54 protein-coding genes and 1 pseudogene (2 of these 55 only partly in view) are annotated in these 57,671 nt (G+C 38.9%); 28 read left to right on the top strand and 27 right to left on the bottom strand.

From position 1 onward, the window contains the following. Positions 1 to 1,281 carry the 3' portion of a GAF domain-containing hybrid sensor histidine kinase/response regulator gene (locus AC27JL_RS01570; RefSeq protein WP_487194636.1) on the top strand. It extends 900 nt beyond the left edge of the window, so the window shows 1,281 of its 2,181 coding nt (coding positions 901-2,181); its start codon lies off the left edge, out of view; its stop codon occupies positions 1,279 to 1,281. Positions 1,282 to 1,386: 105 nt separating this feature from the next. Here the strand turns inward: AC27JL_RS01570 and AC27JL_RS01565 are convergent, their stop codons facing one another. Continuing rightward, on the bottom strand, positions 1,387 to 1,533 hold the full coding sequence (locus AC27JL_RS01565) for a zinc-binding dehydrogenase (RefSeq protein WP_257790775.1): 147 nt from the start codon (positions 1,531 to 1,533) through the stop codon (positions 1,387 to 1,389). 133 nt (positions 1,534 to 1,666) lie between these two features. Between AC27JL_RS01565 and AC27JL_RS01560 the strand changes: the two genes are divergently transcribed. The 6 genes from AC27JL_RS01560 to AC27JL_RS01535 all read left to right on the top strand — a co-directional run bounded on the left by AC27JL_RS01560 (position 1,667) and on the right by AC27JL_RS01535 (position 7,184). Beyond that, entirely contained in the window at positions 1,667 to 2,563 is an 897-nt protein-coding gene (locus AC27JL_RS01560; protein ID WP_487194635.1) for a LysR family transcriptional regulator, read from the top strand. Between the two features lie 285 nt (positions 2,564 to 2,848). Beyond that, complete coding sequence (locus AC27JL_RS01555; RefSeq protein ID WP_010555722.1) at positions 2,849 to 3,427, top strand: hypothetical protein; 579 nt, start codon at positions 2,849 to 2,851, stop codon at positions 3,425 to 3,427. Positions 3,428 to 3,496: 69 nt separating this feature from the next. After that, on the top strand, positions 3,497 to 4,273 hold the full coding sequence (locus AC27JL_RS01550) for an ETEC_3214 domain-containing protein (RefSeq protein ID WP_487194634.1): 777 nt from the start codon (positions 3,497 to 3,499) through the stop codon (positions 4,271 to 4,273). A gap of 13 nt (positions 4,274 to 4,286) precedes the next feature. After that, on the top strand, positions 4,287 to 5,678 hold the full coding sequence (locus AC27JL_RS01545; RefSeq protein WP_487194633.1) for a transglycosylase SLT domain-containing protein: 1,392 nt from the start codon (positions 4,287 to 4,289) through the stop codon (positions 5,676 to 5,678). Positions 5,679 to 5,757: 79 nt separating this feature from the next. After that, a complete protein-coding gene (locus AC27JL_RS01540; RefSeq protein ID WP_235591583.1) occupies positions 5,758 to 6,651 on the top strand; it encodes a hypothetical protein in 894 nt (297 codons plus the stop codon). Next, positions 6,648 to 7,184: a hypothetical protein gene (locus AC27JL_RS01535; RefSeq protein WP_008128829.1), complete on the top strand. Its 537-nt coding sequence runs from the start codon at positions 6,648 to 6,650 to the stop codon at positions 7,182 to 7,184. The genes AC27JL_RS01540 and AC27JL_RS01535 overlap by 4 nt, the downstream gene beginning before the upstream one ends. Before the next feature lie 84 nt (positions 7,185 to 7,268). On the opposite strand, the gene AC27JL_RS01530 is transcribed toward AC27JL_RS01535, so the two are convergent. After that, positions 7,269 to 8,579 (bottom strand): hypothetical protein, encoded by a 1,311-nt coding sequence (locus AC27JL_RS01530; protein ID WP_487194632.1) that lies wholly within the window; start codon positions 8,577 to 8,579, stop codon positions 7,269 to 7,271. 282 nt (positions 8,580 to 8,861) lie between these two features. On the opposite strand from AC27JL_RS01530, the gene AC27JL_RS01525 reads away from it, so the two are divergent. After that, on the top strand, positions 8,862 to 10,850 hold the full coding sequence (locus AC27JL_RS01525) for a methyl-accepting chemotaxis protein (protein ID WP_487194631.1): 1,989 nt from the start codon (positions 8,862 to 8,864) through the stop codon (positions 10,848 to 10,850). Positions 10,851 to 10,924: 74 nt separating this feature from the next. On the opposite strand, the gene kynU is transcribed toward AC27JL_RS01525, so the two are convergent. Continuing rightward, complete coding sequence (gene kynU / locus AC27JL_RS01520) at positions 10,925 to 12,160, bottom strand: kynureninase (RefSeq protein ID WP_008128821.1); 1,236 nt, start codon at positions 12,158 to 12,160, stop codon at positions 10,925 to 10,927. After that, entirely contained in the window at positions 12,157 to 12,999 is an 843-nt protein-coding gene (locus AC27JL_RS01515; RefSeq protein WP_487194630.1) for an alpha/beta hydrolase family protein, read from the bottom strand. Before AC27JL_RS01515 ends, kynU begins: the two co-directional genes overlap by 4 nt. A gap of 363 nt (positions 13,000 to 13,362) precedes the next feature. On the opposite strand from AC27JL_RS01515, the gene AC27JL_RS01510 reads away from it, so the two are divergent. After that, complete coding sequence (locus AC27JL_RS01510; protein ID WP_006794804.1) at positions 13,363 to 13,671, top strand: hypothetical protein; 309 nt, start codon at positions 13,363 to 13,365, stop codon at positions 13,669 to 13,671. Between the two features lie 51 nt (positions 13,672 to 13,722). On the opposite strand, the gene AC27JL_RS01505 is transcribed toward AC27JL_RS01510, so the two are convergent. Beyond that, complete coding sequence (locus AC27JL_RS01505; protein WP_475603679.1) at positions 13,723 to 14,310, bottom strand: acyl carrier protein phosphodiesterase; 588 nt, start codon at positions 14,308 to 14,310, stop codon at positions 13,723 to 13,725. Between the two features lie 98 nt (positions 14,311 to 14,408). Here AC27JL_RS01505 and AC27JL_RS01500 point away from each other — a divergent pair, with 98 nt between their 5' ends. The 3 genes from AC27JL_RS01500 (at position 14,409) to AC27JL_RS01490 (ending at position 16,824) form a co-directional block, all read left to right on the top strand. Next, the gene (locus tag AC27JL_RS01500) at positions 14,409 to 14,885 is read left to right on the top strand and encodes a YqhA family protein (protein ID WP_006794802.1); all 477 of its coding nucleotides are present in this window, start codon (positions 14,409 to 14,411) and stop codon (positions 14,883 to 14,885) included. A gap of 197 nt (positions 14,886 to 15,082) precedes the next feature. Beyond that, positions 15,083 to 15,328 (top strand): DUF4235 domain-containing protein, encoded by a 246-nt coding sequence (locus AC27JL_RS01495; protein WP_039036409.1) that lies wholly within the window; start codon positions 15,083 to 15,085, stop codon positions 15,326 to 15,328. A 347-nt stretch (positions 15,329 to 15,675) separates the two neighbouring features. Beyond that, complete coding sequence (locus AC27JL_RS01490) at positions 15,676 to 16,824, top strand: hypothetical protein (protein ID WP_487194629.1); 1,149 nt, start codon at positions 15,676 to 15,678, stop codon at positions 16,822 to 16,824. Positions 16,825 to 17,063: 239 nt separating this feature from the next. Here the strand turns inward: AC27JL_RS01490 and AC27JL_RS01485 are convergent, their stop codons facing one another. Beyond that, complete coding sequence (locus AC27JL_RS01485) at positions 17,064 to 17,822, bottom strand: substrate-binding periplasmic protein (RefSeq protein ID WP_487194627.1); 759 nt, start codon at positions 17,820 to 17,822, stop codon at positions 17,064 to 17,066. A 32-nt stretch (positions 17,823 to 17,854) separates the two neighbouring features. Next, positions 17,855 to 18,829 carry a transposase gene (locus AC27JL_RS01480; protein WP_487194626.1) on the bottom strand — a complete coding sequence of 325 codons (975 nt, stop codon included), beginning with the start codon at positions 18,827 to 18,829 and terminating at the stop codon, positions 17,855 to 17,857. Between the two features lie 87 nt (positions 18,830 to 18,916). On the opposite strand from AC27JL_RS01480, the gene AC27JL_RS01475 reads away from it, so the two are divergent. Then, on the top strand, positions 18,917 to 19,720 hold the full coding sequence (locus tag AC27JL_RS01475; RefSeq protein WP_487194849.1) for a serine hydrolase domain-containing protein: 804 nt from the start codon (positions 18,917 to 18,919) through the stop codon (positions 19,718 to 19,720). A gap of 557 nt (positions 19,721 to 20,277) precedes the next feature. On the opposite strand, the gene AC27JL_RS01470 is transcribed toward AC27JL_RS01475, so the two are convergent. The 7 genes and pseudogenes from AC27JL_RS01470 to AC27JL_RS01440 form a co-directional block, all read right to left on the bottom strand. Next, positions 20,278 to 20,586, bottom strand: a complete 309-nt coding sequence (locus AC27JL_RS01470; RefSeq protein WP_006794795.1) for a hypothetical protein — start codon at positions 20,584 to 20,586, stop codon at positions 20,278 to 20,280. 126 nt (positions 20,587 to 20,712) lie between these two features. Beyond that, entirely contained in the window at positions 20,713 to 22,905 is a 2,193-nt protein-coding gene (locus AC27JL_RS01465) for a hypothetical protein (protein ID WP_006794794.1), read from the bottom strand. Between the two features lie 253 nt (positions 22,906 to 23,158). Then, positions 23,159 to 23,287, bottom strand: a pseudogene (locus AC27JL_RS01460) (MbcA/ParS/Xre antitoxin family protein); the annotation flags it as partial. 371 nt (positions 23,288 to 23,658) lie between these two features. After that, entirely contained in the window at positions 23,659 to 26,550 is a 2,892-nt protein-coding gene (gene gcvP / locus AC27JL_RS01455) for an aminomethyl-transferring glycine dehydrogenase (protein ID WP_487194625.1), read from the bottom strand. Positions 26,551 to 26,706: 156 nt separating this feature from the next. Then, on the bottom strand, positions 26,707 to 27,096 hold the full coding sequence (gene gcvH, locus AC27JL_RS01450; RefSeq protein ID WP_462674236.1) for a glycine cleavage system protein GcvH: 390 nt from the start codon (positions 27,094 to 27,096) through the stop codon (positions 26,707 to 26,709). A gap of 205 nt (positions 27,097 to 27,301) precedes the next feature. After that, entirely contained in the window at positions 27,302 to 28,384 is a 1,083-nt protein-coding gene (gene gcvT / locus AC27JL_RS01445) for a glycine cleavage system aminomethyltransferase GcvT (RefSeq protein ID WP_006794101.1), read from the bottom strand. 93 nt (positions 28,385 to 28,477) lie between these two features. Beyond that, a complete protein-coding gene (locus AC27JL_RS01440) occupies positions 28,478 to 29,077 on the bottom strand; it encodes a hypothetical protein (protein ID WP_006794100.1) in 600 nt (199 codons plus the stop codon). A 126-nt stretch (positions 29,078 to 29,203) separates the two neighbouring features. Between AC27JL_RS01440 and AC27JL_RS01435 the strand changes: the two genes are divergently transcribed. Beyond that, positions 29,204 to 30,049 (top strand): LysR family transcriptional regulator, encoded by an 846-nt coding sequence (locus AC27JL_RS01435; RefSeq protein WP_006794099.1) that lies wholly within the window; start codon positions 29,204 to 29,206, stop codon positions 30,047 to 30,049. A 197-nt stretch (positions 30,050 to 30,246) separates the two neighbouring features. Next, positions 30,247 to 32,403 (top strand): TonB-dependent receptor family protein, encoded by a 2,157-nt coding sequence (locus AC27JL_RS01430; RefSeq protein WP_487194624.1) that lies wholly within the window; start codon positions 30,247 to 30,249, stop codon positions 32,401 to 32,403. Between the two features lie 131 nt (positions 32,404 to 32,534). On the opposite strand, the gene rlmB is transcribed toward AC27JL_RS01430, so the two are convergent. The 6 genes from rlmB to AC27JL_RS01400 all read right to left on the bottom strand — a co-directional run bounded on the left by rlmB (position 32,535) and on the right by AC27JL_RS01400 (position 38,658). After that, a complete protein-coding gene (gene rlmB / locus AC27JL_RS01425; protein WP_006794097.1) occupies positions 32,535 to 33,278 on the bottom strand; it encodes a 23S rRNA (guanosine(2251)-2'-O)-methyltransferase RlmB in 744 nt (247 codons plus the stop codon). A 5-nt stretch (positions 33,279 to 33,283) separates the two neighbouring features. Continuing rightward, the gene (rnr, locus tag AC27JL_RS01420) at positions 33,284 to 35,725 is read right to left on the bottom strand and encodes a ribonuclease R (RefSeq protein ID WP_243532721.1); all 2,442 of its coding nucleotides are present in this window, start codon (positions 35,723 to 35,725) and stop codon (positions 33,284 to 33,286) included. A 199-nt stretch (positions 35,726 to 35,924) separates the two neighbouring features. Then, positions 35,925 to 36,662 carry an enoyl-CoA hydratase/isomerase family protein gene (locus tag AC27JL_RS01415; RefSeq protein WP_487194623.1) on the bottom strand — a complete coding sequence of 246 codons (738 nt, stop codon included), beginning with the start codon at positions 36,660 to 36,662 and terminating at the stop codon, positions 35,925 to 35,927. A gap of 114 nt (positions 36,663 to 36,776) precedes the next feature. Next, positions 36,777 to 37,391: a response regulator transcription factor gene (locus tag AC27JL_RS01410; protein ID WP_058428366.1), complete on the bottom strand. Its 615-nt coding sequence runs from the start codon at positions 37,389 to 37,391 to the stop codon at positions 36,777 to 36,779. Continuing rightward, the gene (locus AC27JL_RS01405) at positions 37,388 to 38,491 is read right to left on the bottom strand and encodes a sensor histidine kinase (protein WP_487194622.1); all 1,104 of its coding nucleotides are present in this window, start codon (positions 38,489 to 38,491) and stop codon (positions 37,388 to 37,390) included. The genes AC27JL_RS01410 and AC27JL_RS01405 overlap by 4 nt, the downstream gene beginning before the upstream one ends. Further along, positions 38,488 to 38,658, bottom strand: a complete 171-nt coding sequence (locus AC27JL_RS01400; protein WP_006794092.1) for a hypothetical protein — start codon at positions 38,656 to 38,658, stop codon at positions 38,488 to 38,490. The genes AC27JL_RS01405 and AC27JL_RS01400 overlap by 4 nt, the downstream gene beginning before the upstream one ends. A 157-nt stretch (positions 38,659 to 38,815) precedes the next feature. Here AC27JL_RS01400 and AC27JL_RS01395 point away from each other — a divergent pair, with 157 nt between their 5' ends. The 4 genes from AC27JL_RS01395 (at position 38,816) to queG (ending at position 42,901) form a co-directional block, all read left to right on the top strand. Then, positions 38,816 to 39,682 carry a DMT family transporter gene (locus AC27JL_RS01395; RefSeq protein WP_410899445.1) on the top strand — a complete coding sequence of 289 codons (867 nt, stop codon included), beginning with the start codon at positions 38,816 to 38,818 and terminating at the stop codon, positions 39,680 to 39,682. Continuing rightward, positions 39,679 to 40,383: a glycerophosphodiester phosphodiesterase gene (locus AC27JL_RS01390; RefSeq protein WP_475603689.1), complete on the top strand. Its 705-nt coding sequence runs from the start codon at positions 39,679 to 39,681 to the stop codon at positions 40,381 to 40,383. Before AC27JL_RS01395 ends, AC27JL_RS01390 begins: the two co-directional genes overlap by 4 nt. A gap of 58 nt (positions 40,384 to 40,441) precedes the next feature. Continuing rightward, positions 40,442 to 41,659 carry a methyl-accepting chemotaxis protein gene (locus AC27JL_RS01385; RefSeq protein WP_487194621.1) on the top strand — a complete coding sequence of 406 codons (1,218 nt, stop codon included), beginning with the start codon at positions 40,442 to 40,444 and terminating at the stop codon, positions 41,657 to 41,659. Positions 41,660 to 41,770: 111 nt separating this feature from the next. Next, positions 41,771 to 42,901, top strand: a complete 1,131-nt coding sequence (queG, locus tag AC27JL_RS01380) for a tRNA epoxyqueuosine(34) reductase QueG (protein ID WP_487194620.1) — start codon at positions 41,771 to 41,773, stop codon at positions 42,899 to 42,901. Positions 42,902 to 43,025: 124 nt separating this feature from the next. Here the strand turns inward: queG and AC27JL_RS01375 are convergent, their stop codons facing one another. From AC27JL_RS01375 to AC27JL_RS01365, 3 genes are all read right to left on the bottom strand, one after another. Continuing rightward, positions 43,026 to 44,159: a response regulator gene (locus AC27JL_RS01375; protein ID WP_487194619.1), complete on the bottom strand. Its 1,134-nt coding sequence runs from the start codon at positions 44,157 to 44,159 to the stop codon at positions 43,026 to 43,028. Positions 44,160 to 44,229: 70 nt separating this feature from the next. Next, complete coding sequence (locus tag AC27JL_RS01370) at positions 44,230 to 46,203, bottom strand: ATP-binding protein (RefSeq protein WP_487194617.1); 1,974 nt, start codon at positions 46,201 to 46,203, stop codon at positions 44,230 to 44,232. A gap of 118 nt (positions 46,204 to 46,321) precedes the next feature. Next, complete coding sequence (locus AC27JL_RS01365; RefSeq protein ID WP_039036789.1) at positions 46,322 to 46,810, bottom strand: GNAT family N-acetyltransferase; 489 nt, start codon at positions 46,808 to 46,810, stop codon at positions 46,322 to 46,324. An 81-nt stretch (positions 46,811 to 46,891) separates the two neighbouring features. Between AC27JL_RS01365 and AC27JL_RS01360 the strand changes: the two genes are divergently transcribed. The 6 genes from AC27JL_RS01360 to AC27JL_RS01335 all read left to right on the top strand — a co-directional run bounded on the left by AC27JL_RS01360 (position 46,892) and on the right by AC27JL_RS01335 (position 52,318). Further along, a complete protein-coding gene (locus AC27JL_RS01360) occupies positions 46,892 to 47,467 on the top strand; it encodes a glutathione peroxidase (protein WP_006794084.1) in 576 nt (191 codons plus the stop codon). Between the two features lie 84 nt (positions 47,468 to 47,551). Next, entirely contained in the window at positions 47,552 to 47,833 is a 282-nt protein-coding gene (locus tag AC27JL_RS01355) for a peptidylprolyl isomerase (RefSeq protein ID WP_006794083.1), read from the top strand. 63 nt (positions 47,834 to 47,896) lie between these two features. Beyond that, positions 47,897 to 48,475: a glutathione S-transferase family protein gene (locus AC27JL_RS01350; RefSeq protein WP_487194616.1), complete on the top strand. Its 579-nt coding sequence runs from the start codon at positions 47,897 to 47,899 to the stop codon at positions 48,473 to 48,475. Positions 48,476 to 48,492: 17 nt separating this feature from the next. After that, positions 48,493 to 48,843, top strand: coding sequence for a DUF2750 domain-containing protein (locus AC27JL_RS01345; protein WP_006794081.1), 351 nt, complete (start codon positions 48,493 to 48,495; stop codon positions 48,841 to 48,843). A gap of 97 nt (positions 48,844 to 48,940) precedes the next feature. Continuing rightward, positions 48,941 to 49,621, top strand: a complete 681-nt coding sequence (locus AC27JL_RS01340) for a site-specific integrase (protein WP_487194615.1) — start codon at positions 48,941 to 48,943, stop codon at positions 49,619 to 49,621. Between the two features lie 123 nt (positions 49,622 to 49,744). Then, the gene (locus AC27JL_RS01335; protein WP_487194614.1) at positions 49,745 to 52,318 is read left to right on the top strand and encodes a M1 family metallopeptidase; all 2,574 of its coding nucleotides are present in this window, start codon (positions 49,745 to 49,747) and stop codon (positions 52,316 to 52,318) included. A gap of 118 nt (positions 52,319 to 52,436) precedes the next feature. On the opposite strand, the gene AC27JL_RS01330 is transcribed toward AC27JL_RS01335, so the two are convergent. After that, entirely contained in the window at positions 52,437 to 52,802 is a 366-nt protein-coding gene (locus AC27JL_RS01330; RefSeq protein ID WP_006794078.1) for a hypothetical protein, read from the bottom strand. A gap of 61 nt (positions 52,803 to 52,863) precedes the next feature. Next, on the bottom strand, positions 52,864 to 53,739 hold the full coding sequence (locus tag AC27JL_RS01325) for a hypothetical protein (RefSeq protein ID WP_487194613.1): 876 nt from the start codon (positions 53,737 to 53,739) through the stop codon (positions 52,864 to 52,866). Between the two features lie 157 nt (positions 53,740 to 53,896). On the opposite strand from AC27JL_RS01325, the gene AC27JL_RS01320 reads away from it, so the two are divergent. The 3 genes from AC27JL_RS01320 (at position 53,897) to yjjG (ending at position 56,101) form a co-directional block, all read left to right on the top strand. Continuing rightward, positions 53,897 to 54,796, top strand: a complete 900-nt coding sequence (locus AC27JL_RS01320; RefSeq protein ID WP_008126819.1) for a phosphoribulokinase — start codon at positions 53,897 to 53,899, stop codon at positions 54,794 to 54,796. A gap of 75 nt (positions 54,797 to 54,871) precedes the next feature. Further along, entirely contained in the window at positions 54,872 to 55,411 is a 540-nt protein-coding gene (gene yjjX / locus AC27JL_RS01315; protein ID WP_487194612.1) for an inosine/xanthosine triphosphatase, read from the top strand. Between the two features lie 15 nt (positions 55,412 to 55,426). After that, positions 55,427 to 56,101, top strand: coding sequence for a pyrimidine 5'-nucleotidase (yjjG, locus tag AC27JL_RS01310; protein ID WP_487194610.1), 675 nt, complete (start codon positions 55,427 to 55,429; stop codon positions 56,099 to 56,101). Between the two features lie 105 nt (positions 56,102 to 56,206). Here the strand turns inward: yjjG and lpxC are convergent, their stop codons facing one another. Both lpxC and ftsZ read right to left on the bottom strand, forming a co-directional pair. Continuing rightward, complete coding sequence (gene lpxC, locus AC27JL_RS01305) at positions 56,207 to 57,118, bottom strand: UDP-3-O-acyl-N-acetylglucosamine deacetylase (RefSeq protein ID WP_008126813.1); 912 nt, start codon at positions 57,116 to 57,118, stop codon at positions 56,207 to 56,209. Positions 57,119 to 57,221: 103 nt separating this feature from the next. Beyond that, positions 57,222 to 57,671, bottom strand: partial view of a cell division protein FtsZ gene (ftsZ, locus tag AC27JL_RS01300; protein ID WP_010555688.1) — the 3' end only. The gene runs 795 nt beyond the window's last position; the window shows 450 of its 1,245 coding nt (coding positions 796-1,245); its start codon lies beyond the right edge, outside the window; its stop codon occupies positions 57,222 to 57,224.

Raw genomic sequence — 57,671 nt, 5'->3', positions numbered from 1 at the left:
GCTGAAACATTAAAAGGTGACCCACTAAGAATATCGCAAATATTAAATAACCTATGCTCAAATGCAATTAAATTTACTCAAGCTGGGCACGTTGATTTAATAATTAACTTAAAAGGTCACTCTTTAAATACACAGAACATAACATTTAAGGTCATAGATACAGGTATAGGGATAAACAAAGCAGCACAAGCAAACTTATTTAAAGAATTTCATCAAGCTGATTCATCTACCTCTCGTAAATTTGGTGGTACAGGGTTAGGCCTTTCTATTTGTAAAAAGTTAAGTCATTTAATGGGTGGGAAAATCAGTTTTACCAGCCAAGAAAATGAAGGCTCTACATTTATTTATCAGCAAAGCTTTGAAGCATCGATTTTAGATAGTTTGCTAAAGAAAAACAAAGAAGTAACTGATTTACAAGGCTGTGCTATTTTAGTTGCGGAAGATAATAAAATAAATCAAATCGTCGTCAATAAAATGTTAAAAGCGCACAACACTCAAGTGATTTTTACTGAAAACGGTAAAGAGTGTGTTGATTACTTTGTTAACAACCACGTTGATTTAATCTTTATGGATATTCAAATGCCAGTAATGGATGGAGTTGAAGCAACCAAGGCCATAAGAGCACTGAAAAACGGTAAATCAATACCTATCATTGCCATGACTGCCAACACAATGAAACAAGATATTGAGCATTACCTAAATATTGGCATGGACGGTTATTTAACTAAGCCATTTAATAAAGATAGCTTGAACAGCTTGCTTAATGTTTACAATCCAAACAACGAAAATCTCAAAGACTTAGCAATAAAAATTAGTGACCCGAGCATTAAAAGAGAACATAAACTTAAACAAACATGCCGTGAACTAAAAAGATTAATACCTGCGGCCAACAGAGTCAGCTTATGGCTGTTTAATGAAGAATACTCTGAGATAAATTGCTTAATGTGCCTTGATGAGAACGATGAAGTCATTCTTGACTCAGTATTAACAGCAAAAGACTACCCAGATTACTTTAACTACATACTAAGCCACCAAATACTTGATGCCCCCGATGCAAGAAATCACGAAGTTACAAAAGGCTTTACCAAAAGCTATTTTGAGCCATACGATATTTACTCACTACTTGACTACATTTATTTTAAAGATAATAAGGCACTAGGCGTGATTTGCTGTGAAAGTATTGGATCGAAAATATCATGGACCCACGCAGATAAAGAAGCCCTGATAAAAATAACAGACTTAACTACCTTATTTTTATCAAAACAAATAGATCTCAATTGAACTTATGACTATTAAACCGTAAACCTTTGTAGAATAATTTTGCCTATAAATAATAAAAAAGCCGGGCACATTTAATAAGTGCTTGGCTTAAGCCGACACGACAATTTATAGTGAAATAACCACTTTCCCCATACCTTCACCACTAGCAAGGCCATCATGCGTTTTACCTGCATCCTCAAGATTAAATTCAATGTTGTCTAACACAGGCAATAGGCGCCCTTCATCAATAATTGTTGCAGGGTTAGCTAGTATTTCGCCATGCTGCTGGCATTTATGGTACCCCCTTGTTTAGTTTAAACAGCCAGTATATTTACAAGAGATACCCATGATAATACACTCAAATGAACAGCTAGTTTTAAAATTTAATTAATAATAGGCTTTAATAATGAACAATGAACACCTAAAGTTATTCGTTCGAGTCGCCTCTACACACAATATTAGTTCAGCAGGCGCGGAACTTGGCCTTTCGCCGCCGGTAGCTAGCATGCATATTATTAAGCTTGAGGAATCGCTTGGTGTAAAACTAATTCACCGTACAACAAGGCGAGTATCTTTAACTGAAGAAGGCCGAGAGTTTTTACCTCACGCTGAAGAAATATTAAATGCTATAAATAGTGCAAAAGCAGCTGTAGGCGCAGGCTCTTTTACCCCCCAAGGCACGATTCGTGTTGCAGCTCCTTCCTCATTTGGTCGTATGCATATAGTGCCCGCACTTAAAGCTTTTATTGATCAGCACCCTGAGCTTAAAGTGGATTTAAGACAAAGCGATAGTATTGTAGACATGGTCGAAGGTGGTTTTGATATCGCTATCAGAAATGCCGAGCTTAACGATTCAACCCTCGTAGCCAGAAAGTTAGCTCGCGACCATAGAATTATATGCGCCTCACCAGGCTACATAGCAGAACACGGAGAACCAAAAACACCACAGGACCTTCTCAACCATAATTGTATTAAATTAATTGGGATTGACTACTGGAGCTTTAAAACGCCAAATGGCATTGAAAAAGTTAAGGTAAAAGGCAGTATTCGTATTGATAATGGAGAGTCGATAAGGGATGCGTGTATTAATGATGCAGGTATTACTATTTCGTCTCTTTGGTGCGCCCACAACGCATTAAAAGAAGGCACCCTAGTTCAAATACTAAAAGATTACCCCATGGATTCAAATGCCGCTATTTGGGCTGTATACCCAAGCTCCCGGTTGCTCGCGCCAAAAGTACGTGCATTTATCGACTTTTTTATAAAGTATTATGGCGAAATCCCATATTGGGAAACGGCGTAAGTGGCACGCTCTTAAACTTTCAACTAGGTATAGTACTTAAAAACATAAAGTTGTTTCTGTTAAAGAATTTAAATACCTGTGCGTATTAAAAATTATTTAAAAACACTAATCTATATTAATTATTAATAATTTGGTTTATTCTTTAAAACTAGTGATTTAAGCATGGAGGCAATCAAATAATGCAGTTTTTCATTCCCTCCTTTACACAAATAAAACTATTCTACAAACATACAATTAGTGTCTGCTTAAATTTTCACCTAAATTAACTACAAGGTTAGTGACTATATGAAAATATCCCGCACATTATTAACATCTGTTGCCGTTGTTGTTATTGCTGGCTGTAATACAGTTGCAGAAAAAAGCGCAAGTACACCTGTTTCAAATCTACCTGACTGGGTTTTAAACCCTCATGTAAGTGAAGGCATTGCCGCGACAGATTGTGTGAAGTTCTCAGGCAACTTATCTATTGATAAAAAACTCGCAACAGCAAACAGTCGTCTAGCGCTAGCACAACAAATAGAAACACGTATTGAAGGGCTTGAAAAAACATATAGCAATCGTACAGACGCAAACGACGATACTACTGTTGGTACAAGCTTTAGTTCTGTTTCAAAGCAACTAACCAAGCAAAAATTGCAGGGCTCTAGGCTAATAAAATCGGATATTGTTAATATATCTGGAAAAGATCATTTTTGTGTACTTACAGCCCTTGAACCAAATCAAACAAAATCCTTATTCAATGACATTCTTAAACAAAGTCAACGAACGATAAACCCCGCTGACGAAAAGTTTTTGTATCAAGAATTCAAAGCCAAAAAAGCCGAAAACGACCTAGATCAAGAAATAAAAAAACTAACCAATTAATTGAATAGTTGTCGGTCAAAAAACTTCACCAAATTACTATGCGTGAAGTTTTCTATTATAAGTAAAAATATGACAGAAAATAATAATCAAACATCAACCTGGAAAAAAGTACAAAGCTCTATCTTAATGATAGCCGCTATATTGATTTCTATTGGACAGTGGGGTGATACAAAAGATGTTCTTAAAAGTGCTTACTCTGCGTTCGTAGAGAACTTTACACATAAAGTTCAGTATAAGCAGATAGATAAAGTTAACATAGGTAATAGCATCGCTTACATCAAAACATTTCTAGGGGAGCCTAACGCAGTAAAAAGGTCACGAATAGATATTGATGTTGAGTTTTACTATTACATTAGAAAAAAGTTTATCTTTACAATCATCACCTCTGACAAGCGTATTAATGGTTACTCCGTAGTGTCACGTATTTCAGATTTTTCTCCTGAGATACCTTTCTCGGGCCCACTGGGCGAATCAACTATTTTAGAGAAAAATTCAAGTGAATTTGAATACAGCTTTGACAATCGTAACTTGACTTATTATCTAGAATCTCAAAATCTTGGTAAAGAAAAAATGTTTCTTTCTTTATCCAAAGGGTTTATTGGCTACGCCGCAGTTCCTGGCTCCGTAAAAGTACCAGAGAAGTATTTAGCAACAATAAAAACAAGTATTAACACGATGGATTCTTTGGCTACCTATTCAGATAACCTTAATGAGTTGAAAAAGGAAGTTGAATCATTACGAGCGAAGATAAAGCCCAACTATTATGCAGTCAGTGAATTAGAGAGCAAAATTGTTGCAGAGTCTTTACTCACCCGATTTGAGTACCAAACATTAACAAAAAGTTGATAAAGGTTTTTTTATGAGTTTATTCAAACTTAATTTATATGTACCACTATTTACCACCTTAATGCTAAATGTAACGGAAGTTTCAGCTCAACAAACAAATGATCCATTTGAGCAACTAGAGCAAGAAATGGCCGTTTTAGAAAAGGAAGGCAGCGCAGAAGAACTAAAAGAGTTTAACGACTGGAAAGAAACCTACTTATCTGAATATCAAGATTTTAGACGCAAACATTTTAAAAAACTTGATGATATACGCGACAAACTCATTAACACGTGGGGTGAAACAGATCCTCTGCTTTCTAGTCAAACGACCTACTATAGCCCTGATAACAAAGCAAAAACCACTATTGACTATGAGAATGACCAGATAAGTATTAGTATTTTGCACAACGAGCAAGAACATGTTTCTACAAAAGATATCAGTAACGCTCTAAAAAGTGCGTTAAATGCTAATGCAGTGGTAGCGAGCAAAATAAATAGCACTTCATTTAAGATACTTAAAAAAAATATAGAAAATATCTCTCCCGTTGAAACGCCGGTTGAAGTGATTGCACAGCCTGAAGCATTGATAGAAAAAGAAATTAATAAAATAAATAAGCAAACTATTGAAGCTCGCCAACAAGTTGAAAAAGTGTTTGATATGTCTTTACAAGTATCATCACCTGTTCAGCTAGATAGCGAAAATTTACTCGCTAAAAAGAAATTGACTGCAGAAATAGCAAAAATAGAATCAGAAAAAACACAGCGTATAAAAAGCTTAAAAGCGTCGCAAGTAGGAGCTAACGCGATGCAACAAAGAGAAAAGCTAAAAAATAAACGAGTTACCACCTACACCATACCGCTTGCCCATCGCAGTTTTATAAAAAAAGCAGCCCCCTATAAAAATATCGTTAGTAAGCATAGTAAGCATTGGCGGTTGCCCGAGAGTTTGCTTTTTTCGATTATCCATACTGAAAGTCACTTTAATACTCAAGCAGAATCTCCAATCCCCGCCTTTGGTTTAATGCAGATTGTGCCTATAAGTGCAGGAGCTGATGTTAATCTTTTTTTACATAAGAAAAAGAACATCATGAGCAAGGAGTATTTATTCAACCCAAAGAATAATATTGAAACAGGTGTTGCATATATGCACCTTTTAAACACACGCTATTTGGCTAAAATAAGTAATCAGCAAAGTCGGTTTTATTGCATGATTGCAGCTTACAACACCGGTGCAGGGAATGTAGCTAAAGCCTTTAACACCGATAACTCAAGAAATATCAATAAAGCTTCTAACATAATAAATAAAATGACGCCTGAAGAGGTCTATAACAAGCTTATTAGAGACCTTCCATACGAAGAAACAAAAAAGTATTTACAAAAGGTGCTAGAGCGTCAACCTATTTATAAGTCTATGGACCAAATTTAAAACCACTTATCGGGTGATTAATTGCCTTTCCAGCAAAAAAGGCGTTAGTTTCACATTCAACATGGAAATGGAAAAAGCGATGCTAAATATTAAAAAAACATTCACACATTCATTATACTTTTTTAGTTTATTGGCTGTACTTACTGGCTGCGCTTCAAAAGTTGAAATTGATTCAACAATGAATATGCCTAGTAAGTCAGGCCTTGCTCTTGATCATATTGCTGTAGTTGGTTTTAACGGCGATAAATATAACATTAAGGGAAATGCGCTTTCGGCAAAAATAAAATCTAAATTAATGAGACATGGATATGTAAAGGTACATGCCAATTCCCCCTATAAGCTGGTTGGTGAAATCTCACCATCTCGAGTAGAGCGTAATTCATGGAGTGAAAAGCATGAAGGAAAAAAAGAAACGTGGTACAGCTATCATGCATCGGTTAAACAAACTTTAACCCTAACTTATTACGTTATTTATGGCCAGCAAACACTAAATAGTGCATCTGAAACATTTACTTACAGTAAAGAAAAAAGCTCAAGCGAAAATAGAAGTAAAGCAAAAGATAAGCTCCGGACCGACTCTGAAGTTGCTGACTTTTTAATAGAAAAGGCGGCTGACTTTGTTGTTAAACAGGTTTCCCCATATCGTTCTTTAGTAAAACTTAATTACCTAAATGGGGAAGATGAAAATATTGATTTAGGTATAGAGTATGTAAAAAAAGACCGTTTAAGCCAAGCTTTTAGTATTTTTGAACAAGTTGCTCAAAATAGTAATTCAATTGAAGATCAAGCCATAGCCCTTCACAACCAAGGTTTAATAAAATTAATGCAGGGCAAACATACAGAAGCTTATGACTTAATGACAAAAGCGAATCTTATTGATCCTAGAAACTTTGATATTCTTGATTCAATAAAAGAGGTGGAAGACTACAAAGTATTAAGTGATGCGCATAAAAAACAAAGAGGCCTAAAATGAAAATATTACCGCTAATCCTAATTACTTTTTTAGCGGGGTGTGCTTCCAGTAAAAATAATGAATACGACATCGTTATTCCTTTAGCTGAAAGCAATAAAATAAAACCTCAGCAAACCGAAAAATCGAGTGGTAGCTTTAAAATACATTACAAAAAAGATATTAATAATAACCCTATTGTTAAAACATTAAACAGATCTACCACGGTGATGGGTAATGATGAGGAAACTGTAAAAAGCTTAAGAGAACGCGCCAAAAAAGAAATAGTTCAACTAGCTACAGAGGAAGTAAACGGTGTTGTTATTGCTTCAACATCGAAGACTAATACGACTGTTATTAATGTTGACTCAAACAAAAGTAACACACGCTATTCAAGACAGGATTTTTCTGAAAAGGCCGTCGCACAAACAGCTGGAATTGCACAAGTAAAAAACTTGCAATGCCAAACACTACCAACTAAAGCAAGTAACTTAACAGTAACGTGCAGTGCTGATGTTACGGTACACCTAATTGAGAATATTGATTTTACCCAATAAACTTTTTACGTCGACCGAAAGCTAAAACATTATTTTTAAAAGGCCACAAGTGTGGCCTTTTTAATACAAAACCAAACGCAATGACTAATATATTTCAGCACTTACAAATGTATATACATAATTACTAAACTCTGGCTTAGTTAAATGCCCACCTTCAGACATCGTATCTAAAAGTTTTGCATAACTGTTTGCATCGGTTGCATTACCAGCATAGCCATAAAGTAATACCGTTAACTCTTCTAAAATGACCTCATCGGTGGGTTCAGGGAACACACTACCAAAAGACAAATCTGGAATTTGACCACTTATGCCCGCTTTTATTGTCCAATCAAATCGGCTTTCAGCAGAATCATCAACTAAAAAGCTGTAACCCCATATTGTGCGAGCAAACCGATTGTCAACATTACCAAAGTCAAAACTTGAATCATTGTTTTCAGCAAATTGAAGTAAACTAAATCCTAAATCGTCAGTAACGATCGGAAGTGTGGTCAGCTGATAATCACCAATAGTATCTACTGCGCTTCGGGCATAGCTTTGAAACTCAACATCAACACCATCTACATTCATAAGGTCTGACATAAAATCAAGTTGCACATAAAAATTATGCTCAGTCACTGTTGGGAATACAAAAAGCGTGTTTGATATTTCAGAACCACTATATTGAACAAACCTATACGTATTATCAGCTTCTATATAACCTCGAGTACTAGCATAATCAGCATCAATATCTAATTGAACAGGAACTTCAACACCGTCATGAATAAAATCTTCATCTGTTAGGGTAATAACTGATGAGTTTACCGGTATATCAATAACGGCAGCTTTTGCATCAACTGAGTAACTAGAAAGCGCCGTTATATAAAGCTTATTATCATTTGGGCAAATATTTACAGACCCCGAAACTTCGTTACCTTGTGATTGATATATTGTGTAATCAGACGCAATCGTACTTAGCGCTGTTGTATCAACACTATATTCAGTACATCCACAATCACCTGTGAAGTCATTAAAATAAAAGGTGCCTAAATTAGTTCTATTTTCTATGTTAAGCTCAGTGATAATTTGCTTATAACCACCGTCTTCTTCATCAAACACATCACCTAATACTGATACATGCTTGGTGCCTGAGGGTAACTCACCTGAAAATTTACCTTCTGCATCGGTTTTAACAGAACCGATAGCATCACCATCATCACTATGAAAAACAACATCTGCTTGATACGCAGAATCAGCCCCGCATTCGCGAGTTAATGTTTGTAAAGCAATAGTTTGAAGTTGGGCTGTGTCGCCACCGCTTGACGAGCCGCCAGAGCTACTTTCTGATGAAGAGCCACCACATGCGCTAAGCGTTAAAGAAAGTGTAATAGCAAGCGGGGTAAGTATAAATTTATTCATTTTAATTAGTCCGTTAAATTGGTTCACCTACCATTATCTCAACTTAGCAAAAGCAATAACAAGGTAACCACCACCAAAACGGTTACAAAATTGCAATAATTTGTAAACAAGCCGCGATTAAGTACCTCACACATAACACCATTTACTAAATTAACTCACTTGTTCAAGTGAATTTATTAAAAACTACACTACGCTTTATGTATTAAATAGTTAATGACTATTTATTTGCTTAACCCTTGTTTAGCCAAAATACCGAGATAAATACACAACAGGACTGACCTTATGAATCGCTTACTTGGCCGACTATCTATCATTCAGCTCTCTTTGTTAACATCAATCATATTAATGGTTTTTATTTTTATATTGCTGATACAAAACATAGCGAATAAATGGCAGGAGTCGCAGACACTGCAGCAAGATATTGCATTAATTAGCTTGTTAGATGCACTGGAAAAAGTGGCACATAACCATGCTGTAGAGCGAGGGTTAACTGCAGGCTTTTTAGGAAGTGGTTCAGCCGAGGCTAAAAACAAAGTGCTCGCGCAACGCCAAAAGGCAGATACCTCAATACAACATTTAAAGTCGGTAAGTGATCAACTAACTAAAAATTCTACAAAGATCTCTAAAAATTTAAGTATTCTTTTTGACCACAATGCAAAAAAAGCAGCATTACGCACTCAAGTTGATAAACAAGCAGCCCCTGGTGCCTTCGCGTTTTACAGTAAATTAAATCAAATTGCACTCAATGTAGCTGCTAACCTGAGTAGCCAAATAAAGCACCCGGTATTATCTAAAGATCTAAACATTGCTTTTTTGCTCGCGCAATACAAAGAACGTTTGGGCCAAAATAGGGGAAAAATAAATGGCACTTTAGCTAAAAAGCAATTAACGAGTGTTACACAGCAAAATATTGCCTTATACAATTCAGAAATCGATTTGCTCAATCAATATTTAATAGCTAATTTGCAAGGCCAACAATTACAAAGCTTTAACAGCATTATACAAAGTGCTGACTCACGTAAAATTAATGCAATAACAAACACATTGCTCAACACAGAATCGCCTAACTTTACAGCTTTGCCGGCAGCCTCTGTGTGGTTTCCTATGGCAACACAACAAATAACTCAAATTAAAAAAGTACTAGACAGCCAATGGAGTACTGTTGACAAAGATGGCCTTGAACTAAAAGAAGCGGCCGATACAACGCTTACACTCACTATTATCTACTTTTTGGTTACACTTGTGATCATCGCATACTTAAACTTTCATTTATTAAGTACTCTCAAAAAGGAATTAAGCCAACTAACGTCACTTTTACTTAAAGCCGAAAAAGGCGACCTAACAATAGATATAAGGCTCAAAAGTAAAGATGAACTCGGCGAAATATCAAATGCTATCCACAATACTATTTTCGCTTTTAAAGACCTGCTATTAGGGCTCGACCACTCAATAAATTCGGGCTCAAAACTCAGTGACGATATGAGTAATGCAACAAAAACAGTCCTTGATGATTCAAACAAAACATTGGCTATGGCGAGTAATATAGCCACCGCAATAGAAGAAATGGCCGCAACAAGCCGCGAAATAGCAGGCTCAGCTTCTGAAACTCTCAGCTCTAGTGACGAGTTAAACAAACAAGCCAATCTGTTGATAGAAGATAACAAACTCAGCCAAAGCTCAATTACTGAGCTTGCAACGGGGATGTCTGACGTAGAAGAAGTGGTAAGTAAAATGGATCAGCAGGTAGCGAGCATATCGTCCATTTTAGATTCAATTAGTAGCATTGCCGAGCAAACTAATTTACTCGCGCTCAATGCCGCTATTGAAGCAGCAAGAGCAGGTGAGCATGGTAGAGGGTTTGCCGTTGTTGCCGACGAAGTAAGAAGCCTTGCAGGAAACAGTAAAGAATCATCAGAAAAAATTTCGTCTTTGCTCGGCGAGTTACAGTCTATCAGCGACCAAGTAGTTAGCTCAATTGTAGCAAGTACTAAATTATCAAAAGCCACTTTAGAGCGATTTGATCAAGCAAGAGCGGTATCCGAGCAAGTACATGCACAAAGTAAAGTACTCGAAAACTTAGCCATGAACGTGTCATCAGCCGCAGAACAACAGTCTGCAGTTGCGTCAAATATAGCAGTGGATGCTGCAAGCGTATTTGAATACGCCAACCACGAAGTTGAAGCAGCACGTAAGCAAGAAGAAATATTTAATGAAATGCGACTAAACACTGAAACCCTGCAACACACAATGAAAAACTTTAAGTTTCAATAGTTAATAGCAACCTTGTAATACAGCTAGAGGCTAATTGCTTAAGCAAAATAAACCAAAGCAATTAGCCCGCTTTATTAAGTTACTTTACCCGCCAAGTTAAACCGTGGCTCGGCGTATAACTTTGTTGTAACTACATCAACTAACGTATTTACCGCGTTCCACACATCTTCAAACGAGGTGTACAAAGGCGTAAAACCAAACCGTAAAATATTAGGCGCTCTAAAATCAGCAATAACGCCTTTTTCTATTAATGCTTGGCAAATAGCAAATGCGTGATTATGCGAAAAAGCCAATTGGCTTCCGCGTTGGATTGAATCTTCAGTAGAGCTTAAGCGCAAATCAGCCAAGCTAGCATGCGAATGCACTAAAGCAATAAACACATCGGCTAAAGCAATCGACTTAGCCCTCACATCGCTTATTTTTACGCTTTCCCACACATCAAGTGCAGCGTCTAACGCACTCATAGCAATCACACTTGGCGTACCACATAAATACTGATTAATACTTGCTGCACACTCGTATTGAGCATCAAACGCGAATGGCTTTGCATGCCCCATCCAACCACTCAATGGCTGTTTAACGGCACTTTGGTGGCGCTTGGCAACGTATAAAAAGGCAGGTGAGCCAGGACCACCATTTAAATATTTGTAGCCACAGCCTACTGCAAAATCAACGTTGCATTTATCCAGCTCAACCGGCAATGCACCTGCACTGTGTGCTAAATCCCATATTACTAAAATACCTTTTTTATGGGCAAGCTCAGTAAGCTTTTGCATATTCAAAAGCTTACCAGTTCTAAAGTTAACTTGGGTAAGTAACAATACCGCTATATCGTCAGTCAAGTTTTGTTCAATATATTGCTCTTCAACTAGTTTTAATTGACATAAGTCAGTACCTAATAAATCGCTTAAACCTTGCACCATGTATAAATCGGTCGGAAAATTATCTTGTGTCGACAACACTTTACTACGGCCAGTGTTTAACATAAGCGCGCTGCTTAAAAGCTTAAATAAGTTTATTGAAATCGAATCACAACAAATTACTTGGCCTTTTTCAGCACCAATTATGGGCGCTATTTTTTCGCCAACCTGTGTAGGTAAATCAATCCATTGGTGATCATTCCAGCTCCTAATTAAATGACTCCCCCACTGCTCGCTCACTACTTGCGCCACTCTGGTTTTAACCGCTTTAGGTAAAGCACCTAGCGAGTTACCATCTAAATAAATAGTGTTTGCGGGTAAATCAAATTCATCACGCTTGCCTGCCAATACATCAGCTTTATCAAGCGCTACAATATCATCAAAATTCATTTATCGATTCCGTTTAAATGTTTAACTAAGGTGCTAAAAGCAGCAGAACCTGGGTGTATCCAATCAAAATGCCCCACCCCTTCGAGTAAATCTACTGGTCGATTAAGCTGTTCTAAATTATACGCAGGAACAATACTGTCATTCGCACCTTGTAAAATAATGCTTTGTTGATGCAATGGTTGCTCACTTGGGTTGGCCTGAGTGTATTCTTTAGGTTTATCGCTTGGCATACCTTGCATAAAATCTTTAGTGACTTTTTGGCAGCTATTTGTACCTGCCGCATAGGCTTTAATATCGGTAATGGGGGCAAGGCCAATGACGCCTTTTAATTCACTCATTTGCCCACCCGCTAGTAACGCTAAATGACCACCAGCCGAGTGCCCAATAACTACTGTATTATTCAATTTAAATTCGCCACTGTTGTAGGCACTGGATGCTAAAATACCAGCTTTAATATCGTCAAAAGTTACAGGCCAGCCGCCACCGCTTTTACCACTGCGGCGATATTCCACCGACCACACATTAAATCCTGCTTGTGCTAAGCCTGTGCTTAATGCATAGCTGTGTTTTATATCGTATGCACTTAGCCAACAGCCACCATGTAGCAATACAACTAACGGCTTTGATGTACTTTGCTCAGCTTGCGTGGCGCGCCACAGTAATGCAAATTGTGATTCATCACTCCCGTAAGGTACTTTTTCATTAGCATTTACAAAACTAAGCGACGCTACTTTAGAGTAAGCAACATTGTTTTCAACAACAGGAAACTCAATGTTGTTAGTAGTCGTACACCCGCTTAAAAACCACATACCTAAAAGTAAAACAACCATATTTTTCACAACACAACTTCCTTTTTAAATTTAAAAAACAACGCCTTTATACATATTAAAGCTGCCACCATAGCGTTACGTTTAACTTGCGTTATCACGTCACCTAATCATTAATTAATAACACTTTAGTGGCTGCAATTATTATTGTTATACACAAAACAGGTGTAATTAATGACCATTGTTTACGTGTTTACCCCACTTTACAAAGCAGCGCCAAGTTAACCATGCTAAAAGCAGCGAGTAAAGTTACTGCGTTTAAGCTTATATTTATACCTAAATTATTATTAACTTAGCTTTAAGGTGTTGGCCATTAAAAGCTTATGTATAATGACTCACTCTGGCTATTATTATGCCCTCAAGTGGAACACTACAATGAAAAAACTATCTAAAGTGCAAGAAAAACAACAAGCGCTTGTGCTTAACGTTGCCGATAAAATAGAAGAGCAAGGCCGAGCCGAACTACCCGGTATGCTGCAATGTTGGTTTGACGTGGAGTATCACTTATTCCCGGGCTCGTTACTTATGTGCTTTCAGTTTGAAAACCAGCAAACCCTCGATGCTGCCGAGCCTGACATATTAAAATGGCAAAAACGATTAAGCGGCGCAATGCTTAAAAAAGGCGTTATTTTAAAAGATATGCGAAAGCATCTAAAATTTACCTTAAACGGCCCAGACGACTAAACAGCATTAACAAAAACCTTTGCCTGTAATTACAAATAAAGCACTCTAGGCTCAAGTGCGTTCAGTATTAAACTCTTTTACATGCGCTATTAATTCTGGAAAAAACGCTAAAAAAGCGGCATCTAATTGGTTGTAATGGCGCTTTATATCTTCAGCAGCGCCAGTAAATTGGTTGGCAAAACGAATACGATCAGCAATATTATCCAACGCATCCCCCACACCATTAATGGTTTCGTAATCTTTAAACCAATCGTGTTTAGTTATGCTAGTAACAACCCGCTGCATACGCGGCGGCATGTGCGCTAACCGCTGATTTAAAAGCCCAAAACTGTTACGTTTAAAATCACTCAAGGGCTGATCATTAAACTGTTGCCAATGCATAATTAAAAAGTGGTCAAACACAACATCTACTGCCACACCAGCAAAGCGCCTGCGCATTGGTGAAAAGTACTGTTTAGCTTCTTTAACAATTGGGTGAGAGTCGGTAAATTTATCAACTAAATAGTGATTACTAAGCGCATTTTTTACAGGCTCACTCAGTTGCGCCACATGCCTGTGGCCACCAAAATCGCCCAATAAGTTTCCAAAATGAGAATCAGCCGTTGGCTTTGCAAAATAAAGATGGGCTAAGTAATTCAATATGTTCTCGCGTTAGTTACTCTGTTTAAATAGTAACTTAGGGATCTAACATATACTATGCTTCGTATAAGTTACGTCTAATTATAAAGTTGAGCAGCATGGAAAATATATTCCAAACCAGTCGTTTTTTAGTTGTCATCGCGGTTATTACCGCAGCATTATCATCGCTTCTTGTTTATGTTTCGTGTATTAATATTGTTTTTAATATAGTGGTTTCAACCATTCTCGACCTACCAGATTCTGCAAAAGCAGGTAAAGCCCTCATAGTTGAACTACTTAAAATTCTCGATTTACTATTAATCGGTATTACCCTGCAAGTAATTGCCATTAGCTTATACCGCTTATTCATATCGCCTGCTAAATCAAAAGAAAGTAAGTTTTTAGCCGCTTTTAATATTAAAGACTTTCACGATCTAAAAATAACCCTCGTACAAGTAACCTCAGTTGTTCTTGTCATACTATTTTTAGAGCATGCAGTTGAATTTGGCGGCACAATAGAAACCCTGTACTTAGGAATAGCCATTGCAATTGTTATAGCTGCCTCAACATTTGCATGGCGTTCAATGAAAGACTAGCTATAAATAGTTTTATAAATAATTTTAATTCGCCAAATTACAAATCAGTGGATTACAGTGCCACGTGCTCTTACATTCAAATTACGGCTTAAGTTAGGCTGCTTCCTTTTCGGTATATAAATTGCTGTTACGCATGTTCATACTTTAAAAATTAAACATAAATAACGTCTATTTATATTTAGCAAAAGGAGAACATTATGAGTAATAAACAACTAATTACGACAATAGGTATAGGTCTCGCCGCTGCATCTGCCGGTATGTTAACAAGGAAAACTTTACAAAAATCATGGGAAAAGGTTACCAACGAACCAGCCCCAAAAGACAAGCCAAGCGAAAATACAGATCTTAAAGAAGCAGTAACTTGGGCGGTAGTTTCAGGCATTGGAGCCGGCGCAGCAAGAATGGCAGTTCGTTATATTCTCGACAAACGTCAATCCAAATAAGTTTTAAATTAATGCCTCTTGTAATATTAGTGTTTACTAGAGGTTTAACCTTCCTATCACTCCACCAGCCACAATTACCTCGAACAATATAGATATGAACGTTCTCTATATTCCTGTAATAGACCGTGTACGATTCCCCATATAATTTGCATAACCTGAGTAGAAGGTAACCATCACAATTACTTTCTTATAAAAAAGACTCAATGCTAGCTTTATAAATCCAGTAACCTAAGTGAGTTAATCGCAAAAGCAAATATCAGTCGATTCAACGTTAATGGGTTGCTCTAAATTAGCAATCGTAGGATAGTAAATTACATATAAAACAATAGCCTTATATTAGGAATATTATGATCAAAGTATTATTAGCGACCAGCTTAATCGCCTCTTCATTCGCTGCTTTAAGTAATCCTTTAACTGTTGAAGAACAGCGTATCAACAAAGCCCAATTAGCAATGCCCAATGTTTTAAAAGCATTTACCCCACAAATATCAAGTTTTGAGCAGCAATTTAAAGAGCTTAACAACTTTAAAAGTGCAAAAACATTAGTTCAACGCTTTAGCTTTGAACTGTGGGAAAACGCCAAGCAACGCATAATAAATACCAATAACTACGACGACCGAGAGCTCTACTGGGCACGCCTGCTTTCAAGCAAAGTAATACGCACAACATCGCCTAAATTTTCAATTACGCAGGCTCAACTCAATACGTTACTAACCCTACTAGAGGACGGCAGCAGAGGCCGCACCGACCTTACTTTTTCATCAGGCAGCACTAAAAAAATATTACTTACAGGCTTTGACCCATTTTTACTCGATAGAAACATAAACCAAAGTAACCCCTCAGGTGTTGCAGCGTTATTACTCGACGGCCAAGTTATTAATTACAACGGCATAAGTGCAGAAATTAACACCGTTATGGTGCCTGTGCGCTACGAAGACTTCGATCAAGGCATAATAGAATCGCTACTTGCCCCCTATTACGCACTTAATTATGTAGACATGGTAGTCACCGTAAGTATGGGCAGAACAGAATTTGATTTAGAGCACTTTCCGGGTAAACGCCGTAGTGTAACCGCCCCCGATAACGCTAATATTGTGTATGGCGGAACGCAAACAAGCCCAGTAATACCAAAACTTAATGGCCGACCACTCCCAGGCAACGAGTTTGTAAAATTTAGCTTGCCTGTAAATTACATGCAAAACGCCAAAGGCCCCTATAAAGTTATCGACAATCGTGAAGTCACCACGCTTGAAAAAACCTATAAAGCGGGTTCGTATGGCGAGCTAAAAAACAGTATTGCGGTTAATGGCGGCGGCGGTGGTTACTTGTCTAACGAAATATCGTATCGAAGTATTCGTCTTCGCGATGCGCTTAATTCAAGTATACCTACTGGGCATATTCACACCCCACGTATACAACAATTCGAACCCGAAACAGAAGCTAAAATAGTAAACCAAATAAAGGCAATGCTAGAACAAAGCCTAGTCGCGCTATAAGTTATAAAAATAAGTTTAAGCGCGTAAAAAAGGGCAATATTATTGCCCTTTTTATAACTAGCTAAAAATTGCTTTTGGGTCGTTAAAAAGAAAAATATTTTTTATTAGCTTCAAAATCAACTCTTACATCAACAGGACGGTTAAATAGAGTTACTAATAACAAGTTTTACATTTTTACTCATTAAACAGCAGAAAACTGACCCAACGGGGCGTTCTTAAAAACACATAAAATATAATTACTATTTATCAAGGCTAGGCAAAAACATACTTTCAGGTACTTTATTTTTAGTCATAACGTCATGGTATGTACCATCGCTTATACCTAAATCAATCGCTTTATTCACTACAGCCATAGCTTTCAAACTATCAGCAATATCTTTTGCAAACGCAACATGAATTGAACGTTTTTCAATTACATCGGAGTCAAATAATATGTCGTTTTTAAATTCAATTAGCTCAGTGCTCAACAAATACTTGCCATAACTTTCTGACATAATTAGGCGGTCTACCTTTTGGTTAAAAAGCAGTTTAAACCCTTGCTGAGCTGTGGCAACTTCTAACAACTCATAAGTATTGTAGCCAGTTAATATTTTGTCATGCACACCTAAACGCACACCCGCAATAATAGCATGTTCGTCTTTTCTATCCTTATGATAAAAAGCACCAAATACTCCCATTCCAATTGGGTTTGATAAAACCGCCCATTGCTCTCGTCCTGGCAGGTTAGCAGCTAAAAATAGACCGTCAGCTTTTCCTAATTGAGTATAATAGTTCGCTCTAGCCCATGGTAAAATAATGGCGTCTACTTCATATCCTAATTTAGCTAAACTTTGATTTAAAAATTGCCAACTAGCACGATAAATTGGGTAATTCTCCATCAGCATTTTGTCATGATCGTGACCAACCGCAAACGTAATGGTTTTACCCTTTTCACTGGCATTTAACGAGCCAATGCTAAAGCAAAAAATGCAAAGTAAAATAAACACCCTACAAATCATAGTAACCTCTTATTAAAGATCTCATCAAGGGGTCAAATCTTGACTTCAGACATCAAACAACCTCGAAGCTCTTCCCACTGTAATTTAACCTGCTTATTCTCAATAATTAATGCATTTAATCTACCAACAGCTTTTGATATGGCAGAATAGTGTTTAACATTAAAAACATCTGCTAATGCCTGCAAATTTAATCCCGTTAAATCTTGGCACAATTTAATAGCATACCATCGGGGTAAGTTTTTTTCTTTTCGCCCCTTTTTAACCTTTACTATATCATCTACCTCAACATTAAAGTGGTTAGCCAAATAGGTAATTACATCATTCGCTGAATGCCTTTTACTAACAAGCTTACTTTCATTGTTCGATGTTGCAATATAGCCTTTAATGCTTTCAACAAAGTCATCACTGCCTAGCACCGACAATAACTTTTTAGCACCATAAAAAGCGCTTACTTCTTCATTACACTCATATTCAACAAACTGTTTGTACGCAGCATACTTACGCTTTTTACCTTGCAGCGAAAATATAAAATCTCGAACCAACCATTTAGGTGTCGCACCACTTTTAATAAAAGCTGAATAGCTAGACCATTTGTACTTAGCAAGGTCATCTACCAACGGGGTGCTCGTTTCAATTGGGTTGCGGTGAATATACCGGCTAACATGCAATAAGTAGTTATCAGCATCCACCAACACGGCTTTGTATCGGCCCCTGAACAGTGCACCATCTGTGTTATGTGTTCTATTAAAGTATTGAGTGTAAAGGCCGTTAATATGCTTCATGGCCTTGCCTAAATTAGCATCGGGAGTTTTTATTAGCAGATGGTAATGATTGGTCATCAAACAATACGAATGCACTTCAATATTAAACCGAAGGCTTGCCTGCTCAATGCAATATAAAAAATACTTAAAGTCATCATCGCTCAAAAAGGTATTTTCGTGCCCTCTTCCACGATTCATCACATGATAAAACGCATTTTCATACTCTATTCGCAATGGTCTAGACATAGCAATTCACTCCATAAGCAGTAAACTATAAATCTAGATCACTAATGTCCGAAGTCAAGATTTGACCCCTTTGATTTTCTTGGTAAAATAATTGAAGTAGCAAGCGGGCAACCTTATAAGCAGTTCGTTGAACAAAATATTTTTAAAAAACTGGGGATGTCACAAAGTAGCTACGAAGGGCAAGAGCTTGTACCTCACCGCGCAGCTGGATATGAACAAACAGAGCAAGGCTTTATAAACACAAGTTATATTAATATGGATTGGCCCTATGCCGCAGGGGCGCTTATATCTACTTCAACTGACTTAAACATTTGGTTTAGTGCATTATCGTCAGGCAAGCTTATTAGTAAGGCAAGTTATGAGAAGATGGTCAGCCCTTTTAAACTTAACGACGGCAGCTTTTCACCCTACGGATATGGTCTAATTATTAAGCCTTTTAATGATTATACGGTAATTAAGCACACCGGTGGAATAAATGGCTTTTTAGCACATACACGCTACATACCCGAGCAAAAACTATACGTAGCCGTACTCGCTAATTCAAACCATATAAACCCTATTTTTATAAACGAAAAACTCATAGCCAAAACACTAGGTATAGAACTACCAAAGTTTAAAAGCATTGATGTAACAGAGCAGCAATTATTACCTGTTTTAGGTGATTACCGTATTAATAAAAATACTTCTCGCAGTCTAATTTATGAAAATAACGTTTTATATTCTCAGCGCACAGGTGGAAATAAGATAAAGCTAATTCCCATGTCTAAAAATAGTTTTTACTACCCTAATTCAAACAACTATTTAGTCATTGAAAAAAACAGTCAAGGGAAATTAATAATGAAGTATTTTAGTGGGTTATCAACCACTCCCTCTGAGGCAATTAAAATTTAAGATAATTATAATGACGCCTATTCTGATTTATCTATTTTTAATGTCTGAAGTCAAGATTTGACCCCTTTGTTTTTTGAAGGATTAAGCGTGATGCTCGGGTGCGCTGAGAATGTCCAGAGAGGGACCAGCGGCAGCCCCACTTTGGCTGCTGTCGCCAGCGCGACAAAACCTTGAATAAGGTTTCTAATCCCTCAATGAGCCAAAAGCAAACGAAGTATGCGCCAACAATAATTAAATACCTTTTGGGCTGCGCCCAACACGCCAGCAAGCTGTGCGTCTACAATGTTTAAACACACACAAAAAAGCCGTTGCATTGCTGTAACGGCTTTTATAATTTTGATAAATTCCCAAACTATAATGGAACTTACTACCCATTAAAGTTCAAAAATCAGTCTCTTGATCAAAGTTGTTATAGATTGGGAAAATGCAGCTTTTCAGGCCGCATTTTTCGTTATAGAGTTTTTAGTTATAGATTGGGAATTTTAGTATGATCTAATAGCCCCCAATCTAAGCGTGATTATTATAGTTTGGGAGTAACTATTAATAGTAGCTACTCATTATCTATATTTAGGTTTCCTCAAATGCCAACCACTACCTACGGGACACCTATAAGCTTCGAGTTCTCGATTGGAGCGCTCATAGAAATCATCAGCAGAGCTTTCCGCTTCGATAGAACTACCGAAAATTCGCTTTTTTATACCATCACCAGAGACACAATTTTTACAAGTTGTACTGCCGGACTGAGCTATTCGTGTTTGGGCATGATGGCCATCTGATCCAAATTTCAACATTTGGTAGTTAGAATCAATATCAGCTTCTATTTGCCCAATGTGTTTTTTAAATAAATTTTCAGAAAAATTATGCATACGTATACTCCTTGACTGGTCATATTGACCGTAAAGTTTTTACATGGCGGACGGCTAGCGTCAAAGTAAGAGCATCAGGCTCTAGTACACCAAGTTTAGTTATTTAGATTGAAGATAATTAAGAAGTTATGGGTTGCGCATAAGGTTACGTCTAGTTCTTACGGCCTTTTCAGCATTATTTTCATGACCTAATTCAGTTCGCTGACACATAAGAAGCCACCATTCAGCAGCAATAATGCTTCTTTTTATATCTTGAACAGAAGAGTCTTTCTTAGCGTGTCGTCGAACAGCCTTATAACACTCACTGGCAATAGCTCGCACATCCTCATTAGGATCTGATTTTTTAGTGAAGTTGACTGTTTTATGTACTTGTCCATTTAAGTCCAAACCTAATTCAGTAAGAGCTTTTAAGTAACCTTGCCTCCAAACCGAAGATTGTTCTGTTACTTGGCTCGTTTCATATTTATCATCTTTAGCTTTTTCACCTCTACGAAGACGAAGGCGGCTTAGGAAAAATTCAGCTAATTGTTGGGAAAATTGTACATAAAAGTCTTCTTGAAATTGTTTATGCTTAGCTGCTGTAAGATTTCTATGCTCATTTCTTTTTTTTGCACACTGATCTGCTGCTAGTTGTTTTAAAGAGTCGTACCATTTACTAAAACCTTTTCGCTCATACGAATAATCAAACTTTGAAAGAGCCTCATCAGAGAATGGTTCGGTAGACGAGCGCATTAACAGAAGGCGATGTCGTAAAGCTTTATCTGGTGCAGTACGATCTAAAAAACTAAGTAGCCTATCAAGCTTTTGATGGTATGTTTCTAGATGTTCTTTATTCTCTTCTTTTACGATTTCTCCACGTATTATCCCAATGCTTTTATCTATATAGGGAACCATCTTTTCCCGTTCTAGCCTGTCAATGCCAGTAACAGCCCAATCAGGTATTAAAACTTTAGGAAAATCCTTCGAGTCAACCAAGTCGGTAAAAAGCTCATTCCACCAAGCGGCGCATTCTGGATATAAATCTTCAGCTCGACGGCTATTAAAAGGTATTGAACAAGATAAAATTCGAAGTTTACTTTGATAGTCTAATTCTTCTAGAGCGACTAATAATACATTTTTCCATAAGGTGAAATACTTACCATAACCCCATAAATCAACGCTATTCTTTAATTCACCTCGAAGATTACTAGGCTTTGATTCTAGTAACCTTCGAAAATCTTCTTTTATAGAAAACTCAATCCAAGTCGATATCTGTAGCGGTTTCAATTTTAAGCAAAACTCATGATGAGCATTATCTTTACGTCTATATAAATCAATAATGTTTGAGTTGCTGTAGTTATAGTGCCTCTCAAAGTTACGATACTTAAATGAACTAAAGTATCCGTCTAGCTCTTGAGCCCACTGCACATGATCTTCGGATGGAACATTATCTAAATTAGTATTTATATAAAGTAATTCTTGAAGCTTTAGCTTAGTGTTTTCAAGCCATTCATAATTTAAATTTTGAAGTTCATCACTATCTATAAGTTCAAGTGATATTGAATAATCAAGATTAGAGAAGGACTCATTGTAAGTGTATAAAAAATCGGACCACTTATAATTAAATCTACCAGCTTGAGAGTCGTAAGTTATCCATGCCCTTATAAAATCTAAACCACGAATTATATTAGCTGAAGTATTAGTTACAGCTTCACTTTGAGGCCCTTGTACGATGTTTGAAGTCGTTATATAAGTCATAGCATTATATAAGTAATTGCTATCTAGAAACCTTAAATTATTTGATATTTCATCAAAGAAACTCCAAAGCAAGAAAGCCCTATCTCTATTATTCGACAAACATAATGAAGTATCATCAAAAAATGCTTTAGTAAGGCAGTAATCCTTTCCATACAACCATGATGAAAACATTATGTAGCTTCCACATTTATCCATAACGTCATTAAATAATCCAAACAGCGCGTTAGGGTAATAAATGTCAGCTACGTCCTTTAAAAAAGCAATTATTGGCTCATCATCCAAAGGGAGTAGATAATGTCCGTAATGCCTTAAAATACTATTTTCAATAGTTTGCTTTTGAGTCAATAAAATAGAAATGCACTTTGCAGACTCTGATGTATGGGATTGAGTCTCAGCGAGAGCATCTTCAAGAGCTAATACACCTCTAAATACATTCATCCATGTATCTGAAAAGTGTTTAATCATTAAAGTTCTGAAATTGCCGTGTATATCAAACTCATCCAGAGCTTGTATAAAACGTTCTTTAGGGTCGTTTTTTTCATCGAAGGTGATTTTGCCAAAAGGCGCATCAATCCTGCACATAGTATTCTCCAAAAATAATGAAGTTAGGTTTCACATAAAGTATCCGGTATAACCGGTTTGCAGCTGAAACCTCCCGTGCAATAGATAGGGAGCGGAGTATAAAGTTAGAGCAAACATGCTCTGTAGCCGACTGCAATTTAGTCTCTTTTTAAGGTAAATAAATTCCTCAGCGAAGTCAACAACTTCTGTAATGAATAATTCTAATTTTTAAAGATTAGAATGGGTTTTCTCACTATTCACTGATAGTTTCAATTCAATGAATAAAGTTAAATGGACCATCAACAAACTCTCTAACGTGTTTCAACCGCTCTATAGTCCCGCCAAGCATAAAATCTAAAGCAGACTGACCATTGAACTCTGGGTTGGGTTTATTTACCCACTCATCAGCCCCTCTTTGGCTGCGGTCGCCAGCGCGACAAAACCTTGAATAAGGTTTCTAATTTATAGAAGTGCCAAACGTATTCGCATTATCTGTAATAGTAATTCCAAGTACCTATTCAAATACTTATTCGAGCTGCCGCCCGCGCGTCAGCAAGCTAAACGCCTACAATAAATAACACATATTCTTGGTTTGTGAGCGAGTAAGTATATTTTTGATTTGTTGGGTTTCGTTTCACTCTACCCAACCTACGTTCATATGATTAATGACGAATCATCAAACACAAAAAAGCCGTTGCATTGCTGCAACGGCTTTTATAATTTTGATAAATTCCCAAACTATAATGGAACTTACTACCCATTAAAGTTCAAAAGTTAGTCGCGATATGTCTCTACCGCTGGGCATGAACATACTAAGTTACGGTCGCCGTATACATCATCGATACGTGTAACCGTTGGCCAGAACTTGTCTTTTGCTACCGAAGGCACTGGGAATGCAGCGTAAAAACGGTCGTACGCGCGGTCCCATTCGTTACCAAGTACATCAGCTTGCGTGTGCGGTGCAAACACAAGTGGGTTGTTTTCTATTGACCATTCGCCAGAGATTACTTTGTCTATTTCGCCTTTGATTGACACCATCGCTTCGATAAAGCGGTCAATCTCGCCTTTTGACTCAGACTCAGTTGGCTCAATCATTAACGTGCCCGCTACTGGGAACGACATAGTGGGTGAATGGAAGCCGTAATCTTGTAGGCGCTTAGCGACGTCCATTTCAGTAATGCCTGACGCTTCTTTTAATGGGCGTAAATCAACAATACATTCGTGCGCAACGCGGTTGTTGCGGCCACGGTATAAAATTGGGAAGTGCTGGCTTAACTCTTGCGTTAAGTAGTTAGCGTTCACAATCGCCATTTCTGTGGCTTGTTTTAAGCCCTCTGACCCCATCATGGCAATGTACGCCCATGAAATAGGTAAAATAGCGGCTGAGCCGTAAGGCGCTGCCGATACGGCACCGTTGTTAATGTTTGTACCCGGTACGTTAATTACGCTGTGGTTTGGCATAAATGGCGCAAGGTGCGATTTAACACCAATTGGGCCTACACCTGGGCCGCCGCCACCGTGTGGAATACAAAACGTTTTGTGCAAGTTTAAGTGCGATACGTCTGAGCCAATAAAGCCCGGGCTTGTTACACCCACTTGCGCGTTCATGTTTGCGCCGTCCATGTAAACTTGGCCGCCGTGCTCATGAATAATGTCACATAGTTCACGAATGGTTTCTTCGTAAACACCGTGGGTAGATGGGTACGTGATCATGGCACATGATAGGTTTTCAGACACGTCTTCAGCTTTCGCTTTTAAGTCTTCCATGTCGATGTTGCCGTTTTTATCACAGTTAACCACAACAATTTTCATGCTCGCCATTTGTGCCGATGCTGGGTTAGTACCATGCGCTGAGCTTGGAATTAAACATACGTTACGGTGTGCATCCCCGCGTGACTCGTGGTATTTACGAATGGCAATTAAGCCTGCGTATTCACCTTGTGCACCCGAGTTTGGCTGAAGTGAAACCGCATCGTAACCCGTAATGTTAACTAGCCAGTCGTGTAGCTCGTTAATCATTATTTGATAACCCTCTGCTTGGTCTAGCGGGCAGAATGGGTGAAGGTTTGCAAACTCAGGCCATGTAACTGGAATCATCTCAGCGGTCGCGTTTAGTTTCATGGTGCATGAACCTAACGAGATCATTGAGTGGTTAAGTGCTAAATCTTTGTTTTCAAGGCGCTTAATGTAGCGAAGCATGTCTGTTTCGCTGTGGTAGCTGTTAAAGTTTGGATGCGTTAATACTTCGTCATCACGTACTAAACTCGCTGGAATAGAGTCGCTACCGTTTGCTTCAATATCGGCTGCAATACTGTCTACGCTTAGACCGTGGCCTTCACCTAGTACAATATCAAATAGCTCGGCAACGTCTGCACGGGTTGTGGTTTCTGAAACCGAAATTGAGTACTCGCCGTCGTGGTTTGTAGCAAAGTTAACGCCTTTGGCAAGTGCACGTGCAATTACGTCGTCTTTATTGTCGCCAACAATTGTTAGCGTATCAAACCACGTGCTGTGCTTAAGGGTGATGCCTTTTGCTTTTAGGCCAGCAGCTAAAATATCAGCAAAGCGGTGTATACGCTGCGCGATAGTTTTTAAGCCTTGTGGACCGTGGTACACCGCATAAAACGCCGCCATGTTGGCAAGTAGTACCTGCGCTGTACAAATGTTTGAGTTGGCTTTGTCGCGGCGAATGTGTTGTTCGCGCGTTTGCATTGCCATACGCAGTGCGTCGTTACCTAAACGGTCTTTAGATACACCAATAATACGCCCTGGTAATGAACGTTTGTATGCGTCACGTGTTGCAAAAAATGCAGCATGTGGACCGCCATACCCCATAGGTACACCAAAACGCTGAGCCGAACCTAATACTACGTCGGCACCTAATTTACCTGGTGCTTTTAATAGTAATAAACTCATAATGTCGGCTGCCACACAGGCAATCGCTTTTTTGCTTTGTACGCCGGCAATTAGGTCGGTTATATCGACTACTTCACCCGATGTAGACGGGTATTGAAATAATGCACCAAAAATGTCGTGGTTAACGGCGTCGGCCGCTTTACCAATAATTATTTCAAAACCAAACTGCTCAGCACGGGTGCTTACTACGTCAATAGTTTGTGTGTGTACGTCGTCGGCAATAAAAAAGGCATTGGCTTTTTTAGCTTTAGACACACGTTTTGCAAGGCCCATTGCCTCGGCTGCAGCGGTTGATTCGTCAAGTAACGACGCGCTTGCTAAATCAAGGCCGGTTAAATCTAGGGTCATAGTTTGGAAGTTTAGTAACGATTCTAAACGCCCTTGTGCAATCTCTGGCTGGTACGGCGTGTACGCTGTATACCAACCCGGGTTTTCAAGTACGTTACGTAAAATTACGTGCGGTACGTGCGTTGGGTGGTAGCCTTGGCCAATGTACGATTTGAAAACTTTATTTTTGCTTGCTACTGATTTTAAGTAGCTTAGTGTTTCAACTTCAGTACGGCTTTCGCCAATGCTTAGCGGTTGCTCTAGGCGAATGTTAGCCGGTACAGTTTGATCGATCAGCTCTTGTACACTCGATACTTCAAGAGCGCTCAGCATATCGCTTACTTGCGCGGGGCTTGGCCCTATATGGCGGCGAATAAAATCTTGCTTTTGCTCTAACTGCTCAAGAGATTTGGCGTTTGACATGTGTCTAGATTCCTATGATCCTAAATACTAATGGGTAACTAGTATTAATTAAAATATATGATGATTTAACGTCAAAATGGTATGGAAAATTGGCGATAAAATCATAAAAGCCCCATCAAACATAAAACGGGGCTTTTGAGTATCAATAAAGAGTGATTAGTCTTCGTCGATAGTGTGCGAGTAACCTTCAGCGTCTAATAGGTTGTCTAGCTCAGACTCATCAGATGCTTTAACACGGAATAACCAACCATCACCGTACGCGTCGTTGTTTACTGTTTCAGGTGCGTCTTCTAGCTCTTCGTTAATGGCAACAATTTCGCCGCTAATTGGTGCGTAGATGTCTGATGCCGCTTTAACCGACTCTGCTACTGCACAATCTTCGCCTGCGTCTACTTCGTCGCCCACTTCAGGCAATTCAACAAATACCATGTCACCAAGTAGTTCTTGTGCGTGCTCTGTAATACCTACAGTAAAGGTACCGTCACCTTCGTTGCGAACCCACTCGTGTGAAGAAGCGTATTTTAATTCAGTAGGGATATTGCTCATTATCTTGTTCCTTTGGTTATGATACCAATCAAATTAAATATTTAACCAATCTAGCGGTCTAAATAAAGCGCTAACATCGTTATTAATTTATCAGGTAGAACAACTACATATCAAAATTAATGCCTTGTTATCACTCTATTTATCCGTCGCTATAAGTGATTAATAACTCAACATGATTGGTATTATTGGGTGATAACACCAAATTTTAAATTATTGATTTACCGTTACGTACAAAGCTAGGCTTCACTACTTTAACGTTAACTAATTTTTTGCGCATTTCTACTTGAGCAGTGTCGCCTGTTGAACGTGGTACACGTGCAAGGGCTACACTAAAACCAAGTGTAGGTGAAAAAGTACCTGAGGTAATAACCCCTTCTCCACCGTCAACAATTACTTTTGAACCGCTACGCAATACGCCTTTTTCTTCAAGTACTAAACCAACAAGCTTGTCGGTGCTTTTTTCAGCGCGTTGTTTAACCAGTACGTCACGGCCAATAAAGTCACGATCTTCTGGTTCCCATGCAATGGTCCATGCCATGTTAGCTGCAAGTGGCGATACGCTTTCGTCCATATCTAGGCCGTAAAGGTTCATACCTGCTTCTAAACGTAGCGTGTCACGTGCACCTAAACCAGCTGGCGCTACACCTGCGTCTAGCAGTTGTTGCCATAAATCGGCTGCTTGGTCGTTTGGTACTACAATTTCGTAACCGTCTTCGCCAGTATAACCCGTTGTAGCAATAAATAAATCACCCACTTGAACACCAAAAAACGGCTTCATGCCTTCAACTGCAGCTTGTTGCTCTGCATTTAAAAGCGTGCCTGTTTTTTCGCGTGCGTTAGGGCCTTGCACTGCAATCATTGCAAACTCTGGACGCTCAGTCACTGTAACGGCAAAATCGCTCGATACATTAGCTAAGTGCGCTAAGTCTTTTTCGCGCGTAGCCGAGTTAACCACTAAGCGGTAAAACGTTTCGCTGAAAAAGTAAATAATAAGGTCGTCAATTACGCCGCCTTGCTCGTTAAGCATGCCGGTGTAAAGTGCTTTACCTGGTACGGTTAATTTAGCCACGTCGTTTGCTACAAGTTTTCGTAAAAATGCTTTAGCTTGGTCGCCTTCAATATCAACAATGGTCATGTGTGATACGTCAAACATGCCTGCATCGTTACGCACTGCATTATGTTCTTCTATTTGTGAGCCGTAGTTGATTGGCATTTCCCAGCCATGAAAATCAACCATTTTTGCGCCCGCTTCTAGGTGCTTAGCATGGAGTACAGTTTTAGAAGTCATAACATTCCTTCACGTTTTAAATTAACCCTTAATGGGCGTGGCTTAAATTAAAAACAGGCAAACATTATTATGTTTACCTGTTGGTTGTTTTTGTTATGCGGCCTGGTTTTGCATTACTGCAAAACCCTGCGTTTGCATGTAGCTTTGCCATTTTTGTAGCTCTGGCGCTTTAGCTATGAGCACAAAATGCTGCTCATCTTTGTTATCAATCGCGGTAATAAATACCTCACCGCTTTGCGCACCGTAGCATAGTTGTGCGTCAGATAATCGCAAACCGGGTGTTAATTTAAAGGCATCAACTAGCGTATCAAAGGCGTTTTCGCCGCTTAAGGTAAAGCTAGTTAAGTCGGTACGAATAACGTAGTCAATATCAAAACGAAGCTGTTGTTCGTTTATAAGTGACTGTAATTGCAGGCTTGCGCTGTGAGGTAATACAAATCGAAAAGCGGTTTCGCTAAAATAATATACGGCGTAACTAAAGTCAGAATAAAAGTCGCCATCTAATGTGCCTTTTAAACCTAAACCGCTGGCCGTTAATTTTGTTAAATCGTGGCCTAAAATACTGCTTAAAAATACAGAAGCTTCGCTGCCGCTAAAATCCATTACAACTGTGCTGTTATTTGCTTGCAAAGCGTTTATAACCGCGCTGTTAGCGTTGCTGTGGCGGGCAAACATTATTGGGTTAAAAGTCATAACAAACACCTGTGTATTTTTAATCTTAAAATTATATTGCGCGGGGTCTGTAACAACAAATTGTAATTATTTATCAATTGATAAATAATACTTATATATGTAGCCACATAAATTGTAATTTTAAATATGAAAAATATATCAACCGACAGTTTACGTACCTTTGTAATGATTGTAGATGTAGGCGGATTTGCCAAAGCCGGCGACTTTTTGGGGCTTTCGCAACCTGCGGTAAGCTTACAAATAAAGCGTTTAGAAGATGTATTAGGCTATAAATTATTTAAAAAGCAAGGCCAGCGCCAAGTACTAAACCAGTACGGCGAACTATTATTGCCCATGGCAAAACAAATGATGCAATACAACGATGCCATTTTGCAGCAATTTACGTCAGAGAGCATTACCGGAAAAGTACGTTTAGGCATACCTAGCGAATTTGCTGCGCGTATACTCCCTTCTATTATTGGCGACTTTGTGGCGCTGTACCCAGAAGTATCGCTTGAAGTTAAATCGCGATTAAGTAAGCATTTGCTTTCGGCTTCTAGGCAAGACCAATTTGATCTAGTGCTTGCGCTAAACGAGCAACTTACCTCAAGTAAATTTCCTATTTTTATGCAAGATCAATTGGTGTGGGTGGGTGATTTAAACCAAGCAAAAAACCAAGTGGTTACCTTAGTAACCGCGCCAGAGGGATGTATTTATCGGCGCCGCGCTACCGATGCGCTTAAAAATGCCGGCATAAAATACCGTATTGTATATAGCAACGCCGACTTAACAGGGCTTATTGCGGCTTTAAAAGAAGGGCTTGGCATTACAGTACTGGCAAAAAGTACCGTACCCAGTGAGCTTAATTACCAAGTACAAACTAAATACCTACCTGCACTGGGCGACATTGGTATTAGCTTGGTTAAAAGTTCGGGGGAGTCAGAAAATGCGGTAGATAAGCTTGCTGAGTTTATTGCCTTGCGTTTAGGCTAATAAAACACACACTCAACTTTATACTTAGCTTCACGATTACAAAACAATACAAAAGATATAAAAAAGTTAATTAAGTTACATGATATATGTTTTTAGTTCTAAAAAAATGAATAGTTTTATACTTAATAATATTGATTCGCATTCGTTAACGTGTTCAAATTACGCCAATTTAGATAATCAACGTGATTAGGACAAAAATGAACCCTAAGTTTTTAGTATCTACTCTTGCAACTGCGGTTGCTTTGTCTTTTACAGCCACTGCAATGGCTAAAGACACCAGCGATAAAGAACAACGCTTTGAACAAATTACAGTTATTGGCTCACAGCAAGCTATAAACGACATTCCTGGTTCGGCTACTTTTATCTCTGACGAAGAACTTCAAAAATTTGAGTTTACCGATATTTCGCGTGTTTTAGCGTCTGTTCCGGGTGTTTACGTTCAAGAAGAAGATGGCTATGGCCTTCGCCCTAACATTGGTATGCGCGGTACTGGTACCGGCCGTAACGATAAAATTTCTGTAATGGAAGACGGTGTATTAGTCGCACCTGCGCCTTATTCTGCGCCTTCAGCTTACTACTTCCCTACTATGGGTCGTATGGAAACAATTGAAGTATTAAAAGGTGCTGCCTCAGTTAAGTACGGTCCTCGTACTACAGGTGGCGTTTTAAACTTACTTTCTCGTAGCTTACCAACCGAGCCTAATAGTTCTAAAGGTATGGTAGATGCAGCCCTTGGTAGCGATGGCTACTACAAAGGTCACGCATACTTTGGTAAAGAAAAAAACAACACGTCTGGCTTGGTTGAAGTATTTACCTACGGCGCAGACGGCTTTAAAGAGCTTCCTGTTGGTAGCGATAATACGGGCTTTGAAAAAACTGATTTACTATTAAAGTTTGGTCATACGTTTGGTAAAAACGATGCCCACAATATTGAGCTAAAAGTAAAATATTCTGACGAAACATCAGACGAAACTTACATGGGCTTAACTGACGAAGATTACAAAGCAAACCCTAATCGCCGTTACGCTGCATCGCAAAACGATGAAATGAACACTCGCCACAACGCTTACCAACTAAACTATGCGTACCGTTTTGGTGAAAGCTACGAATTACTTGCAACCGCTTACCTAAACGATTTTCATCGTAACTGGTATAAAGCAAGCAGTGTAGGAACAAGCACGCTTGAGCAATACAGCGACTTTGAAGCAAATCCAACAAGCGAAGGTATTGAAGGCATTGGTGTTAAAGCTAACAACCGTGATTACCTAGCAAAAGGCATTCAGTCTGAATTACATATTCCTGCAGGCGATCACTACATTACTGTAGGTATGCGTTACCACGAAGACGAAATGGATCGTTTCCAATGGCAAGACACATACACGCTTAATCAAGACCTAAGCATGACACTTACATCGCAAGGTGTACCTGGTTCAGATAGCAACCGTGTAGACAGCGCAAAAGCAAGCACGTTATTTGTTCAAGACGAATGGACACTAGACGCGTTAGTTATTAATGCAGGTCTTCGTTACGAAGACATTACCATTACGCGTGAAGAATGGTCTAAATCAGATCCAACTCGTAGCAATGGCTTAACTAAAGATATTTCTAACGATACTGAAATTTTAGTGCCATCGTTAGGTGCTACTTATACACTTAACGACAACGTGACGTTACTTGCGGGTATTCAAAAAGGTTACGCTCCAGCGGCACCGGGTAATGCTGACCAAGAAGAAGAAGAAAGTGTAAACCTAGAGTTTGGCTCTCGCTTTAATATGGATGGCTTTAACGGTGAAGTGATTGCGTTTTTCTCTGATTACGACAACATGCACGGTAACTGTACTGCTGCTGTGGGTTGTAGCGACGAAAATATTGGCGACCAATACAACTACGGTGAAGTAGAAGTCTCGGGCTTTGAATTTAGTGCGGGTCGTACTTTTGCAACAGACGCTGCGCAATTTCCAGTTAAATTAACGTACACATACACTGACTCTGAGTTTAAAAACACGTTTGATTCAGAAATTTGGGGCTCGGTAGAAAAAGGCGACGCAATGCCTTACGTACCTGAAAATCAAGTTGCTTTATCGTTAGGCGCTGAGTTTGCATCGTTTGTTGTTAACAGCCAAATACGTTACGTATCTGATTCTCATGCCGACCTATCTGACTCAGGCTTAAACGCAATTGATAGCCGTGTAGTATGGGATTTAGCTGCTAAATACTTAATCGACGACAACCAAAAAGTATACTTAACGGTTGATAACCTGTTTGATAAAACGTACATAGCTAACCGTGCTAATGGCGGTATTCAGCCAGGTAAGCCTCGTAGTATTCAAATGGGCTACACATACAGCTTTTAAGTAGTAGCTGAGTAAAACGGCTCGTTAACTAAACCGTTTTACTCACACCATACTAAGCAAATAGTAGATACAAAAAAGCCGAGATTATTTAATCTCGGCTTTTTTAATGCTTAGCTTTAAACTAACGTAATTTAATTATTTGCGTTACGTTGGCGTAATACTTCAAATAAACAAATACCGGTTGCAACCGATACGTTTAAGCTAGACACCGAACCTGCCATTGGAATTTTAACCAATACATCGCAATGCTCACGCGTTAAACGGCGCATCCCCTCACCTTCTGCGCCCATAACTATGGCCATTGGGCCTGTTAAGCTTGCATCAAATACATGCGTGTCGGTTTCGCCTGCTGTGCCAACTACCCATACGCCAGCATCTTTAATTTCACGAAGCGTACGTGCGAGGTTAGTGACCTGAATAAGGGGCACTGTTTCTGCTGCGCCACACGCTACTTTTCGTGCTGTACCGTTAAGCTTTGCCGACTTATCTTTAGGAACAATGATCGCATGTACGCCAGCGGCATCTGCACTACGCAAGCATGCACCTAAGTTATGCGGGTCGGTTATGCCATCAAGTACGAGTAAAAATGGAGTTTCTTCACGCGCAATGATCACATCTAAATCTTTTTCGTTGTACGTTGGCGCCGCTTTTACGTTAGCAATAATTCCCTGATGCTGCTCGTCTTTCGACTTGTTATCAAGTGCTTTACGCTGCATAAATTGTACTGAAATACCAAATTTACGTGCTTCATCAATAATCGGTGTTAAGCGTTTATCATCACGACCTTTAAGGGCGTAAATTTCTAAAAATCGCTCAGGCTCTTTTGCTAAAATTGCTTCAACAGAGTGAAAGCCAAAAATTAATTCATTACTCACGTATTTTATGCTCCTGGGCTTGTACGTTTACGGGCATTTTTGCCTGGTCTTTTAGGCTTTTTAGCCGATTTCTTTTTCGGTTTTTTCTTTGCGGTGCCTTCGCTGGCTTTAACCGCCGACTTACCAGCAGCTTTGCCTTTACCGGCTGGCTTTTTTTTACCTTTTGGCTTGTCGTCTGACTTTTTACCCGGTACTTTTCCTGCTTTTAATTGTGAGCGCACACTCGCTGGGCCTTTACCTTTAGGTGCACGACGGCGTGAATACCTATCTTGTGCTACATCGCCTTTAAGTACTAAGTTTATACGGCGGTCGTCTAAACTGACTGAGGCAACTTGCACCGTTACTTTATCGCCAAGTCGGTAAACGGTGTGGCTGTGTTCACCAATCAGGCAATGTTTTGCAGCATCATGGGCAAAAAACTCGTCGCCTAAATTAGTAACATGAATTAAACCATCAATTTGTAAATCGTCTAATCGTATAAATAAACCAAAGTTTGTAACCGACGAAATAACCCCGTTAAACTCATCGCCAACGTGGTCTTGCATAAACTCACATTTAAGCCAGTCGGCTACTTCGCGAGTCGCGTCGTCTGCACGGCGCTCAGTAGTTGAACACTGCTCGCCTAATTGATCTACTTCATCGTCAGTGTACGCGTATGCGCCTGACGTTTGTTGACCCTGTGCTTTTAGTACCGCTTTAATTGCACGGTGTACAACTAAATCTGGGTAACGACGAATAGGCGATGTAAAGTGTGCATAAGCCGATAACGCTAAACCAAAGTGACCTATGTTATCTGGCTGATAAACCGCTTGTTTCATTGAGCGCAGCAGCATAGTTTGAATAAGCTCGGCCTCTGGGCGCTCGCCTAATTTAGCTAATATTTGCGTAATTTCTTTAGGCGTTGGTTCGTCACCTAATGTGCTCTGAATCCCTAACTCAGTTAAAAACTGTGTAAAGTTACCTAGCTTTTCACTGTCGGGTTCATCATGCACACGGTAAAGTGCACTGGCCTCGTGCTTTTCGAGTAATTTAGCCGCTGACACGTTGGCTAAAATCATACATTCTTCAATGAGTTTGTGCGCGTCGTTGCGGATAACAGGCACAATAGACTCTATTTTGCGGTGTGCATTAAATACAAAGCGTGTTTCGAGTGTTTCAAATTCAATAGCACCACGCTCTTGGCGTGCTGATTTAAGCGCCATGTACATTTGCTGTAAATCAGTTAAATGTGGCACTACGGCGGCGTATTCGTCGCGAAGCTTTTCGTCATTTTGTAAAATGGCGTTTACTTTAGTGTAAGTTAAACGGGCGTGAGAATTCATCACCGCTTCGTAAAACTTATAACCCGACAATTTACCTGCCGCTGATACGGTCATTTCAGCAACCATACAAAGGCGGTCTACTTTAGGGTTAAGTGAACACAACCCGTTAGACAGTACTTTTGGTAGCATTGGGATAACTTGCTCAGGAAAATACACTGAGTTACCACGTGCAATGGCTTCTTTGTTAAGTGGTGTATTCATGCCTACATAATGCGACACATCGGCAATAGCAACCCATAAACGCCAACCACCCGATTTTTTAGGCTCACAGTACACGGCGTCGTCAAAGTCGCGGGCGTCTTCGCCATCTATCGTAACAAGCGGTAAGTCGCGTAAATCTACGCGGCCTTGTTTGTCTGCATCTTCTACAAATTCGCCTAAGTGGGCGACTTGTGCGTCAACCTCTTCTGGCCAAACATGCGGAATGTCGTGATTACGAAGGGCAACTTCAATTTCCATACCTGGCGCTAAATGCTCACCTAGTACATCAACCACTTTACCTACTGCGTTCATATTGCGGCTAGGGTTTTGAGTGATTTTAACCTGCACCATTTGGTTGTGGCGGGCACCGTTTTCGTTGCCTGGTAAAATCATGATGTCTTGCGTAATACGCGGATCTTCAGCGACTACAACTGCAACACCATGCTCAACAAAGTAACGCCCTACAATAGGGGCGCGCTCGTTGGTAAGCACTTTAATAATACGGGCATCGCATTTTGAGCCAGAGCCACGTTTTGTACCTTTAGCTAGTACAATGTCGCCATGTAACACCATGTTCATTTGATGTTTGGCAATAAACCAATCTTTGCTCTCGCCTTCAACTTCTAAAAAGCCAAAACCGTCTCTGTGGCCTATTACTTTACCTTTGGTTAAACCGGCTTCGTCAATAAGTGCATAGCATTTAAATTTATTAAAATATAACTGACCATCACGCTCCATGGCACGAAGGCGACGTTTAAATGCAATTTGACGCTCTTCATCATTAACGGCTAGTTCTTCACATAATTGTGCGTAGTTAGCTGGTTTTGAACGCTCTTGAAGATGAGTAAGTATAAACTCACGGCTAGGGACGGGGTTTTCGTACTTTTCTTGTTCTCGACTGAGATTTGGATCTTGGTTTGACATTCACTATCTTGTTAGTTGGTTATGAAGGTTATTTTAACCCATATACGTAAAATGAGACAGGTAAAAGCACTTAATATTTAAACAAAGCTCACCTATCGGTTATTTAGCTTTTTAAACTTAGCGTACAGGGCCTTAATATGTCCTTAATTATGCAGCTTAATTGTGTCATTGTGATTAAGCTGCATCAGTGACTAAGCCATTACTTAGTTTTATGAAGATTTTTGTATAACATTTTACTGACGTTATCGATAAAAGCGGGGTCTTCTTCTTTAATATTTTGCAAGATGTGTTTGTTCATTTGCGATTTGTTTTGAGCGTAAATCCAACGGTTTTTATTAAACTGCGCTGCAAATTCAAGTACACCGGCTTGCAGTTCGTCACTGTTAGAAAATACAGCTTCTATTACGTTGTTTTCAAACAGTTGTTGTGCACCCACCCGTTCTCCCGTCATTGCTAGCCTATTAAAGAAGGTTTGCGGTATCGCTTTATTAATAATAGGAAACATAGACGGTACAAAAGGCACCAGTACATCAACTTCAGGAAAGCAAAAAAAGCCTTTGTCTGATTTCATAAATCTAAAATCACAGGCACAGGCAAGCACGGCTCCATTACCATAAGTATGACCATTGAGGGCTGCAATAATAGGCATAGGAAACGTAACAATACGTTGTAGCAACTGTGTTATTTGCAACATAAAGTCAGAAATAGCCGCTGGTAAAATGCTTGGGTTTGCCATCCACTCAAGGTCAATACCCAGCGACCAGCTTTTGTCGCTTGCTGAGGTAAGTACCACCGAGTGAATGCTTTTATCAGCCTCGATATGATCAAGGTGTAAATTAAATTCAGCCAAAAACGCTGGATTGTGTCGATTTTCTGCGGTGTTCATTGTTAAAACTGCGACACTGTTTTTTACTGTTAAATCTATTAAATTTGCCATTTAACCCTCTTTTTGCGAATTTTAAGCTTACTTTAAGCGTTGTTCGTTACTTTTGTTGTTATGACTAACATAGTAAGGGTTTGTGTTAAATTTATAAACCTTAATCACATGTGTTTATAACCACCCTTTTTGTTTAGCTATACGTGCTGCGTCGATTCGGTTTGTTGCATTAAGTTTGGCAATTGCGTCTGACAGATAGTTACGCGTTGTGCCTTCACTTATAAATAACTGTGTGGCTATTTCGCTCGTTTTAAGTCCATCGCTTGCAAGCTTTAATGCTTTTCGCTCTTTGTCGGTAAGTGGATCGGCATCGTCTAGAGCGTTAATCGCAAGCTCTGGGTCAATCACTTTTTGCCCTTGCATTACCTTTTTGAGTGCGTTGATTAGCTCGTCACTCGGGGCTTCTTTTAATATAAATCCTTTAACACCGGCACTTAACGAGCGCCTAATATATCCAGCGCGTGAAAATGTGGTCATGATCACCATTTTTATAGCCGGAAATTGCATTGCTATTTTTTCACTAAGTTCTATGCCGTTCATTTTAGGCATTTCAATATCGGTTAAAATAATATCTGGCATTGCATCTTCATCAAGCGCATTAATAGCATTTAGAGCATCTAGCCCGTTGCTTGCTTGGCCAATTACGTCAATATTAAAATCTAGGCTAAGTAGTGCACTAACAGCGTCACGCACTAGCGCCTGATCTTCCACTAAAAATATTTTGATCATTGTAAATCCTCAGATGAAATTGGCAGTACTACGTTTAATGTAAATTGTTCGCCACAGGTAAAAGTTGCACTACCTTGTATTTGCTCTGCTCGTTCTTTTATACCGTTTAAACCGTTGCCTGCCTCGAGCCTGCCACAGGGTGCATTATCTATTACTTCAATGAGTAATTGCTGGGGTGTTTGCTTAATTGTTATTGCGCTGTTTTTAGTTGAACTATGGCGTAGTAAGTTAGTGACTGACTCTTTAATTATTAAACTAGCAATGCCCTCTACCTTGGCAGGTAGCACAGATAACTCAACGTTAAACGTAATATTAAAATTTTGCTCTAATAACCGCTGTTTTAACTGAGTAACTTGGCTTACCAAATTGAGCTCTTTTAAGTCGCTTACGGCACTGCGTACATCGCTAAGTAACTGCCTTGCAAGGTCTGCTACTTGAGCTATTTCGTTGTTTGCTTGCTCGTAGCGCTCACCTTGGTTTAGCTTATTAGCCAGCTCGGCCTTTAATGCAATAGATGAGAGTGAGTGGCCTAAAATATCGTGTAGGTCACGCGCTATACGTTCACGCTCAGCAATAGCAGCTAATTGCTCTAATTGGTTTGCACTTTCTTGCTCGCGCTTTTTATGGTCGCGTTCTCTTTTTGCTGCAATTCCATAACTAAATAAAGCGGCACATAATATTAAGGCCACAGCCAAAAAGTATTGAAGCTTTCCCATATCGCTTAAATACGAACTTGTAAAAAGCGCCACCACAATGGCTAATGCGGCATAAAACCGCTGTTTTAAGTTATAACTATACCCAGCTACATAGGCAACAAAGCCATATAAGGTAGGTGTGCCAGAGGTATAAAAAGTGGCGCTAAAACAAATAGCGAGCAAGGCTAAAAATAAGGTGGTTATTTTTGTGTTATCGCAGTTAATTGCTTTTACATACAAGATAATAAAGGCAATATAAAAAGCTAAACATAGGCCCATTTGGCTTTTTGTGAATTGGTCAAAATTAATAATTAATGGCAGTAAGTAAAAGCCTGTAAAAATTAAATGGCCGTATTTCCAAAACGTTTTATCCGTTTGTTGAGAAAAGCTACTTTGCGAACTCATGCTAGCACCTCTGGTGTATTATTTTTATTTAAAGCACTCTTTTTATTAATAAATATAGATACCACAAAAATGCTTATCAGCATAAAATAATCAATGTAATTAATAGTAAAATTAAGCGAATCAAAAAACTCGCTAATATCAAGACTCATTAAAACTAAACTATTCATAGCACTCTCCTGTTAAGTAGGATAACTATGCCAATACATAAAAATAATAAGAGTGTGAAGTGTCATTAACTTTGCTGACATTTGTCATGTTTCAAAAAATTCATCTTGTTGACGCCCCCTCGGTGATAACATATTAAAAAAAGGAGATGATGTTTAAATGCAGCCACAACAGCAAAGCTTAATTTACCTACATATTGCCGTGTTACTTTTTGGGGGAACCGCCCTTTTTGCCAAACTCATTGGTTTAAATGCTCTGGATATTACAGTTTACCGAACAGCTATTGCTGGTATGGCAATATTGGCAATGCTTTCATTCGGGAAAAAACAAATTAAGTTAAACAATCCCAAAGACTACCTTATTGCTTTATTTTTAGGTGTTACAGTAGGGCTACATTGGGTGACTTATTTTGCAGGTATGCAAATGGCAGGCATAACCATTGGTATGCTTGCATTTTTTAGCTATCCAGTAATGACCGTGTTTTTAGAGCCTTTATTTAATAAAAGTAAACCTCAAGCAAAAGATATAATAAGCGCTGGTGTAGTTGTTTTGGGTATTTATTTATTAGTACCAAGTGCTGATTTAGGTGACGATGTAACACTTGGTGTTATTACTGGCGTGGTATCTGCGTTGTTTTTCTCTGTCAGAAACATTACTCACAAACGCTATTTTAGCCAATACGGCGGCCCACAGACGATGTTTTACCAAACCTTGGTAGCGAGCATAATGCTGTGCGCATTTATTGAAGTGCCTGTGTACGAGGTGAGTAATCAAGATCTTATATTAATTGCCGTCGCTGGCATTATATTTACCGCTACACCCCACTCGCTATTTGCAGCAAGCCTCAAACATTTATCAGCCGCAACGGCAGGGCTAATTTCGTGCTTACAACCGTTGTACGGTACTATTTTGGCTATTATTATTGTTCACGAACGCCCAACATTAATAACCCTGATTGGCGGTGCACTTATTGTAAGCGCTGCATGCTTTGAAACATGGTCAATAACCAAGAAGGCTCGACAATGAAAGTTTTTGCACACAGGGGCGCTAGCGGGCACTTTCCCGAAAACACGAAAAGCGCCATTTTAGAAGCCTTAAATATTGGTGTAGACGGCATTGAAGTAGATATTCAAAGCGCTACCGATGATTACATGCTAATACATGACTCGTGGCTAGACAGAACCACCAACGGAAAAGGCAAAGTTAGTGAGTTTGATGCAGCAACCCTTACAAAGCTTGATGCGGGTAATGGCGAATGTATACCAAGGCTACAACAGTTATTTGATTGGAATAACAATAAAACCTTACTTAATTTAGAACTTAAGCATACCTTTGAACTTGAAAAGTTTGCTGACCAGCTTGAACGTAATATCAGTGCGGGAACCATTTCATGTGCTAATATTTTAGTATCATCGTTTGATCATCATCAATTACAATGGCTTAAAAAGCGTTTACCCTGGTTAAAAATAGGCGCTTTAACGTCTTCTATTCCAATTAATTATGCAAAGTTTGCACAAGACTTAAATGCATTTAGTGTGCATGTAGATAAAAATTTTATTAACAAAGCGTTTGTAGATGATGCTAAAAAACGCGGGCTTGAAGTTTACGCTTATACAGTCGATAAACAACAAGATATTGCACTTATGCGTGACTTCGGTTTAGACGGGATTTTTACTAACTTTCCCATGCAATCCAAGGCATATTTGCTATCGTTAGCTGATAAATAGAGTCGCTTATACCTTGCAAATGCCTGTGTAAAAGCGTTCAAACATAGGTTTAAGCAAGATGAGTGGCTTAATGAAAATTTATAATTACATCGAACAAACATTCTTTTTTACTCTAACGCGTAAAATTGTTGGTAACTTAAGTTTTGTTTTTTTGTTTCAAGCTATTACTTTGTTTTGGCTTTATGACAGCTTAAGTGAGCAACAAAATCTTGGCCTTTTTTGGCTACTAACCTTGGTTATTATTTCAGGCTTTGCGTTTACGCTTTTTTACATGCGCTTTTTGATTGTTCGCCCTGTAAAAGCTATGTGCGATACACTTATTAAAATTAATCAACAAGATGCCAATTTAAACGCTAAACTTCCGCATTTTTCATACGACGAATTTAAAACGTTAAGTACGCAATATAACGATTTTACAAGCCACTTAAGCGAATTACTTAACACGACTTACACAAGCGCTGAAGCCAGCGCACAAAGTAATAAAGCCGCAACTGAGTCAATGCAAAGTACGGAAAATTCGAGCGAACAGCAAATTACCTTAAGTCATATAATTATTGATGCCAGTAACCAAATAACACAAAGCTTGCAAAATATTGTGGGCAATACCGACAGTGTTCATACTGTAAATAATGAGCACTTAGCCTTTGTAAAACTCTCAGCTCAAGAGCTGAGTTCTCTGGTTGAGAAAGTGCAGTTAATAACTGATATGTTAGGCAGTTTTGCGAGCACCGTTGATGGCTTGAAGGAAAACAGTGAGAATATTCGAAGTATTTTAAAAATGGTTGAGGAGTTTTCTGATCAAACTAACTTACTCGCGCTTAACGCCGCGATAGAAGCTGCGCGAGCAGGAGAAGCTGGGCGTGGTTTTGCTGTTGTTGCTGATGAAGTACGTACCCTCTCGGTTAAAGTAAGTGGAGCTACTCGCCAAATCAGTGATTTTATAACCCAAATGAACGACCTAGTAAGTGAAACAAATAAAGAGTCAGAGCAACTTATTAACCATTCTAAAAATGCACAAAGTTCAATTTGTTCAACCTCTGAAGGGTTTAGTAAAATGCTTAATGAATTTGAGAGTAATCAACAGCAATTACAGCAAATTGCCAGCGCCGTGCATTTATTAGAGGATACGCAAAATTTAACCCATCAATCGGTAGAGCAAATTGTTGAATTAGGCGAGCAGGCTAAACAGCAAATAGACACCGCTCTTGCCGACAGTCAATTGTCGCAAGAGTTAAGCTTACAAACACAGCAGCAATTGAAGCGCTTTGTACTTTAATTTTTATCATAAACGCGGTTTACGATTAAACACCTATTGATGCGTAAACCTCAACACCCCCTTGTAATTATGCTAAATTACAGGGCGATTATTTAATATGCGTGAATATGTGTGAGCAACCTAACTCCTGACTACCCTAAATTAGCCCAGCAAATAAAAGCATGGGGAAAAGAACTCGGCTTTAGCGAAGTAGGGATCACTGATATAGATTTGAGTAAGCATGAACAACAGCTTAAACGTTGGCTTGACGCCGGGTTTCATGGCTCAATGGATTATATGGCGGCACATGGAATGAAACGCGCTCGCCCTGACGAGCTTATTCCCGGCACAAAACGTGTTATATCGGTAAAAATGAACTACCTGCCCCCCGATGCTGGCTTTGCTAAAACATTAAAAAACAAACAAAAAGCCTATATTAGCCGTTACGCACTTGGCCGAGACTACCATAAATTAATTCGTAATCGATTAAAAAAGCTCGGCCAAAAAATAGAACAAGAAGTAGGTGAATATGGTTTTAGACCCTTTGTTGATTCTGCCCCTGTATTAGAGCGCCAATTGGCTGAAAAAGCGGGGCTGGGCTGGCGTGGCAAACATTCATTACTAATAAACAAAGAAGCTGGATCGTGGTTTTTTTTAGGTGAATTGTTTATTGATTTACCGTTACCTGTTGATAATGAAAATACCTTTGAAGGCTGCGGTAAGTGTGTAGCCTGCATAACCTTATGCCCTACAGGTGCAATTGTAGAACCTTATGTGGTTGATGCGCGTAAGTGTATTTCATACTTAACAATAGAACACCAAGGCCCTATTCCTGAGCAATACAGAACTTTATTAGGTAACCGAGTTTATGGCTGCGACGATTGTCAATTAGTTTGCCCGTGGAACCGCTATGGACAAATAACCGACGAACAAGACTTTCATCCGCGCACGCAGTTAAAAGACAAAGACTTGCTTGAGCTGTTTAGTTGGGATGAAACCACATTTTTAAAAAATACCGAAGGCAGCCCAATTCGCCGAATTGGTCATGAACGTTGGTTACGTAATTTAGCCGTTGGTTTAGGTAATGCAAACTTTGACCCTGACATTATTAGCGCGTTAGAACAAAAAATTGATGGTTGTAGTGATCTAGTAAAAGAGCATATTCAATGGGCACTGGAGCAGCAAAACAATAAACAACCCTCACTTAGAAAAACGCAGAGACTTATTAGGATAGTGGAAAAAGGCTTACCACGAGATGCATAAATTCATAGAAGCCTATTTAGTACTAAAGCAAATCAGAGCTATTGGAGTGTGATTATTCGCCATTATAGGGCGGTAAACCCTATATTAATGGCAAACAACCCCTAAAAGTAAGTCTATGTGTTTATTATTGGCTATGGTGTAGCAGTATCGAAAGCTCTGTTTCAATGTCTGCGAACGCCTCTTTTACTTGAATAACAGACTCCTCGCGGGCTACTGAATTTTGAATTGTTTCATCTACTTTTTTATAGATAAAAACTTCTTGGTCTTCGTCTAAACCCATTGTTGGAATTCTAACCTCAAGCTCTTCCTGAAGTTTTTTAAATACTTGTTCGTTGTTTAGGCGATTTTCATTAAGTAAATCTATCAAACCATGAAATTTACTGTGTACTGTACTTGCTACTGCGTTTAGTTTTACCTGCTGTGCATCTAATAAGTTCTTAGTTATTATGGCGCGTAACTGCTGCTCTGTAACACTAACAATGAAGCACACGTGATCGCGTATTCTGCCGTGTTTATCAGGATCGTGCCCTGGCATGTTTAAGATGAGTAAACTAATTAGCTCGTAGTTAACTAATAAGCGCTGCGAAAACTCATGCAAACGGCCTTTGTTTTTAAGCATTTCAAATAGCTCGATCACAATAGGCGAGCAAACACCATGTAAAGCATAATGTTTAACAATAGAGTCGTATCTAAATTCTACATTACTTTGTAAATCAAAAGATTGTAGGCAATCAATAAGTGCTTTTGCTAAATCGTCTGGGTTAGTTATGAGCGCTATGTTTTCTACGTAATTGACTATTTGTCCCATTTCGCTGCTGTTAGCCATAGCATTGAATGCGGTTGAAGTTGCCGCTTCTACTTGTTTTTCTAGACTTTGTTTCTCTACTAATACTTGGTTTAGATTTTTTAATTTAGATCTAAGCTCATCATGCCCAAATGGTTTTACTATGTAATCTTCAGCGCCGGCTGAGTAGCCTTCCATGCGCTCCTCCACAGTTCCTCTTGCAGATACAAACATAACAATAATATGTGCGGTATTTGGGTTTAATTTAAGTGTTTTACACACTTCGTAACCACTCATCTTCGGCATGCTTACGTCAAGTAAAATAACTTGAGGCATATAGTCCTCAACCATATCCAAGCACTCAGGGCCACTGTTGGCTAGCCTTAACTCAAAATCTAAGTCTTCTAAAATTTCTTCAATTATTTCAAGGTTAAAGGGCTCGTCATCTACTGCTAGTATTTTTGTTAAAGCCATAACTAAATCATCCTTTTAAATTCAAAAATAAATTGTATAAACATAAACAACTTACTGTTTTAGCGTACTTTTATTCATCGACTAGGTGTTCGTCTAAATTTATTTCAAGTGGTAATTTTATATGTACTGTGGCACCACCATTGGTATTATTACACGCGCTAATTTGACCTTGATGCAACGATACAAATTCTCGGCAAAGTGCTAAGCCTAGCCCCGTGCCACCTGCACCACTGTTTGTTTTACTGCTTTGCACAAACTTTGTGAAAATATGATCAAGCTCATCTTCAGGAATACCTATACCGCTATCAATGACTTCAATATCAGCAAATTGGCCATCCGATGCTAATTTAAGCGTGATGTTACTTTTGGGCTCACTAAACTTTAATGCATTGCCTAATACGTTGCGCAACAACTGATTAATTTGCTCTTCATCGCATTGCACAATGGCAGGTGAATCTGGCGCAGAAAAAATAATATTAATATGTTTTTCCATCGCCGTGCCCGACACATCATCAATGCTCGTTTTAATAATGCTTTCTAAATTATGAGGGCGCGGGTTAAACGGAAATTTACCTACATCAAGCTTTGATAAATCAAGAAGGTTATTTAATAAAGATAGCAGCCTATCGCCACTACACTCGATACGAGATAAGTATTTTAGTAACTTTTCTCTAGCAAAGTCGCCAGCTTCTAGCTTATCGAGTCCAAAGCGTGCAAAACTTAAAATTGAGTGCATGGGGGTTCGCAGCTCATGTGACATATTTGCTAAAAAGTCTGATTTACTTAAATTTGCCGCTTCGGCTACATTTTTAGCATGCTCTAACTGCGATGTACGGGCTTTGACCTCTTCTTCTAGTAACCCTTTAGCTTCTTGAAGTAGCTCTTCTTTTTGTTTTAAGTGAGTTACATTTTTGAAAATTACAGCCAGTGCAATCTCACCATGGTGATCTATTTCGTTAAAAGAGCCAAACAAAGGCACTGTTCCACCGCTTTTAATGGGTAGACGTAAATCGTAACTGAACTGACGATTGCTGTTTAATGTTGAAATTTTTTCTTTGATTCCAGCAATCGAATCGTTATCTAAAAAATCAAATAAAGATTTACCAGAAAGCCCGCTAAACGGTAGATCTAACAACCTCAAGCAAGCGTCATTTGCTTCAATAATTTGACCGTTGCGTTTAAATAGCATGATAGCGTCAGGGGTGTGTTTATAAATAACTTGTAGCAAGCTGTCTTTTTCTATTAGTGCATCGACAGTTTCTTGAAGGCGCTCAACTAACTCGGCATTGCGGCGTTTTAATAATTCAGTTTGCCAAAGCTTATGCACTGATTGCAGTAAAATATTTTCATTGAGCGGTTTAATCAGTACGTCTTCAACACCTTGGCGAATAGCTTCAATCATTGAAACTTGGTCAGGGCGGGAAGTGAAAAGCAAGCACCGTGCATTTGGTTGCGACACTTTTAATTTTGAAAATATTTGAAGACCAGTCGCTTCACCGAGGCTAAAATCGCTAATTAAAATATCGATTTTATTACTTTTTGCAATAGTGAGTGCGTCATTTAAGCTGCTTGCCGTAAGGGTTTTAATATGTGCGCCAATTAAATTGCTCTTCATATTATCAAGGCGATTTTGGATATGATCGACCAACAATATAGTGGGCAGTTGCATCATATGGTTAGAGTCTATCTCTAATAAGCTCTCTAAAAGAGAGGTGATCTCTTTATTAGAGAAGAAAGGATAAACAACCGTAGCATCAGGTACTATTTTATTTAGGCCAGCAAATGCGGTTAACTGCTCTGTGTTTTCGGTTTTAGGGGCAAGTAATAATAAACGCCCATGAGATAGTTTATCAATTAGCGGTTTAATAGGTGCAACCGGCACACCGTGAGCTATAACAACTAAATCGTAATTTTCGGCGTGAGTAAACATCTCAAGCATAGAGAAATGAATCAGCTCAACATTACACCCAATGAGCTCTAAGAGTACTTTTACTCTCATTGCTATGATGGTGCTGCTGTCTATGATCAATATTTTTCTAGCCATTAAACTACACTTACAACCAATAAAATTAATATGTTACCAGCGTAGTATAAAAACACGAAAATAACACACATTCCTGTGCGTTATTTGTAAACAAATATGACCAATAAATAAGCGTAACTTATTCTAAATGCTTACCAAATATGGTTAGGCTGTATAAGTTATTATCCATAACGGCAACGTTTGGTAACTCCCCCCACACATCAAAACCAAAGTGCTTAAATAACTTTACGCTTGGCAAATTATGGCTAAAAATAAAGCCAAGTAACACGCTAATATCAAGCTTTTTAGCCTCCGATTGCGCAAACTGCATTAACTTTTTACCCAAGCCTTTACCTTGTGCATTTTTAGTTATGTAAATGCTCATTTCTACGGTTCCGTCGTAAGCAGGGCGTCCGTAAAACGATTTATAACTCACCCAGGCAAGTACAGTATCGTTTTCGCAATACACATAAATTGGGCGTTTTTGGGTATGACTATTAAACCAATCTTTTTTTTCTTCAACGGTTACTTCTTCGGTATCTGCCGTTACCATTCGCCCTTCTATGGTTTCGTTATAAATGGCGACAATATCATTAAGGTCGTCAATAGTTGCTAAGCGAGTTGTCATAGTAAATTTAAGTGGTTGATCAATTTCCTCCATATTAGCGTATGATCAGCCAATCAAACAATCGGATAGTTAGGTAATATAATGCTTAAAAAAATGATAATAGGGTTTACTGCGTTGCTGGTTAGTTCAACTTTAATGGCACAAACACAGCCAAATAATGAAGCCGTAAATCCCCAAGCCTGTGACGATTTTACTAACGTTGATATCCGAAAACTTCGCTCTAAAGAGTCCATTAATTTATGCGACTACAAAAACAAACCTCTGTTAATTGTTAATACTGCGAGTAACTGTGGCTTCACACCTCAGTTTGAAAGCTTAGAAAAACTACACAAAACATACAAAGACGAAGGGCTTGTAATATTGGGCTTCCCTTCTGATGACTTTTTCCAAGAAGAAGATAACGAAAAAGAAACGGCCAAAGTCTGTTTTATTAATTACGGGGTCACCTTTCCTATGTTCGCCACCAGCGAAGTGAGAGGGAGTGATGCAAATCCTATATTCAAGCATTTAAACGAGCAAACAAGTTCGCCCAATTGGAACTTTTATAAATATTTAGTATCTGCTGATCGTAAAACAATTTTACGATTTAACAGCAAAGTAAAACCAGATTCAGAAAAAATGATTAAGGCAGTGGAAAATTCCCTGTCTAAAATCTAAATTTATACTGGTACAATTTGTACAAACTAACTAGTATGGCAATACACTAGGTTAAAAAAACACCACTTATAATCAGGAGATTTTATGGCAGTGGCAAGCGCACGACACATTTTGGTAGACAGCGAAGCACAATGTTTAGACTTAAAAACAAAAATTGAACAAGGCGAAGACTTTGCTGAATTAGCAAAAGTACATTCTAATTGCCCATCAGGACAAGACGGCGGCGCTCTGGGTGAGTTTGGCCCAGGCATGATGGTTCCTGAGTTTGATAAAGTGGTTTTTTCTGCCCCAATAAACCAGGTACAGGGCCCTGTACAAACGCAATTTGGTTACCATTTACTTGAAGTTACTAGCCGTTCAGAATAAATTGAGCTTTACTGCTATTAACGTTTAATAAAAGCCGCTTTAGCGGCTTTTTTTGGAGTGATTATGCAATTAATTGGTTCTGTTCCCTCACCTTACGTTCGCCGAATTAGAATATGGGCTCTGCAAAACAACTGTAATATAGAGCTTATAAGCTTAGACATATTTTCAGCTCAAGACCGCCCTAAAATGGCCAATAAAAACCCAGCCCGAAAAATACCTATTTTAATTGATGGTGATTTAACACTTAGCGACTCAAACTCAATAATACGCTACTTATTAGAGAAAACAGGCAAATCAAAGCTAAACTGGCCGCAAGAGCACTTACTTACCACTATTAATGCCTGCAACGACTCGCTTGTTGAAATGCTATTATGCAAGCGCTCAGGTTTAGATACACAAAGCGATGCATTATTTTTTAATCTGCAAAATGAGCGAATAGAACAAACATTAAGCTTTTTAAACAGCCATTTAAACGATGAACAATTTAAAAGCTGTGAATACCTCAACATCAGTTTATACTGCCTGCTTGATTGGATTAGCTTTCGTGAATTAACTGACTTTAGTCAGCACAGTGAACTTGTTGCATTTCATGCACAATTTAGCGAACGTCAATCAGCAATAGAAACTAATCCTCGTCACTAACTTAATAAGGTAAACACATGAGCGATATTGAAATTGAATCACAGCTAGTTAACTTCGTAGAAAAAGTACGTGTTAGCGAAGTCATTTGGGCACTGGGCGCAGAAGATAATGGCTTTGTAGTGTGCGACTCAAACCAATTTGACGACACTGATGTTTTACTGCTTTGGGAAAGTGAAGAAGCGGCTAAAGCGCAGTGTAAAGAAGAATGGAAAGATTACAGTCCGGTAGAAATTAACCTTGATGAATTTTTAGATGCATGGGTTGAAGATTTAAATGAGGACGACGCATTAGTTGGCATTAATTGGAATGATGACCAAGTATGTGTTGAGATTGAACCAACGGGTTTAGCTCGTGCATTAAGTGAATAATAATTTACACACAGGACCTTAAAGCCTGATTACCCGACTAGCATCTAGTGCTAGTTGGGTATAAAATAAAACATCTCACTATTTTCAAGGTATTACGTTGAAAACCCATCTTGGTCGCCGCCCTTTTTCAGCCATGGAACTGCACACTATTTATAATGGATATATATACGGTGATGTTCGACTCCCCCGCGAGCAAGCAAAACATTGGCACTTTTGGCTGCCACTAATAGCCTATTACAGCGGTGCTTACAGTGATGAAATTGGCTGTTTAACACTTGATGATCTTTGTATTATTGATGATATTTTATGTTTTAGCTTTCATACTCACGGTAAAATAAAGCCCCGCTTAGTCCCTGTACATAAAGCACTTATCGATGCAGGATTTAGCGATTATGTTGAGTTTATAAAGTCTAAAAACCACCAGCGACTTATGTTTGATCTCCCGGCTAAAACAGGCAGATACAGTGAAAAAGTACGTATTTGGTTTTCGGGTGAAGGCGATCGTGCCGGCTATTTGCAAAAATGTGATATCCCCAACGTTGACCAGCTCGGTATGAAAACCGCCATTAGTAGCTTACGTCTTAACTTTGAACAACAAGTGCGTATTTATGCGCTTCAGGCTAACTCTAAAGATGCTTTTAATTATTTAATGGGTTTTAATGAATACCCAGATAATCAGTTTGATGTAATCAGCTTATTAAATACGGTTATTCAACAAGTACGTATTATAAATACACAACTCAGCTGGCAACGTTTTCTATCACGCGAAAGCCACTGACAAACTTTGTTACTATTTACCATCAAAGCCACTTCTTAAATCAATTACGCGCCTCACAAAAACTGGTAGGATAAACTGTACCCATAAAATCTGGGCGTTTCTAACAATAAACAAGGGATCACTATGTTTCTTAAAAGCCTCTTAACTGTGAGTGTTGCGCTAGCAATAAATGCAGCAAACGCTAACGAATTCGTTATCGAAAAACTCGCAAAACCAAGTTCGCAAAATGTATCGCTAACGCTCGACCCAAGTAAAGATACATTCACAGGGATGACTGAAATTGCCTTAGAAGTATTAAAACCAACACATTACATTGAGCTAAACGGTGTGGATTATGCTGTAAAAATGGCGCAACTTTTAGGTAAAGAAAACTGTGACTTAAGTAATGAAATACTTAAAACAGGTAAAGTTAAATTTAGCTGTGATGAAAAAATCCAACCGGGTAAATACACACTTAATATTGATTTTTCTGCTCCCTACAACCGCCAAAGTGTGGGGTTATACAAAACATTGGATCAAGGTACACCTTACCTATTTACCCAATTTGAAATGAGTGATGCACGTCGTGCCTTCCCCGTTTTTGATGAACCAAGCTATAAAATTCCTTTTCAGTTAACAATAACGGCTCCAAGTTCACAAAAAGTATATGCCAATACACCAGAACTAAAAACAACAATAAATGGTGATATGACAACCCACTTTTTTGATAAAACACCGCCTATTCCATCGTATTTAGTTGCAATGGCTGTTGGCCCGTTTGAAGAAATAGACATTGAAGGTATGCCCATTCCTGGGCGTGTTATTACTCCTCAAGGTAAAATTCATCTAGCCGAATATGCTAAAGATAATATGCCGCGCGTACTTGCAGCATTAGAAGAGTATTTTGGTATTCCTTATGTGTATAAAAAACTCGACTCAGTTGCCGTACCTGAATTTCCATTTGGCGCAATGGAAAACTCAGGCTTAGTAACTTACCGCGAAGACATTTTACTCGTTGATTTAGCAGCAGCGACACGCAGTAAGAAACAACGTAACGTATCTATTATTGCTCACGAACTAGCACACCAATGGTACGGTAACTTAGTAACCATGAAGTGGTGGAATGACCTGTGGTTAAACGAAGCGTTTGCAAGCTGGATGGCTGCTAAAATGACCAAGCAGCTAAACCCTGAGTTTGAATCACATTTAGACTTACCACAAAATAACGTAATGGCACTAGACGCCCGCTTAAGTACTAAGCCTATTCGTAAGCCAATTAAAACCGAAGCTGACATTATGGACGGTTTAGGCCTTGCATACAGTAAAGGTAGCTCAGTACTTGCAATGGTTGAAAACTGGATTGGCGAAGAAGCATTCCAAAAAGGGATTCAGCGTTACTTAAAAGACTTCTCTTATAAAAATGCAGAAGCGGCTGACTTATGGCAAGCACTAGGTAAAGCATCAAATAAAGATGTAGCCAGTGTTTTAAAATCATTTATTGAACAGTCTTCTTTCCCTCTTGTAAGTGTTAAACAGCAAGGCAAAAAAGTAACCATTTCACAAAGCCGCTTTGTAAATGCTGGTGTTGATGCGCCAGCACAACTTTGGAATGTGCCAGTAACGATTAAATACGGTGCAGGCGACAACGTTAAAACAGCCAGTGTTTTACTAAACAAACAAAGCCAAACGCTTGATTTAGATTTTGCACCAGAGTGGATTTACCCTGACCAAGGTGCTCTTGGCTACTACCGCTGGGTAATGGATGATGCGCAATTTAACGCATTAATTGAAAACGCGCCAACAGTGCTGAATGACCGCGAACGTTTAGCGCTATTATCGGCCACCGATGCACTGCTTAAGGCTGGCGTTATCTCTGCCGCCAAGTTAATGCAAACACTTGAAGTATTTGTAAGTGACAGCCACCCTCGTGTAGCAAATACTGCACTGGGCTACTTAGTATCGCAGCAACGTACGTTCAAAGATGAAAGCAATAAAGACTTATGGCCTGCATTTATCCGCGATGCAGTGACTCCTGCTGCTAAAAAATATGGTTTAGAGGCAAAAATTGACGAAGATGGTGCAGTGTCGCAACTTCGTGCAGCCGTTATATCACGCTTAGGCTTTGATGGCGAAGACCAAAACGTAATCAATAAAGCCAAAGAACAAACGCAAGTGTATTTAACTAATCCACAAAAAGTAGACCCATACTTAGCAGGTGTTTATTTAAGACTCGCTGCTTTTCATGGTGATAAAGCCTTGCTTGATCAATTCATGACAACATTTAAAACGACTAAAGACCCACAAGTGCGCACTAACATGCTAGCTGCTATGGGCTTTTTTGGTGAGTCTGAATTACAAAATGCGGTTCTGGCTTACAGCTTAACTGATGAAGTAACCGCCTCTGATATGCGTACTATTTTATCTGGGCAAAGTTACACAGAAGAGCGCCAAGCATTATTTATCGATTGGGTTTATAACAATTATGATAAAGTAACAGCAAGTTTACCGCCGTTCTTTATTCCTAATTTACCGTACTTTACAACCGTAGGCTGTGATGCCAAAAGCTTAGCAACCACTCAAAACTTCTTTAACGATAAAATTTCAGAAGTGCCTGGGTACAGCCGTACATTGAGTAAACTAGAAGAAAGTACGCTTGATTGTATTGCACTAAAAAAACGCGAGCTTGATTCGGTTAATAGCTTCTTAAACAGTAAATAACCACTATGTGATTAAGCTATAAAAAAGCCGCTGAGTATTCACTCAGCGGCTTTATAATTTTAGGGCGAAACTAATTAACTCAAATTACGGATAAAAAACTTCTTAACTAAAGTTCAGATTAATTACCAATGATCATCGTCAACTTAGCAATAAAGTCTTTTGCAGCTTGCTCTGAATTTATTTTAAATGCGACACCATAATGAATTGGTTGAGCGCTTTTATATATACGAGTTGGAAATCGGGTCATTTCACTGCTATGAAAATACCCTTGTGCACGTGTTACACCATCTATGTCATTAAAGTCATCGCTAAACACTTCAAACGCAGGGCGAATCACTATTTTACCTTTACCGCTTTCACTGTGAGTGTAAAAGGCCTCTTTAGAATTAACTAACATGTATTCAGCAATGTTTTTAATTTTAAAATTACTTCTGCATTGTAGTTTTATAAGCTGCTCTGTTAACTCATCTGCACTGTACGCCATGTTTATCCCTATTCGTTAATTTACGTATCACCTTAACGCATACGCAGTTTGAAGTCTTACTTTATTGTGTTACGTCGCATACAAATGCAAGCTTATCATTGTTGTAACTCATTCGGGTGATATTAGTTTCGCAGTAAGTGCTTAAATCAAGCCATTGCGATATCTCATTACTGCCATCGAGCTTACGTTGATAAACCCGATTTTTAATAGCGTAAGCAATTGTTTTATCATCTTTTAAAATGAAGTCTTGTACCTGAGTGGGTAGCCTTAATAAATCGCTTACTTGTTTATTTTGTGGATTAAAACTCGCTAAAATATGCTCATCATTTTTAGTGTAACTAAATAAAAACATCGCCGCGTTGTGGTTATAAATAAGTGTACGAGAAATATCACTGGCGGCTATTTCACCTCTAGCAGCGTCTACTGAGGTGTATTGAAGCGTATGCGGCTGACCTAAAATAAACATCACTAAATCGTTTTTAATGCCCCAAGCATGGTAGCCAACAGGCTCTATCCAATCAAAAATACGACTAGGCGCACTTTGTGTATTAAGCGGATACTGCCACAACTTTTGTTTTGAGTCGGCCTCTACAACAATGGCTGACAAACTTGTTTTATTAGGCATTAACGTTGGCGAATACTCACTGACAGGTGTATTTGTTAAGTTAGTTATTTCACGTGTTGTTAAATTGTAGTGTGCAATATCGGTTTGGCTTTGGTTATTAGTTATTACCTCATGGGTAAAGTATAAATCGTCATTAATTAAGTAAGGCTGGTTATTGTAACTTGTTTTGTCGCTTACTATGGTCACTTGAACACCATATGGCGTATTTAAATCAGCAAGTAATATTTGGCTTTTAGGCATGTTAGCGTGTGCACAACCTGCGGCTAACGCACTTAATGAAAAGAAGCTAAGTAATGGTTTTAAAAGTTTCATGCTTTCTCTCGTTTTAATTTTAAGCACCTCATGATAACGTTATTTGCTGATGGCGTCACTTGAGCTTAGTCAGTCAACACGTAAGATACCCAAACGACTTAAAAAAGTGTTAAGTTTAGTCTGGTTATATAGCCTAGTCCTAAAAAAGAGAATTAACATGTCAGCTAAAAACCCTATCATTGCAATTACTGGTTCGTCGGGTGCGGGTACAACCACCACGACCAATGCCATTAAGCATATTTTTCGTAGCCTAAATATTCAGGCTGCATTTATTGAAGGTGATAGCTTTCATCGTTATACACGTCCCGAAATGGACAAAAAAATACGCGAAGCCCAACAAGAAAGTAAACATATTAGTTACTTTGGCCGTGAAGCTAACGACTTTGGCGCCCTTGAATCGTTATTTAGTAATTATGGTGAAACAGGGCAAGGCAAATTGCGCCGCTACTTGCACACCTTTGATGAAGCTGTACCTTATAACCAACTGCCAGGCACATTTACTCCTTGGCAAGAGCTTGAGCATAATACAGATATTTTGTTCTACGAAGGTTTGCATGGCGGAGTTGTTGACCAAGACGTTGATGTAGCCAAGCATGTTGATTTACTCATAGGCATGGTACCTATCATTAACCTTGAATGGATACAAAAGCTAATCCGCGATACTTCAGAGCGAGGCCACTCTCGCGAAGCCGTGATGGGGTCAATTGTGCGTAGTATGGACGATTACATAAATCATATTACCCCTCAGTTTTCACGTACGCATATTAACTTTCAGCGTGTGCCTACCGTAGATACATCAAACCCATTTAGCGCAAAAGACATTCCATCACTTGATGAAAGTTTTGTTGTGATCCGCTTCAGAGGCATTGAAGATGTTGATTTTCCTTATTATCTGAGAATGATTGAAGGCAGCTTTATGTCGCGTATTAATACGCTGGTAGTACCGGGCGGTAAAATGGGCCTTGCAATGGAGCTTGTATTAACACCACTGATAAAAGATATTATTATGAAAAAGCGCGCACTAGAGAACCTTGCTCCACTTGATTTGCCTATTTAGTATTATCGCTTTAGTGCTCTTTTTTGTTTAACAGAAGTCACGTACACTGCTGATTTTACTCAATACGAGATCAGCATGTCATCATTGTTAAAAGTTATAGTTGGATCTAAAAATCCAGTAAAAATAAATGCAGCAAAGCATATTTTTACTATGTACTTTCCAAATAACACCATTGATTGCCTAGGTGTTAACGCTCCTTCAAACGTGCCAGATCAACCTATTGGTGAAGATGAAACACGTATTGGCGCGCAAAACCGTGTTAACTATTGTAAAAAGCACCATCAAGCCGATTACTACGTGGCAATGGAAGGCGGTGCAGAGCAATTTAGCTATGGTGCAGCGACCTTTGCCTATGTTGTTATTGATAACGCCACAGAACAGGTTGTAGGACGAAGCAGTAACCTTCCATTACCCAATATACTTTTTAAAGCATTACTTAATGGCGAAGAGCTTGGCGATGTAATGGATAAAGCATTTAACACCACAAATATAAAACAAAAAGGCGGCGCCATTGGCCTGCTTACAAATAACCACGCAACACGCGAAAGTACCTATACCCAAGCACTAACCTTGGCCATGGCACCCTTTTTACATAGCGACCTTTATCGCCAATAAAATACAGGAAATTGAATGAAATACAGCTACGTGTTGTTTGATGCAGACGAAACTTTATTTAGGTTTGATATTTTAGCCGGTATGACCCGTATGTTTAAAAATTACGGCGTTAACTTTACTAAAGACGATTACATTCACTATCAAAAAACCAATAAACAACTGTGGGTTGATTATCAAAATGGTGTTATTAGTGCTGATTACTTGCAAGTAACCCGCTTTAACGAATGGTCAGCAAAATTAAATGTCCCCGCTAAAGAGTTGAACGATGCATTTTTAGATGCAATGGCGCAAATTTGTGAGCCATTACCAGGCGCTATAGAGTTGCTTAATAAATTAAGACCTCATGCTAGGTTAGGCATCATTACTAATGGCTTTGCTCGCCTACAAACAGTACGTTTAGAGCATACTGGTTTAAAAGATATGTTTGAATGGTTAGTTATTTCTGAGCTTGTAGGTATAGCAAAACCTAACAAAGCTATTTTTGAACATACCTTCGAACTGATGGGTAACCCAAATAAGAGTCAAATATTAATGGTGGGTGATACCGCATCAAGTGACATACTTGGCGGTAATAATGTAGGTATAGATACATGTTGGTTGCAACACCCTGGTGAACAATTACCAGAAGGAATAACCCCCACTTACACAATAACCAAATTAGAACAGTTACAGCCCATTTTAGGTATTTAATTTTTAAAACTTACTATTTTAAAAAAATAGATACATAGCAAAAAAAATGACGCTAATAAGCGTCATTTTTTGTAACTGTTTTAAGTGTGTACTTTAAATGCTTGGTTAGGCTGTAGCTAACTCAAGACCGGGTGCAGGCATCGTTACAGGCGTTTCAAATGTTGCCCACTCCCACGCTGACTCGGTAGCCATTACTTTACGAAGCAACTTATTGTTTAAATCGTGACCCGACTTAAACGCAGTCACCTTACCTAAAATGTTATGGCCTGTCATAAACATGTCACCAACACAGTCTAGTATTTTGTGCTTAACGAACTCATCGCTGTAGCGTAAACCATTTGGGTTTAGTACTTTAAACTCGTCAAGTACTACTGCGCTGTCCATGCTGCCACCTAAAGCAAGGTTATTAGCATGCATGTATTCAATATCTTTCATAAAACCAAAGGTACGAGCACGGCTAATTTCTTCAGTAAAGCTTTGAGCGGTGATGTCTAAACCAACACGCTGACGACTTTCGTTAATAGCCGGGTGATCAAAAGCGATTTCAAAGTCGATGTGAAAACCGTCGTACGGTTCTACTTCGGCCCATTTGTCACCTTCTTCAATACGTACTTTTTCTTTAATACGAATAAAGCGTTTAGCGGCATTTTGCTCTTCAATGCCGCCTTTTTGTAATAAATAAATGAATGGTAATGCACTACCATCCATAATTGGCACTTCTGAGCTGTCTAATTCTACAATTAGGTTATCAATCCCCATTGCTGCAACTGCAGCAATTAGGTGCTCAGTAGTTGATAAACGAACGCCATCTTTGTTAATTAAACAGGTACACAACTGCGTATCGCCAACGGCTTCAGGTGTTGTTTCAAATTCAACAACCGGATCAAGGTCGACACGACGAAATACAATCCCTGTATTTGCGCTCGCAGGTCGGAGAGTTATTGTGACCTTCTCACCTTTATGAAGTCCAATTCCTATGGCTTTGACTACTTCTGCAATCGTACGCTGTTTAATCATAGGTTCGCTCACTTAAATTTATTACAGTTAGACGGCGGATAGTAACATATATACGCGCGCCTTACAATATTCGCTCAATTTACCAGCAAAATAACGTTTTTTATTAGTCTGCTTGTTTGCGTAAAAATGCAGGGATGTCAAAGTAATCACCACCCTCTGATTTATCCGCTTTTTTACTCGTTTGCGACGACGAGCTTGCTGTATTGCTAGAACTTGCTGAACTCGCTTTTTCTGCGCTTTCAGTTTGTGCTTTAGCTGCACTTTCATCGGTGCTGTCTTGGCTTGCAAAGCTAGGCACATACATGCTGCTTGCTTGGTTAGACGTGTTTGCAACATCAGAACCCGAAGCCTTTTTAAAACCGTTATCAACAATACCAAACTGTGGACGACGATCGCCGCCTAAACCCGTTGCAACTACAGTTACACGTAACTCGTCGCTCATTTCAGGATCAATTACCGCACCCACAACAACCGTTGCGTTTTCAGAGGCAAGTGCTTTAACGTGGTTACCGACAATTTCGAATTCTTCAATCGCAATATCCATACCCGCGGT

Source organism: Pseudoalteromonas sp. 4NS20-0020 (genome assembly GCF_057554385.1).
This window is presented reverse-complemented; position numbering and strand designations above follow the sequence as displayed.

Bases quoted from the DNA above. Each gene is read 5' to 3' on its own strand.
- AC27JL_RS01560 (WP_487194635.1), top strand. From the start codon at position 1,667: ATGAACAATGAACACCTAAAGTTATTCGTTCGAGTCGCCTCTACACAC.
- AC27JL_RS01555 (WP_010555722.1), top strand. From the start codon at position 2,849: ATGAAAATATCCCGCACATTATTAACATCTGTTGCCGTTGTTGTTATT.
- AC27JL_RS01550 (WP_487194634.1), top strand. From the start codon at position 3,497: ATGACAGAAAATAATAATCAAACATCAACCTGGAAAAAAGTACAAAGC.
- AC27JL_RS01545 (WP_487194633.1), top strand. From the start codon at position 4,287: ATGAGTTTATTCAAACTTAATTTATATGTACCACTATTTACCACCTTA.
- AC27JL_RS01540 (WP_235591583.1), top strand. From the start codon at position 5,758: ATGCTAAATATTAAAAAAACATTCACACATTCATTATACTTTTTTAGT.
- AC27JL_RS01535 (WP_008128829.1), top strand. From the start codon at position 6,648: ATGAAAATATTACCGCTAATCCTAATTACTTTTTTAGCGGGGTGTGCT.
- AC27JL_RS01530 (WP_487194632.1), bottom strand. From the start codon at position 8,579: ATGAATAAATTTATACTTACCCCGCTTGCTATTACACTTTCTTTAACG.
- AC27JL_RS01525 (WP_487194631.1), top strand. From the start codon at position 8,862: ATGAATCGCTTACTTGGCCGACTATCTATCATTCAGCTCTCTTTGTTA.
- kynU (WP_008128821.1), bottom strand. From the start codon at position 12,160: ATGAATTTTGATGATATTGTAGCGCTTGATAAAGCTGATGTATTGGCA.
- AC27JL_RS01510 (WP_006794804.1), top strand. From the start codon at position 13,363: ATGAAAAAACTATCTAAAGTGCAAGAAAAACAACAAGCGCTTGTGCTT.
- AC27JL_RS01500 (WP_006794802.1), top strand. From the start codon at position 14,409: ATGGAAAATATATTCCAAACCAGTCGTTTTTTAGTTGTCATCGCGGTT.
- AC27JL_RS01495 (WP_039036409.1), top strand. From the start codon at position 15,083: ATGAGTAATAAACAACTAATTACGACAATAGGTATAGGTCTCGCCGCT.
- AC27JL_RS01490 (WP_487194629.1), top strand. From the start codon at position 15,676: ATGATCAAAGTATTATTAGCGACCAGCTTAATCGCCTCTTCATTCGCT.
- AC27JL_RS01485 (WP_487194627.1), bottom strand. From the start codon at position 17,822: ATGATTTGTAGGGTGTTTATTTTACTTTGCATTTTTTGCTTTAGCATT.
- AC27JL_RS01480 (WP_487194626.1), bottom strand. From the start codon at position 18,829: ATGTCTAGACCATTGCGAATAGAGTATGAAAATGCGTTTTATCATGTG.
- AC27JL_RS01470 (WP_006794795.1), bottom strand. From the start codon at position 20,586: ATGCATAATTTTTCTGAAAATTTATTTAAAAAACACATTGGGCAAATA.
- AC27JL_RS01465 (WP_006794794.1), bottom strand. From the start codon at position 22,905: ATGTGCAGGATTGATGCGCCTTTTGGCAAAATCACCTTCGATGAAAAA.
- gcvP (WP_487194625.1), bottom strand. From the start codon at position 26,550: ATGTCAAACGCCAAATCTCTTGAGCAGTTAGAGCAAAAGCAAGATTTT.
- gcvH (WP_462674236.1), bottom strand. From the start codon at position 27,096: ATGAGCAATATCCCTACTGAATTAAAATACGCTTCTTCACACGAGTGG.
- gcvT (WP_006794101.1), bottom strand. From the start codon at position 28,384: ATGACTTCTAAAACTGTACTCCATGCTAAGCACCTAGAAGCGGGCGCA.
- AC27JL_RS01440 (WP_006794100.1), bottom strand. From the start codon at position 29,077: ATGACTTTTAACCCAATAATGTTTGCCCGCCACAGCAACGCTAACAGC.
- AC27JL_RS01435 (WP_006794099.1), top strand. From the start codon at position 29,204: ATGAAAAATATATCAACCGACAGTTTACGTACCTTTGTAATGATTGTA.
- AC27JL_RS01430 (WP_487194624.1), top strand. From the start codon at position 30,247: ATGAACCCTAAGTTTTTAGTATCTACTCTTGCAACTGCGGTTGCTTTG.
- rnr (WP_243532721.1), bottom strand. From the start codon at position 35,725: ATGTCAAACCAAGATCCAAATCTCAGTCGAGAACAAGAAAAGTACGAA.
- AC27JL_RS01415 (WP_487194623.1), bottom strand. From the start codon at position 36,662: ATGGCAAATTTAATAGATTTAACAGTAAAAAACAGTGTCGCAGTTTTA.
- AC27JL_RS01410 (WP_058428366.1), bottom strand. From the start codon at position 37,391: ATGATCAAAATATTTTTAGTGGAAGATCAGGCGCTAGTGCGTGACGCT.
- AC27JL_RS01405 (WP_487194622.1), bottom strand. From the start codon at position 38,491: ATGAGTTCGCAAAGTAGCTTTTCTCAACAAACGGATAAAACGTTTTGG.
- AC27JL_RS01400 (WP_006794092.1), bottom strand. From the start codon at position 38,658: ATGAATAGTTTAGTTTTAATGAGTCTTGATATTAGCGAGTTTTTTGAT.
- AC27JL_RS01395 (WP_410899445.1), top strand. From the start codon at position 38,816: ATGCAGCCACAACAGCAAAGCTTAATTTACCTACATATTGCCGTGTTA.
- AC27JL_RS01390 (WP_475603689.1), top strand. From the start codon at position 39,679: ATGAAAGTTTTTGCACACAGGGGCGCTAGCGGGCACTTTCCCGAAAAC.
- AC27JL_RS01385 (WP_487194621.1), top strand. From the start codon at position 40,442: ATGAGTGGCTTAATGAAAATTTATAATTACATCGAACAAACATTCTTT.
- AC27JL_RS01375 (WP_487194619.1), bottom strand. From the start codon at position 44,159: ATGGCTTTAACAAAAATACTAGCAGTAGATGACGAGCCCTTTAACCTT.
- AC27JL_RS01370 (WP_487194617.1), bottom strand. From the start codon at position 46,203: ATGGCTAGAAAAATATTGATCATAGACAGCAGCACCATCATAGCAATG.
- AC27JL_RS01365 (WP_039036789.1), bottom strand. From the start codon at position 46,810: ATGACAACTCGCTTAGCAACTATTGACGACCTTAATGATATTGTCGCC.
- AC27JL_RS01360 (WP_006794084.1), top strand. From the start codon at position 46,892: ATGCTTAAAAAAATGATAATAGGGTTTACTGCGTTGCTGGTTAGTTCA.
- AC27JL_RS01355 (WP_006794083.1), top strand. From the start codon at position 47,552: ATGGCAGTGGCAAGCGCACGACACATTTTGGTAGACAGCGAAGCACAA.
- AC27JL_RS01350 (WP_487194616.1), top strand. From the start codon at position 47,897: ATGCAATTAATTGGTTCTGTTCCCTCACCTTACGTTCGCCGAATTAGA.
- AC27JL_RS01345 (WP_006794081.1), top strand. From the start codon at position 48,493: ATGAGCGATATTGAAATTGAATCACAGCTAGTTAACTTCGTAGAAAAA.
- AC27JL_RS01335 (WP_487194614.1), top strand. From the start codon at position 49,745: ATGTTTCTTAAAAGCCTCTTAACTGTGAGTGTTGCGCTAGCAATAAAT.
- AC27JL_RS01330 (WP_006794078.1), bottom strand. From the start codon at position 52,802: ATGGCGTACAGTGCAGATGAGTTAACAGAGCAGCTTATAAAACTACAA.
- AC27JL_RS01325 (WP_487194613.1), bottom strand. From the start codon at position 53,739: ATGAAACTTTTAAAACCATTACTTAGCTTCTTTTCATTAAGTGCGTTA.
- AC27JL_RS01320 (WP_008126819.1), top strand. From the start codon at position 53,897: ATGTCAGCTAAAAACCCTATCATTGCAATTACTGGTTCGTCGGGTGCG.
- yjjX (WP_487194612.1), top strand. From the start codon at position 54,872: ATGTCATCATTGTTAAAAGTTATAGTTGGATCTAAAAATCCAGTAAAA.
- yjjG (WP_487194610.1), top strand. From the start codon at position 55,427: ATGAAATACAGCTACGTGTTGTTTGATGCAGACGAAACTTTATTTAGG.
- lpxC (WP_008126813.1), bottom strand. From the start codon at position 57,118: ATGATTAAACAGCGTACGATTGCAGAAGTAGTCAAAGCCATAGGAATT.